General features: G+C 31.1%; 67 protein-coding genes (2 of these 67 running past the window's edge). 63 read left to right on the top strand and 4 right to left on the bottom strand.

Annotation, left to right across the window (positions count from 1 at the left end; translation table 11 throughout):
• The 22 genes from bsdE14_RS19625 to bsdE14_RS19730 form a co-directional block, all read left to right on the top strand.
• Nucleotides 1–859, top strand: the end of a protein-coding gene (locus bsdE14_RS19625; RefSeq protein ID WP_264851691.1) for a stage V sporulation protein D. 1328 nt of this gene lie to the left of the window's left edge; 859 of the gene's 2187 nt are visible here — the last part of the coding sequence; the start codon falls outside the window, past its left edge; it ends in the stop codon at nt 857–859.
• A 139-nt stretch (nt 860–998) separates the two neighbouring features.
• Complete coding sequence (locus tag bsdE14_RS19630) at nt 999–2444, top strand: UDP-N-acetylmuramoyl-L-alanyl-D-glutamate--2,6-diaminopimelate ligase (RefSeq protein ID WP_264851692.1); 1446 nt, start codon at nt 999–1001, stop codon at nt 2442–2444.
• The gene (locus tag bsdE14_RS19635) at nt 2445–3824 is read left to right on the top strand and encodes a UDP-N-acetylmuramoyl-tripeptide--D-alanyl-D-alanine ligase (RefSeq protein WP_264851693.1); all 1380 of its coding nucleotides are present in this window, start codon (nt 2445–2447) and stop codon (nt 3822–3824) included.
• A 15-nt stretch (nt 3825–3839) separates the two neighbouring features.
• On the top strand, nt 3840–4805 hold the full coding sequence (mraY, locus tag bsdE14_RS19640; RefSeq protein ID WP_264851694.1) for a phospho-N-acetylmuramoyl-pentapeptide-transferase: 966 nt from the start codon (nt 3840–3842) through the stop codon (nt 4803–4805).
• Nucleotides 4806–4816: 11 nt separating this feature from the next.
• Nucleotides 4817–5917 (top strand): stage V sporulation protein E, encoded by a 1101-nt coding sequence (spoVE, locus tag bsdE14_RS19645; RefSeq protein ID WP_264851695.1) that lies wholly within the window; start codon nt 4817–4819, stop codon nt 5915–5917.
• Nucleotides 5918–6095: 178 nt separating this feature from the next.
• On the top strand, nt 6096–6869 hold the full coding sequence (locus bsdE14_RS19650; RefSeq protein ID WP_264851696.1) for a cell division protein FtsQ/DivIB: 774 nt from the start codon (nt 6096–6098) through the stop codon (nt 6867–6869).
• Between the two features lie 117 nt (nt 6870–6986).
• A complete protein-coding gene (locus bsdE14_RS19655; protein WP_264851697.1) occupies nt 6987–7697 on the top strand; it encodes a DUF881 domain-containing protein in 711 nt (236 codons plus the stop codon).
• A gap of 15 nt (nt 7698–7712) precedes the next feature.
• Complete coding sequence (locus bsdE14_RS19660; RefSeq protein WP_264851698.1) at nt 7713–8066, top strand: small basic family protein; 354 nt, start codon at nt 7713–7715, stop codon at nt 8064–8066.
• Nucleotides 8063–8785 (top strand): DUF881 domain-containing protein, encoded by a 723-nt coding sequence (locus tag bsdE14_RS19665; protein ID WP_264851699.1) that lies wholly within the window; start codon nt 8063–8065, stop codon nt 8783–8785. The genes bsdE14_RS19660 and bsdE14_RS19665 overlap by 4 nt, the downstream gene beginning before the upstream one ends.
• Before the next feature lie 248 nt (nt 8786–9033).
• The gene (locus bsdE14_RS19670; RefSeq protein WP_264851700.1) at nt 9034–9711 is read left to right on the top strand and encodes a YggS family pyridoxal phosphate-dependent enzyme; all 678 of its coding nucleotides are present in this window, start codon (nt 9034–9036) and stop codon (nt 9709–9711) included.
• Between the two features lie 4 nt (nt 9712–9715).
• Nucleotides 9716–10177 (top strand): cell division protein SepF, encoded by a 462-nt coding sequence (locus tag bsdE14_RS19675; RefSeq protein ID WP_264851701.1) that lies wholly within the window; start codon nt 9716–9718, stop codon nt 10175–10177.
• Nucleotides 10178–10190: 13 nt separating this feature from the next.
• Nucleotides 10191–10463, top strand: a complete 273-nt coding sequence (locus tag bsdE14_RS19680; RefSeq protein WP_264851702.1) for a YggT family protein — start codon at nt 10191–10193, stop codon at nt 10461–10463.
• The gene (locus bsdE14_RS19685; RefSeq protein WP_264851703.1) at nt 10464–11234 is read left to right on the top strand and encodes a YlmH family RNA-binding protein; all 771 of its coding nucleotides are present in this window, start codon (nt 10464–10466) and stop codon (nt 11232–11234) included.
• A gap of 13 nt (nt 11235–11247) precedes the next feature.
• Entirely contained in the window at nt 11248–11895 is a 648-nt protein-coding gene (locus bsdE14_RS19690) for a DivIVA domain-containing protein (protein ID WP_264851704.1), read from the top strand.
• Nucleotides 11896–12107: 212 nt separating this feature from the next.
• A complete protein-coding gene (locus bsdE14_RS19695) occupies nt 12108–12800 on the top strand; it encodes a 5'-methylthioadenosine/adenosylhomocysteine nucleosidase (protein WP_264851705.1) in 693 nt (230 codons plus the stop codon).
• An 11-nt stretch (nt 12801–12811) separates the two neighbouring features.
• On the top strand, nt 12812–13612 hold the full coding sequence (gene aroF / locus bsdE14_RS19700; RefSeq protein WP_264851706.1) for a 3-deoxy-7-phosphoheptulonate synthase: 801 nt from the start codon (nt 12812–12814) through the stop codon (nt 13610–13612).
• Nucleotides 13613–13758: 146 nt separating this feature from the next.
• A complete protein-coding gene (locus bsdE14_RS19705) occupies nt 13759–14382 on the top strand; it encodes a TraR/DksA C4-type zinc finger protein (protein WP_264851707.1) in 624 nt (207 codons plus the stop codon).
• Between the two features lie 47 nt (nt 14383–14429).
• Nucleotides 14430–14885, top strand: coding sequence for a signal peptidase II (gene lspA, locus bsdE14_RS19710; RefSeq protein ID WP_435382578.1), 456 nt, complete (start codon nt 14430–14432; stop codon nt 14883–14885).
• Nucleotides 14875–15792 (top strand): RluA family pseudouridine synthase, encoded by a 918-nt coding sequence (locus bsdE14_RS19715; RefSeq protein WP_264851710.1) that lies wholly within the window; start codon nt 14875–14877, stop codon nt 15790–15792. Before lspA ends, bsdE14_RS19715 begins: the two co-directional genes overlap by 11 nt.
• A 162-nt stretch (nt 15793–15954) precedes the next feature.
• On the top strand, nt 15955–16491 hold the full coding sequence (gene pyrR / locus bsdE14_RS19720; RefSeq protein ID WP_264851711.1) for a bifunctional pyr operon transcriptional regulator/uracil phosphoribosyltransferase PyrR: 537 nt from the start codon (nt 15955–15957) through the stop codon (nt 16489–16491).
• A gap of 42 nt (nt 16492–16533) precedes the next feature.
• Nucleotides 16534–17808, top strand: coding sequence for a uracil permease (uraA, locus tag bsdE14_RS19725; protein ID WP_264851712.1), 1275 nt, complete (start codon nt 16534–16536; stop codon nt 17806–17808).
• A 197-nt stretch (nt 17809–18005) separates the two neighbouring features.
• Nucleotides 18006–19130 (top strand): THUMP domain-containing class I SAM-dependent RNA methyltransferase, encoded by a 1125-nt coding sequence (locus bsdE14_RS19730; protein ID WP_264851713.1) that lies wholly within the window; start codon nt 18006–18008, stop codon nt 19128–19130.
• A gap of 71 nt (nt 19131–19201) precedes the next feature.
• On the opposite strand, the gene bsdE14_RS19735 is transcribed toward bsdE14_RS19730, so the two are convergent.
• Nucleotides 19202–20935 (bottom strand): Rqc2 family fibronectin-binding protein, encoded by a 1734-nt coding sequence (locus tag bsdE14_RS19735; RefSeq protein WP_264852307.1) that lies wholly within the window; start codon nt 20933–20935, stop codon nt 19202–19204.
• Nucleotides 20936–21118: 183 nt separating this feature from the next.
• Here bsdE14_RS19735 and dapF point away from each other — a divergent pair, with 183 nt between their 5' ends.
• From dapF to spo0A, 33 genes are all read left to right on the top strand, one after another.
• Nucleotides 21119–21937 (top strand): diaminopimelate epimerase, encoded by an 819-nt coding sequence (dapF, locus tag bsdE14_RS19740; protein ID WP_264851714.1) that lies wholly within the window; start codon nt 21119–21121, stop codon nt 21935–21937.
• A gap of 317 nt (nt 21938–22254) precedes the next feature.
• The gene (locus bsdE14_RS19745) at nt 22255–23742 is read left to right on the top strand and encodes a GspE/PulE family protein (RefSeq protein WP_264851715.1); all 1488 of its coding nucleotides are present in this window, start codon (nt 22255–22257) and stop codon (nt 23740–23742) included.
• Between the two features lie 20 nt (nt 23743–23762).
• Entirely contained in the window at nt 23763–24983 is a 1221-nt protein-coding gene (locus bsdE14_RS19750) for a type II secretion system F family protein (protein WP_264851716.1), read from the top strand.
• Nucleotides 24984–24986: 3 nt separating this feature from the next.
• Nucleotides 24987–25430 (top strand): prepilin-type N-terminal cleavage/methylation domain-containing protein, encoded by a 444-nt coding sequence (locus bsdE14_RS19755; protein ID WP_264851717.1) that lies wholly within the window; start codon nt 24987–24989, stop codon nt 25428–25430.
• Nucleotides 25414–25875 (top strand): prepilin-type N-terminal cleavage/methylation domain-containing protein, encoded by a 462-nt coding sequence (locus tag bsdE14_RS19760; RefSeq protein ID WP_264851718.1) that lies wholly within the window; start codon nt 25414–25416, stop codon nt 25873–25875. The genes bsdE14_RS19755 and bsdE14_RS19760 overlap by 17 nt, the downstream gene beginning before the upstream one ends.
• Complete coding sequence (locus bsdE14_RS19765; RefSeq protein WP_264851719.1) at nt 25875–26387, top strand: prepilin-type N-terminal cleavage/methylation domain-containing protein; 513 nt, start codon at nt 25875–25877, stop codon at nt 26385–26387. Before bsdE14_RS19760 ends, bsdE14_RS19765 begins: the two co-directional genes overlap by 1 nt.
• The gene (locus bsdE14_RS19770; RefSeq protein WP_264851720.1) at nt 26360–26818 is read left to right on the top strand and encodes a hypothetical protein; all 459 of its coding nucleotides are present in this window, start codon (nt 26360–26362) and stop codon (nt 26816–26818) included. The genes bsdE14_RS19765 and bsdE14_RS19770 overlap by 28 nt, the downstream gene beginning before the upstream one ends.
• A gap of 2 nt (nt 26819–26820) precedes the next feature.
• Nucleotides 26821–27579, top strand: a complete 759-nt coding sequence (locus tag bsdE14_RS19775) for a hypothetical protein (RefSeq protein ID WP_264851721.1) — start codon at nt 26821–26823, stop codon at nt 27577–27579.
• Between the two features lie 14 nt (nt 27580–27593).
• The gene (locus tag bsdE14_RS19780; protein ID WP_264851722.1) at nt 27594–28067 is read left to right on the top strand and encodes a hypothetical protein; all 474 of its coding nucleotides are present in this window, start codon (nt 27594–27596) and stop codon (nt 28065–28067) included.
• Entirely contained in the window at nt 28064–28501 is a 438-nt protein-coding gene (locus bsdE14_RS19785) for a hypothetical protein (protein ID WP_264851723.1), read from the top strand. Before bsdE14_RS19780 ends, bsdE14_RS19785 begins: the two co-directional genes overlap by 4 nt.
• Before the next feature lie 212 nt (nt 28502–28713).
• On the top strand, nt 28714–29271 hold the full coding sequence (gene efp / locus bsdE14_RS19790) for an elongation factor P (RefSeq protein WP_264851724.1): 558 nt from the start codon (nt 28714–28716) through the stop codon (nt 29269–29271).
• Nucleotides 29272–29404: 133 nt separating this feature from the next.
• On the top strand, nt 29405–29818 hold the full coding sequence (locus tag bsdE14_RS19795) for a CD1247 N-terminal domain-containing protein (protein WP_264851726.1): 414 nt from the start codon (nt 29405–29407) through the stop codon (nt 29816–29818).
• 138 nt (nt 29819–29956) lie between these two features.
• On the top strand, nt 29957–30883 hold the full coding sequence (gene spoIIIAA / locus bsdE14_RS19800; protein WP_264851727.1) for a stage III sporulation protein AA: 927 nt from the start codon (nt 29957–29959) through the stop codon (nt 30881–30883).
• Nucleotides 30877–31395: a stage III sporulation protein SpoIIIAB gene (gene spoIIIAB, locus bsdE14_RS19805; RefSeq protein WP_264851729.1), complete on the top strand. Its 519-nt coding sequence runs from the start codon at nt 30877–30879 to the stop codon at nt 31393–31395. The genes spoIIIAA and spoIIIAB overlap by 7 nt, the downstream gene beginning before the upstream one ends.
• Before the next feature lie 49 nt (nt 31396–31444).
• A complete protein-coding gene (gene spoIIIAC / locus bsdE14_RS19810) occupies nt 31445–31648 on the top strand; it encodes a stage III sporulation protein AC (RefSeq protein WP_264851730.1) in 204 nt (67 codons plus the stop codon).
• Nucleotides 31649–31657: 9 nt separating this feature from the next.
• Complete coding sequence (gene spoIIIAD / locus bsdE14_RS19815; protein ID WP_264851731.1) at nt 31658–32041, top strand: stage III sporulation protein AD; 384 nt, start codon at nt 31658–31660, stop codon at nt 32039–32041.
• 9 nt (nt 32042–32050) lie between these two features.
• Nucleotides 32051–33199, top strand: a complete 1149-nt coding sequence (gene spoIIIAE / locus bsdE14_RS19820) for a stage III sporulation protein AE (RefSeq protein WP_264851732.1) — start codon at nt 32051–32053, stop codon at nt 33197–33199.
• 14 nt (nt 33200–33213) lie between these two features.
• Complete coding sequence (spoIIIAF, locus tag bsdE14_RS19825) at nt 33214–33795, top strand: stage III sporulation protein AF (RefSeq protein ID WP_264851733.1); 582 nt, start codon at nt 33214–33216, stop codon at nt 33793–33795.
• Between the two features lie 24 nt (nt 33796–33819).
• Entirely contained in the window at nt 33820–34410 is a 591-nt protein-coding gene (spoIIIAG, locus tag bsdE14_RS19830; RefSeq protein ID WP_264851734.1) for a stage III sporulation protein AG, read from the top strand.
• A 58-nt stretch (nt 34411–34468) separates the two neighbouring features.
• Complete coding sequence (locus tag bsdE14_RS19835; protein ID WP_264851735.1) at nt 34469–34978, top strand: SpoIIIAH-like family protein; 510 nt, start codon at nt 34469–34471, stop codon at nt 34976–34978.
• Nucleotides 34979–35060: 82 nt separating this feature from the next.
• Entirely contained in the window at nt 35061–35453 is a 393-nt protein-coding gene (locus bsdE14_RS19840; RefSeq protein ID WP_264851737.1) for an Asp23/Gls24 family envelope stress response protein, read from the top strand.
• 150 nt (nt 35454–35603) lie between these two features.
• Complete coding sequence (nusB, locus tag bsdE14_RS19845) at nt 35604–36008, top strand: transcription antitermination factor NusB (protein WP_264851738.1); 405 nt, start codon at nt 35604–35606, stop codon at nt 36006–36008.
• Nucleotides 36009–36075: 67 nt separating this feature from the next.
• Nucleotides 36076–36924 carry a bifunctional 5,10-methylenetetrahydrofolate dehydrogenase/5,10-methenyltetrahydrofolate cyclohydrolase gene (locus tag bsdE14_RS19850; protein ID WP_264851739.1) on the top strand — a complete coding sequence of 283 codons (849 nt, stop codon included), beginning with the start codon at nt 36076–36078 and terminating at the stop codon, nt 36922–36924.
• Nucleotides 36914–38128 carry an exodeoxyribonuclease VII large subunit gene (gene xseA, locus bsdE14_RS19855; protein WP_264851740.1) on the top strand — a complete coding sequence of 405 codons (1215 nt, stop codon included), beginning with the start codon at nt 36914–36916 and terminating at the stop codon, nt 38126–38128. The genes bsdE14_RS19850 and xseA overlap by 11 nt, the downstream gene beginning before the upstream one ends.
• A 75-nt stretch (nt 38129–38203) precedes the next feature.
• On the top strand, nt 38204–38425 hold the full coding sequence (locus tag bsdE14_RS19860) for an exodeoxyribonuclease VII small subunit (protein WP_264851741.1): 222 nt from the start codon (nt 38204–38206) through the stop codon (nt 38423–38425).
• A 2-nt stretch (nt 38426–38427) separates the two neighbouring features.
• A complete protein-coding gene (locus bsdE14_RS19865; RefSeq protein WP_264851742.1) occupies nt 38428–39297 on the top strand; it encodes a polyprenyl synthetase family protein in 870 nt (289 codons plus the stop codon).
• 155 nt (nt 39298–39452) lie between these two features.
• Nucleotides 39453–41342: a 1-deoxy-D-xylulose-5-phosphate synthase gene (dxs, locus tag bsdE14_RS19870; RefSeq protein WP_264851743.1), complete on the top strand. Its 1890-nt coding sequence runs from the start codon at nt 39453–39455 to the stop codon at nt 41340–41342.
• A 15-nt stretch (nt 41343–41357) separates the two neighbouring features.
• Nucleotides 41358–42170 (top strand): TlyA family RNA methyltransferase, encoded by an 813-nt coding sequence (locus bsdE14_RS19875; protein ID WP_264851744.1) that lies wholly within the window; start codon nt 41358–41360, stop codon nt 42168–42170.
• 35 nt (nt 42171–42205) lie between these two features.
• Nucleotides 42206–43060 carry an NAD(+)/NADH kinase gene (locus bsdE14_RS19880; RefSeq protein WP_264851745.1) on the top strand — a complete coding sequence of 285 codons (855 nt, stop codon included), beginning with the start codon at nt 42206–42208 and terminating at the stop codon, nt 43058–43060.
• Nucleotides 43057–43518 (top strand): arginine repressor, encoded by a 462-nt coding sequence (locus tag bsdE14_RS19885; protein WP_264851746.1) that lies wholly within the window; start codon nt 43057–43059, stop codon nt 43516–43518. Before bsdE14_RS19880 ends, bsdE14_RS19885 begins: the two co-directional genes overlap by 4 nt.
• Nucleotide 43519: 1 nt before the next feature.
• Complete coding sequence (recN, locus tag bsdE14_RS19890) at nt 43520–45223, top strand: DNA repair protein RecN (protein ID WP_264851747.1); 1704 nt, start codon at nt 43520–43522, stop codon at nt 45221–45223.
• 238 nt (nt 45224–45461) lie between these two features.
• A complete protein-coding gene (spoIVB, locus tag bsdE14_RS19895; protein WP_264851748.1) occupies nt 45462–46688 on the top strand; it encodes a SpoIVB peptidase in 1227 nt (408 codons plus the stop codon).
• 211 nt (nt 46689–46899) lie between these two features.
• Nucleotides 46900–47712, top strand: a complete 813-nt coding sequence (spo0A, locus tag bsdE14_RS19900) for a sporulation transcription factor Spo0A (protein ID WP_264851749.1) — start codon at nt 46900–46902, stop codon at nt 47710–47712.
• Between the two features lie 98 nt (nt 47713–47810).
• Here spo0A and bsdE14_RS19905 read toward each other — a convergent pair whose 3' ends face one another.
• On the bottom strand, nt 47811–48410 hold the full coding sequence (locus bsdE14_RS19905; RefSeq protein ID WP_264851750.1) for an NTF2-like N-terminal transpeptidase domain-containing protein: 600 nt from the start codon (nt 48408–48410) through the stop codon (nt 47811–47813).
• A gap of 132 nt (nt 48411–48542) precedes the next feature.
• On the opposite strand from bsdE14_RS19905, the gene spoIIM reads away from it, so the two are divergent.
• From spoIIM to scpB, 5 genes are all read left to right on the top strand, one after another.
• On the top strand, nt 48543–49169 hold the full coding sequence (spoIIM, locus tag bsdE14_RS19910; RefSeq protein WP_264851751.1) for a stage II sporulation protein M: 627 nt from the start codon (nt 48543–48545) through the stop codon (nt 49167–49169).
• Nucleotides 49170–49536: 367 nt separating this feature from the next.
• Nucleotides 49537–50709: a phosphopentomutase gene (locus tag bsdE14_RS19915; protein WP_264851752.1), complete on the top strand. Its 1173-nt coding sequence runs from the start codon at nt 49537–49539 to the stop codon at nt 50707–50709.
• Nucleotides 50710–50846: 137 nt separating this feature from the next.
• The gene (locus tag bsdE14_RS19920; protein WP_264851753.1) at nt 50847–52019 is read left to right on the top strand and encodes a D-alanyl-D-alanine carboxypeptidase family protein; all 1173 of its coding nucleotides are present in this window, start codon (nt 50847–50849) and stop codon (nt 52017–52019) included.
• 146 nt (nt 52020–52165) lie between these two features.
• Nucleotides 52166–52927, top strand: a complete 762-nt coding sequence (locus tag bsdE14_RS19925; RefSeq protein WP_264851755.1) for a segregation/condensation protein A — start codon at nt 52166–52168, stop codon at nt 52925–52927.
• Nucleotides 52920–53534 carry an SMC-Scp complex subunit ScpB gene (gene scpB / locus bsdE14_RS19930; RefSeq protein ID WP_264851757.1) on the top strand — a complete coding sequence of 205 codons (615 nt, stop codon included), beginning with the start codon at nt 52920–52922 and terminating at the stop codon, nt 53532–53534. The genes bsdE14_RS19925 and scpB overlap by 8 nt, the downstream gene beginning before the upstream one ends.
• Here the strand turns inward: scpB and ytfJ are convergent, their stop codons facing one another.
• Both ytfJ and bsdE14_RS19940 read right to left on the bottom strand, forming a co-directional pair.
• Nucleotides 53535–53951, bottom strand: a complete 417-nt coding sequence (gene ytfJ, locus bsdE14_RS19935) for a GerW family sporulation protein (RefSeq protein WP_264851758.1) — start codon at nt 53949–53951, stop codon at nt 53535–53537.
• An 11-nt stretch (nt 53952–53962) separates the two neighbouring features.
• Nucleotides 53963–54529: a DUF2953 domain-containing protein gene (locus tag bsdE14_RS19940; protein WP_264851759.1), complete on the bottom strand. Its 567-nt coding sequence runs from the start codon at nt 54527–54529 to the stop codon at nt 53963–53965.
• Nucleotides 54530–54709: 180 nt separating this feature from the next.
• On the opposite strand from bsdE14_RS19940, the gene bsdE14_RS19945 reads away from it, so the two are divergent.
• The 3 genes from bsdE14_RS19945 to bsdE14_RS19955 form a co-directional block, all read left to right on the top strand.
• Nucleotides 54710–55813 (top strand): D-alanyl-D-alanine carboxypeptidase family protein, encoded by a 1104-nt coding sequence (locus bsdE14_RS19945; protein WP_435382583.1) that lies wholly within the window; start codon nt 54710–54712, stop codon nt 55811–55813.
• 169 nt (nt 55814–55982) lie between these two features.
• The gene (locus bsdE14_RS19950; RefSeq protein ID WP_264851760.1) at nt 55983–56966 is read left to right on the top strand and encodes a sulfide/dihydroorotate dehydrogenase-like FAD/NAD-binding protein; all 984 of its coding nucleotides are present in this window, start codon (nt 55983–55985) and stop codon (nt 56964–56966) included.
• A gap of 22 nt (nt 56967–56988) precedes the next feature.
• Nucleotides 56989–57233, top strand: the beginning of a protein-coding gene (locus bsdE14_RS19955; protein WP_264851761.1) for an FAD-dependent oxidoreductase. 1033 nt of this gene lie beyond the right edge of the window; 245 of the gene's 1278 nt are visible here — the first part of the coding sequence; the start codon lies at nt 56989–56991; its stop codon lies off the right edge, out of view.

The following is a 57233-nucleotide window of genomic DNA, read 5'->3' on the forward strand; positions in this document are numbered from 1 at the left end:
AAATGCAATTGCAAATGGTGGTAAACTTATTACTCCACATGTAATGAAAGATATAACACATACAGAAAATAATACTACTGTTGTGGATAAGCAGTATAATGACTATAATATAAGAAATGTTTTAGATGAAAATACTGTTAAAACACTAAGAGGATATCTTGAAAAAGTAGTATCTGAAGGTGGAGGGAAAAATGCATATATTCCGGGATACCATATAGCAGGAAAGACTGGTACTGCTCAAAAAGTAAATGGTAGTACAGGCTCTTATGAGGCTGGAAAATATATATCATCCTTCGCAGGCATGGCACCTGCAGAAAATCCTAAAATAACACTTTTTGTTTCCATTGATGAACCTGATCCATCTAATTATTATGCTGGACAAATAACAGCTCCAGTAGCAAAACAGGTTTTCAATGATATATTTAATTATCTTGCAATTGATGTAGATGCTTCTTCAGAGGATATTGCAAAAAGCATGTTAAAAGATGTTATAATACCTGAAGTAAGAGGCTTGAAGAAAGATCAAGCTGTTAAAATACTTAAAGAACAACATTTGGATTATCAATTTGACGGGAACGGTGAATATGTAACAGATATTAATCCTAAGCCAGGCTACAGTGTAAAAGAAGCTTCTAAATTAGTACTTTACACTGGCACTACATCAAACTATAATAAAATTGTAGTTGTTCCAGATTTAAAAGGCTTTAGTAGAGAAAAAGCACAAAATATTTTAGATACATTGGGACTCAAAATTGAGTTCGATGGAGAAGGACTAGTATCGGAACAAAGCATTTCTCCACTTGAACAAGTAAGTAAAGGAACTACAATTAATATAAAACTAGAACAATTAGGTGATTAGTTAATTACGGCATGCTGTATTACACTAAGTTTAAGATATTTATTTAATTAAATATCTTAAATGTAATTATGCATGCCGAAATTGTGTATAATTAAAATAAAATAAAATTTTAATCACCAATTTAGGGAGTGATATTTATATGAAATTAAAGGAGTTATTAAAAGGTCTAAATTACACTATTTCAAATGGCAGCGAGGATATTGATATTTCAAAGGTAGAATATGATTCTAGAAAAATACTTAAAGGCGATTTGTTTTTTTGCATAGAAGGCTTTAAAGTAGATGGACATAGATTTGCTTCTACCGCTGTTAAGAATGGAGCAGCTGCAATAGTATGCATGCAGGATATAGAGGAAAACTTGCCTTGTACTATCATTAAAGTTAAGGACAGCAGAAAAGCAATGTCGTTGATATCTGCAAATTACTATGAAAATCCTTCAGATAAGTTTAAGCTTATAGGAATAACGGGAACCAATGGAAAGACTACTTCTACTTTTATGATGAAATCTATACTTGAAGAGGCTTCAAAGAAGGTTGGCCTTATAGGTACCATAGCGAATTATATAGGGGATAAAAAAATGCATTCAGAGAGAACAACTCCGGAATCTTTAGAGCTTCAAAAGCTATTTTATGAAATGAATTCAGAGGGTGTTGATTATTGTATTATGGAAGTTTCATCACACTCTTTAAGTCTAGATAGAGTTTACGGTGTGGAATTTTCTGAAGCAATATTTACAAATTTAACTCAGGATCACCTTGATTTTCATAAAACTTTTGAAAACTATTATGAAGCAAAGCTTAAGCTCTTTAGTTCTGCCAAAAATTCAATAATTAACATTGATGATCAATATGGGAAAAGGGTATATGATGATGTTAAAAATAATAAAATAACCTATTCCATTGAAAAAGCTGCAGATATAAAAGCTGAGAACATAAATATACATTCTAGAGGTGCTAGCTTTAATTTAATTTATAAGGGTGATTCTATTAAAGTGAATTTAAATCTACCAGGAAGATATAACATATATAATGCACTTGGAAGTGCTGCTGCCTGCCTAAACGAAGGAGTGTCGCTTGAACATATCAAAGCAGGACTTGAAAAAGTTACTGTACCAGGTCGTTGTGAAATTGTGACTAAAGGATATGATTTAGGGTTTGATGTGATTGTGGATTATGCTCACACTCCAGATGGCTTAGAAAATATTTTGAAAACAGCTAGAGAGTTTACTGAAGGCAGACTTATAAGTGTTTTTGGCTGTGGTGGGGACAGGGATATAACTAAGAGACCTATAATGGGTAAAATAGGTAGTGATTTAAGTGATATTGCTGTAGTAACTTCAGATAACCCTAGAACAGAAGAACCAACTGCAATCATAGAAGATATAGTAAAAGGTATAGAGAAAGATAATTTTGTTGTAGTTTTAAATAGAGCAGAAGCTATTAAAAAGGCTATGTGTTTAGCAGAAAAAAATGATGTGATAGTTATTGCTGGAAAAGGTCATGAAGATTACCAAATTTTAAAGGATAAGGTGATTCATTTTGATGAAAGAGAAATAATAAGAGATATAATAAAGGAGCTGTTTTAATTGGAACACATAACTTTTGATGAAATAATTAATGCCATAGATGGTGAAGAGTATATAAAAAGCAATTACATGGAATATAAAAGTGTCAGTACTGATACTAGAAAAATTCCAAAGGATAGTATTTTTATTGCCTTGAAAGGCGAGAATTTTAATGCAAATAATTTTGTTAAGGAAGCAAGTGAAAAGGGTGCATCACTTTGCATAGTAGACGAAATAAAATTTGATAGTTCTCACTTAAATCCTAATACTTCTATAATTAAGGTTGAGAATACTAAAAAGGCTCTCTTGAAACTTGCAGCTTATTATAGAAAAAAATTAAATTTAAAGGTAATAGGGATTACTGGTTCTACAGGAAAAACTTCCACAAAGGATTTAGTGGCTGCAGCTCTTAGTGGTAAATATAAAGTATTTAAAACTAAAGGAAATTTTAATAATGAAATTGGGCTTCCGCTAATGATATTTCAACTTGATGATAGCTATGATATTGCAGTATTAGAAATGGGAATGAGTAATTTAAATGAAATCCATAACCTTGCAGAGGTTGCTGAACCGGATATAGCTCTTATAACAAACATTGGAGTTTCCCATTTGGAAAATTTAAAAACTAGAGAAAATATTCTTAAAGCTAAAATGGAAATAACAGACTTTTTTAATGAGAAAAGTATTTTAATCATTAATACGGATAACGATTTACTTGCAACTGTTGAAAACAGACTATATTCCGTTTTAAGAACAGGTATAGAAAATGGAAAGGACTTTAAGGCTGTTGACATAAATTTGGACGAAAAGCATATAAATTTTAGAGTAGTGGAAAGTAATTCTTACACTAGTCCTATAATTAACATTGCTATTCCTGGAAAGCATAATATTCTCAATACTCTTTTGGCTATTGGTTGTTCAAGGAGCCTGGGAATGAGCTATGAAGAGATATTAGATGGACTTGAAAATCTTGAAGTTACTTCTATGAGACTGGATATAGTAAGAGGGAATAAATTTACTATTATTGATGACTCATATAATGCAAGTCCTGACTCCATGAGAGCTGCAATAGAAGTACTAGCTACTATTGAGGGTAAGAGAAAAATAGCTGTACTTGGTACTATGAGAGAACTTGGAAATACTTCTTATGATCTGCACAAGGAAATAGGTGAATATGCTAAAATAAAAGGTATTGATTATATCTATACCGTAGGTGAATACAGTGAAGCATATTTAGCTGGATTCAGTAATAGTAATAATTCAAAGAATTTTAATAACATTGAAGAAGTTATTGAACACATTAAGGATATAGTATCCATAGAAGATGTTATACTTGTAAAGGCATCTAGAAGTATGAAGTTTGAAAATATAGTTAATAATCTAAAGATGATAAATTGCTAAAAAGGAGATATTATTATGGACAAAGTGGTTTATTCTGTTATAATTGCATTTATTATTACCACATTACTAGGACCGGTATTTATACCTTTACTGCATAAGCTTAAATTTGGACAAAATATAAGAGAGGAAGGTCCTAAAAGCCATCAGAAAAAGGCTGGAACGCCAACTATGGGAGGCTTGATATTTATAATAGCATCCTGTATTACAATGGCAATTATTATACGAAAACCAAGTGATGAGGCCATGATAGCTCTATATGCATTTGTTGCCTTTGGTTTTATTGGTGCTCTAGATGACGGCTTAAAGATTATACATAAAAAGAATTTAGGGCTTAAAGCTTATCAAAAGATGCTGCTTCTATTAATAGTGTCTGGATTCTTAGCCTACTATGCAGCAAAGAATCCTAACGTTGGTACAAGTATATTTATACCTTTCTCTAAAATGAGCATTAATCTAGGAGTTTGGTACATTCCATTTATAATTATCTATTTCGCTGCAACTACCAATGCAGTTAATTTAACAGATGGATTAGATGGACTTGCTACTACTATTACATTATTAGTAATGACTTTTTTTTCTTTAGTAAGTTTTGGAATGTCACATTACACATTATCGCTATTTTGTGCAGTTATAGCAGGAGCACTTTTAGGATTTTTAAGATACAATGCTTTTCCTGCAAGAGTTTTTATGGGAGATACAGGATCCCTTGCATTAGGAGGAGCAGTAGCAGCAGTAGCTATGATATTAAAATTACCATTATTGGTTATAATAGTAGGTGGGATATATGTTGCTGAAGCTTTATCAGTTATTATTCAGGTAACTTCCTTCAAGCTTACTGGGAAAAGAGTATTTAAAATGAGTCCGCTTCATCATCATTTTGAACTTTCAGGATGGCATGAAACAAAGGTAGTAGCTACTTTTGCAATTGTAACTGTTCTTTTATGCTTAATAGCATTTTTGTCCTTACCAGCAATTATTTAGGAGGATAGATTATGAGCAAACCCAAAATCAAAATGGGGCCAATTGATTTTCTTTTGTTTTCAACTGTTATGATACTAGTAGCCATTGGCGTTGTAATGGTATTTAGTGCAAGCTCCTACAGTGCATTTTATAATAACGGAGACAGTATGCTCTATCTAAAAAAACAAGGCATTTCTGCCGTTATAGGGCTTGTAGCTATGTTTTTTATGATAAAGCTCGATTATCATAAAATTAAAAAATATACTAATTTTATCATGTTAATTTCAATAATATTACTATTTGCTGTTTTTGCTTTTCCATCTATTAATGGAGCAAAAAGGTGGATACCACTTCCAGGCTTTTCGCTTCAACCATCAGAACTAGCAAAATATGTGGTAGTATTATATATGGCTAAAAGTATTGAATCAAAGGGTGAAAAAATTAAAAGCTTTACTTATGGGATTTTGCCATATCTATTAGTGTCGGGATTTTTTGCTGGACTGGTACTGGCAGAAAAAAATCTAAGTATTGCTACTGTTATTTTATGTGTAACCCTGATTATTTTATTTGTTGCAGGAGCAAGATGGATTCACTTTTTTGAGCTTTTGGGAACGGTAGTTGCTTTTGGAGTAACTTTTATTCTAATAGAGCCATATAGAATGGATAGATTAATGAACTTTAGAAATCCATGGGCTAAGCCAAAGACTGAAGGATATCAGCTTATACAATCGCTCCTTGCATTAGGTTCAGGGGGAATATGGGGTGTAGGTCTCGGTAAGTCAAGACAAAAGTGCTATTATATACCTGAACCTCATACAGATTTCATATTCGCAGTAATAGGTGAAGAACTAGGGTTAATAGGATGTACATTAATTGTTATACTGTTTTTGGCTCTCATTTGGAGAGGTGTTAGAACCGCAATAAGAGCAAAGGATACTTATGGGACACTGCTTGCTATTGGTATTACTTCTGTAATAGCAATTCAAGCTATTATAAATATAGCCGTTGTAACTGGATCAATGCCTGTAACAGGAGTTCCGCTGCCCTTCATTAGTAATGGAGGCTCGTCGCTGCTATTTAACCTAATGGCAATGGGGATACTTCTTAATATTTCAAGACAATGTAATAGCTGATGTAAAATTATAGCATTGCAACTGCAATGCTATAATTTATGTTAATAAAAATATTTTTGCAAAAAAGTTGTTAGATAAACAATATTTTCATTAATTCTTAAGAAAAATTATAATGAATTTAGTCCTATTAAGTGGTATTATTATATATATAATGTAAAAGCATAAGGTGTGATTAAATTTGAACAATAATTCTATTGCTACAAAAAATGAGTTAATCGCAGTCAGAAGAAAAAGAAGACTGAAAAAAAGAGTTTTTATGTTAATGGTGCTGCTTATTGCCACTTTAATAACTTTAGCATTAAAGTTGACATACTTTAATATAAAAACTATACAAGTTACTAACAACTTTAATTTGACAGCGAATGAAATAATTAAGACGTCAGGTATATTTAAAGATAATAATATCTTTTATGTAAGTTTTAGAAAAAGTAAAGAGAATTTATTATCAAATCCATATGTATTGGACGTAAATTTAAAAAGAAAACTTCCATCTACTATAATAATAGATGTAAAGGAAAGAAATGCTGTCTTTTATATTAGTGCTGATAATAAGTTGTATGTAGTAGATAAAGATGGAGTTGTATTAGAAGAAAAAGGCAGTATAGCTGGAATGAAGTTAACCAAGCTTGATGGTGTGAGTAAGGATGCCATAAAGGTTGGAAAACAATTAGTTCTAGACGACTCGAGAAAAATAGATGTTATAAGGAATATTACAGAACTATTATCAGTAAATAACAGTGGAATTGTGATGACAAGTTTAGATATAAGTGACATTATTAGTTTAAAGGCTTATTACGGCAATATGTGTGTTAAACTTGGAAGTGGGGAAAATCTAAAGAATAAGCTTAATAAAGCTAAAAGTATAATGGATTCCAATAAAGATTTGATTAGTGCTAAGGGTTATATTGATGTTGGATTTGAAGGAAATCCAGTTGTCTTTATCGAAAAATAACTATGAGTTGTAAATGCGACTTTTCTAGTTTTTGTTAAAAAAATTAGTTAATTAGCATGCTGAAAAATATTTTAATTGTGGAATAATTCATGTTTTGTAATAAAGGAGGAAGTCTAGATGGGGAAATATAGATCGCAAATTACTGTTGCACTAGTTTGTTGTATATTGGGCTTTATGCTCAGTTACCAATTTAAAATGCTAAATAAAAGGGAAAAATTAGTTGGTACTAGCAAAAATACAACTGAAGTAACAGCTGAAATAGAGCAATATAAAAAGCAAAAAGAAACACTTGAAAAAAGTGTTAGTGATTTACAAGCAAAGGTAAAAAAATATGAAGATGCAGCAGCAAATAAGGATGAAACAACTAAGAACATTCTTGATGAACTTGAAAATACAAGAATGTTAATTGGAAGTACAGATGTACAAGGACAGGGGATTACAGTTTACATTACTCCAGTAACTAAGCTTACAGGGACTGATATGGATGAAAGAATAACAGACAGACATCTGGTTTATGTGGTAAATGAACTTAGATTTGCTGGAGCTGAGGCTATTTCCATAAATGACTATAGAGTTACAGCTATGACTGGAATAAGAAACTCAGGAAATCTTATTAAGATGAATGAAAATGATATGATTTCTCCATCAAAGAGAATTACTATTAAAGCAATAGGAGACAAGAATTTACTGTACAGTGCATTGAGCTTTCCAGAAATTTTTAACGATTTTAAAAGTTTTAGCGATATAAAAATTGAAAAGTCAGATAGTATTAAAATAGGTAAGTATAATCAAACTCTAAAAACTGAGTTTGCAAAGCCAGTAAAATGATTTTGAGGTGATATTATGATTGGTATTTTAGGTTTACTTGTAGGAATTATAATAGGAATAGTCTGGAATATAAATATTCCGGAAAAATTTTCACCATATATGTCTGTGGCTATACTGGCATGTTTGGATTCAGTATTTGGTGCTATTAGAGCAGCTCTTTCTAAAAACTTTCGAGCAGATATATTCATATCTGGATTTTTTGGAAATGCAGTGTTAGCTGCTGCTTTAGCTTATCTTGGAGATAAGATGGGAGTACCAATATACTTAGCCGCTGTTATTGTATTTGGTGGTAGAGTATTTGACAACTTTGCAATAATAAGAAGATTAATTCTAGAAAAGGCTAAATCACACAATGAGGTGGTAAAATGAAAACCAACGAAGCTAGCGTGTTTGTTTTTATGGCTTCGGTTATCATTGGAATACTAATTTCATTAAATATCAATTTTAATAGAGATTATAACAGAGTTTTTTTAAGTGCTCAGCAATATCAAGATGCATACAACGATCGAAACAAGCTTATAAATGATATAAGTTCTCTACAAAAACAATATGATGATTATAATACTAAGCTGAATAAGTATAAATATGGAGATAAAAATCAGCATCAAGTACTTAGTGAAATGGAATCTGAATTGTTAAAAAACAAGATGTCACTTGGTACTGTGGATGTTGAAGGGCAAGGTATAAAAATCACTTTAAGTGATGCCAGTACAGAATTTGATAATAATCAGATTGACTATGAATTTCGGGTTATTCATAACACAGATATGATACAGGTAATAAATGATTTGAAAAATTCGGGTGCTGAGGCTATTTCTATTAATGGTCAGAGAATCATAGATAGATCTGAAATAATATGTGATGGCCCTTTTTTAAAAGTTAATGGAGTAAAGATTCCAGGTCCATTTACTATTTATGCTATTGGAAAATCAGAGGTTTTAAAGAATTATATGTTGTTAGATGATAATTATATTGAGCAGATACTATTACCAAGAAACATTAACGTTGATATAATAGAACTCGATAAAGTAAAGATTCCAGCCTATGAAGGTATAATAGATGGCGAATACCTTTCAAGTAAAAAATAATTATAATTAAATTGCAAATAACCTTTTATATTAATCGGTGTTAAATTATGTCGTTTATTAATATAAAAGGTTAATTTAAATCAATTTAATTTTAAAATTGAAGGATTTTTGTATTTTATGAAGAATACATATAATGTAGATTGTGGAAATCAAAATTTGGATATAATATATAAGTAATGAATTTTGATGAGATAATTAATTTCAGAAGGATTATTTTTGTCACTTCTATAAAAAAGGAGACGGTATAATTGGCAATTGTAGACAATGTAGTTAGTGTACAAAAGAATATACCTTCAAATGTTACACTTATAGCGGTGTCTAAAACTAAGAGCATTGAAGAAATGAAGGAAGTCTACAGCACTGGTATAAGAGATTTTGGAGAAAATAAGGTACAAGAACTTACTTTTAAGATAGGTGAGTTTTATGATGATGTAAGATGGCATTTCATTGGACACTTACAACGAAATAAAGTAAAATATATTGTAGGAAAAGTTTCACTAATTCATACCCTTGATAGTTTAAGACTGCTTGAAGAAATTGAAAAGCAATATAAAGCTAGTGGGCTTACTGCAGAAGTTTTAATTGAGATAAATATTGGGAGAGAAGAAAGCAAATCTGGAATTTATATTGAACAAATCGATGAAATTATTGAAGCTTGTGAAAAGTGCAGTAATGTTAAAGTCAAAGGTCTTATGGCAATAATTCCTAAGGGTAATGAAGCAGAATGCAGAGAATATTTTAGCAGAATGAAGCAGCTTTGGGATAAACTTGGACAAAGGAACTATGAAAACATAGAAATGAAATATTTGTCTATGGGTATGACTGGGGATTATGAAATTGCCATATCTGAAGGTTCCAATATGGTCAGAGTTGGAGAAGGCATTTTTGGAAAAAGAATATATTTGAATAAACAAAAGGAGGAATAAATAAATGTGTGCTAAAATGATAAATAAGATGATGGGTTTTTTAGGACTTGAAGATGATGTAGAATATGAGGAAAATGATGAATTTGAAGAAGTAGAAGAAAAGGAAGAGTCTGCAGAAGTTGAATCAATGTTTACATCAAGAAAATCAAATCAAAATAAAGTAGTCAATATACATACAGCAACATCTGCAAAAGTAGTAATTGTAAAACCAAGAGATTATGAAGAAGCTACTAATATTTGTGATAATTTAAAAAATAGAAAAATAGTAGTTGTTAATATTAGCTTATTAGAAGCTAAAGTGGCACAAAGATTATTAGATTTTATTAGCGGAGCATCCTATGCATTAGGTGGAGAGCTTCAAGAGGTGGAAAAGGGAGTATATATTCTATCACCATCCAATGTTGAAGTTACAAATGATTTGAAAAGTGAACTTACAAGCAAAGGAATATTAAGCTGGACGAAATAAATAGGAGGACGCCATGATTAATACTATAGCTTATGCAGTTAACTTATTATTTAGATTTCTAGAAATGGCTATTTTTATTGACGTAATTCTATCTTGGGTTTATAGGGGCAGTGGCAATACCTTTACTAATTTAATTCATGTGTTTACAGACCCTTTTATGGCTCCAGCGAGAAAATTACAAGAAAAAATTGCACCAGGATTAATGTTGGACTTCTCACCGATTGTTGCGTTGTTTATACTGGACATTTTAAGATCTATAATCTTTGCAATACTAGGGATGTTTTAGATGGATAAAAAACAGTTCATTAATAGTATAAATGTAGAAGACAAGACAGTGTTATCATCTATATATGATAAAATGAACTTATGTGAGAAGGTCGGTAAAACAGTATACGGAAATGAGTTTTATCCTCCAATTATATGGAATCAAATTAGTGATTTAAGTAGAGAATTTGACTTTAATGTGTATAGCTTTGGTATATTTGAGGAAGCTGAAAGAAGAATTTTAGTTTTTTCAAATTCTGAAGTATATGATTACCCTGTGAAATTAATTAAAATAAATTATAATTCTAAATTTTCAAAGCTTGGACATAGGGATTTTTTAGGGGCACTGATGTCTTTGGGTATAAAGCGTGAAAAGTTTGGTGATATGATTGTCAAGGATGACAGCTGTTATATAGCTGCTTTTATCGATATTTGTGATATTGTAAAGAATAGTTTAGTTTCAATAGGAAAATGTTCTTGCAAAGTAGAAATATTAGATTTCAACATTAGTGACATTCCTAAAGTTGAGTTCCAAGAAGTTGCAATAAATACAAACTCGTTAAGACTAGATTGCATTTGTGCTGCCATATGTAATATTTCGAGAAGCAAAGCAGATGAAATTATTGCATCTGGAAAGGCATTAGTTAATTACAACGAGGTAAAAGAAAAGGATAAGCATATTGAGCCCCAGTCAATTATCACTTTTAGAGGTTATGGAAAATACAAGCTTGACAAGATAATTGGCGAAACTCAAAGAGGAAGAATAAAGGTTGTTATAAAAAAATATATTTGATGAGGTGAAAGTAATGAGAATAACATCAATGGATATTACTAATAAAGAGTTTAAAAAAGGAATGAGAGGCTACAATGCCGATGAAGTTGATGAATTTTTAGATAAAATAGCTGAAGATTATGAAGCTTTATATAAGGAGAATTCATCTCTAAAGGAAAAAATAACAACTGTTAATGAAAAAGTTGAACATTATGCTAAGATGGAAACAACAATACAAAATACTCTTTTGCTTGCTCAAAATGCTGCAGAACAATCAAGAGCAGCTGCACAAAAGGAAGCGGATATAATAATTAAAAATGCAAATGATTCTGCTCAAAGAATATTAGACAAAGCTCAAAATGACGTAATGAAAATTAATGAGGATTATGAAAAAGTAAAGCAGGAATTTATAAAGTTTAGATCTAAATTTAGAAATTTTATAACTACTCAAGTAGATATGTTTAATACTTTAGAAAGAGAATTTATAAAGAATTATAACGTAGGAAATACTATCGAAGATGATGTAAAAGAAAAAGATATAGAAATACCTGAAGATTTCTTAAGCAGAGATCATGAAGCAAATAAAGAAAACAAAGAATTTAGTTTAAATAGTTTTAAAGATGAAGACTTTAACAATGATAATTTAGATGAAATTAAAAACTTTTTTGTAAAAGGTGAATAATAATTATATCTCACTCCTTCGAGTGAGTTTTTTTATATGGATACATTATTGTACTTGGTAATTACTTATTAAGTTGACAACTTTCATATGTTTTTGTATTCTATTATTCGTAATAAAGTTTGAAAATGATTTAGTATTATATAATAGAATAATGAGTGAAAATAATTGAACAATTTAAAGATGTAGGAAAAAGTTATATGAGGAGGTCTAATATGATAATTGGAATAATTGGAGCCATGGATGAGGAGATAGAAATATTAGTTAAGGAGATGGAACTTGAAGGAAGGATAGTTAAGGCAAATATGACCTTTAACAAAGGCGTTTTATGGGAGCAAAATGTAATAATTGTAAGAAGCGGTATAGGTAAAGTAAATGCAGCGGTATGTACACAAATTTTAGCTGATGATTTTAAAGTGGATAGAGTAATTAATGTAGGGATAGCAGGGGGAATTGGGCAGGATATATTACCTGGTGATGTAGTTATTGCTGATAATTTGCTTCAGCATGATATGGATACTTCAGCTTTTGGAGATAGATTAGGTCAAATACCTAGATTAGATACCTATGATTTTAAATGTGAGCCTGCTTTAATAGAACTTGCTAATAAAGCAAATGATGAAACGCTGAAGCATAAAATATCTGTTGGCAGAATAGTTACAGGCGACCAATTTATAGCTGACATTGATAAAATTAAGTGGCTTCAAAAAGAATTTGATGCCATAGCATGTGAAATGGAAGGTGCCAGTATAGCACAAGTCTGCTATTTAAATAATATACCTTTTGTTGTTATAAGATCTATTTCAGACAATGCAAACAATGGAGCACATATGGACTACGAAAAATTTAAGTATATAGCTGTTGAAAATTCAACTAGAATTATTGAAACAATGTTAAAGAATATGTAGGTGATATATGAATGAAAACTTTACTGGTGGACAAAAAAAGCGGTGACAGTATAAAAGTAAAGATAAAAGACCTTATAATTGGGGGCAGTGAAAAGATAATAATATCAGGGCCATGTTCAGTAGAAAATTATGAGACCATGCACAATATAGCAGCTCAGCTTAAGAAGATGGGGGTAAACATGCTTAGAGGAGGTGCTTTTAAACCAAGAACATCTCCATATGACTTTCAAGGTCTGCAGCATGAGGGGTTGAAGATTTTAAAGAACGTTGGAGATGAGGTTAATCTGCCAATAGTAACTGAGATTATGGACCCAAGAGAGATAGAAAATTCACTAGACTATACAGATATGATTCAAGTAGGTTCTAGAAATATGTATAATTATAGTTTGCTTAAGGAGCTTGGTGCTATGAAGGTACCTGTGCTGCTTAAGAGAGGCATGAGTGCAACTCTTTCGGAATGGTTAATGGCGGCAGAATATATCCTATCAATGGGAAATGAAAATGTTGTTCTTTGTGAAAGAGGCATAAGGACCTTTGAGAGCTTTACGAGAAATACCTTAGATTTAAATAGTGTGGCAGTAATAAAGCAAAAGTATAGATTACCAGTGATTGTAGATCCAAGTCATGGTACAGGTATTAGAGAACTAGTGCCTTCTATGTCCATGGCATCAATAGCAGCTGGGGCAGATGGATTAATAATAGAAAGTCATATTAACCCGGATAATTCATTATCTGATGCAAGGCAGACTATTTCAATAGAAAGTTTGAATAAAATAGTAGAAGGGGTAAAAATACTTCAGAGTGCTTTATAAAAATATTGAAAGTAAAAAAATTTAGAGATTTACTAAAGATGTATAATATACTGTTTTTAAAAATTTATCCTATTTGTAATAAAATCTAGCAGTTGAGATAGACTATTTAGAAGAATTACAATTTTAAAATAGGATGGTGTGTTTTTATGAATAGTAAGGAAATCCAATTTTTTAAAGATAGGCTAATGAAAGAAAAGAGGAATGTTACTGCTCTATTAAATCAGATGGAAGAAAATGAGGCATTTAATTCAAAGGTAGAATTATCAACTGAACTATCAGAGCTTTCTATCTACGATAACCATCCTTCTGATATAGCCACTGAAACTTTTGATCAAGAAAGAGGAATGGCTTTAAAGGAGCATGAGCTTTCTATTATAAAAAAGATAGATGATGCACTAGCCAATATTGATAAAGGCGTATATGGAAAGTGTGCAAGGTGTGGTAATGAAATTTCAAAGGAAAGATTGGATTTTATACCATACACCGAGTTCTGTATTGATTGTCAAAAGGCTGTTATAATTAAACCAAGGGAAAAAGATAATAGACCTGTTGAAGAAGAGGTTATACAAAGACCTTTTGGATATGGTTTTAATGATTATGATGAAATTGATGACGAAGTTGGATTTGATGCTGAGGATAGCTATCAAGCCGTACAAAGCTTTGACTATAGAAGTAATGTAGACTATGAGTTTTTAGATGATGATCCGGATTATGTGGATCCTATGGAACAAATAAGCAACCAACAGTATAAAAATCAACTTCCAGACTAAAGGTATTATGAATATAAATATTAACTTCAATTTGAGGTGGGATGGGTATGGTTTTATTAATTATTTTTTTAGGATTAATAGCTGATAGAGTAACTAAGCTGTGGGCTTTAAAAGCTCTTAAGGATGGCAGTGATGTAGTTATTATAAAGAATATATTTAGCTTTTCATATCTAGAGAATAGAGGAGCAGCTTTTGGTATTCTACAGAATAAAGTTGTGTTTTTAGCAATTTTAACTATAGCTATGACTATAGCAATGATCTTTTACATATATAAATTCAAGCCACAATCAAGACTTTTAAAGGCAAGCTTGGCGTTAATTATAGCAGGTGCCATTGGAAATCTATATGATAGAATTTTTTATAAGTATGTTGTAGATTTTATTTTACTGCACTATAAAGATGTATATTACTTCCCAACTTTTAATGTAGCAGATATGCTTGTAGTTTTTGGAACTATAATTTTGGCACTTTGTATAATAAAGGAAGACTATAATGGAAAATAAAGATTTTATTGTTGATGAAAACAACGAAAATAAGAGACTTGATATTTTTTTGTCTGATATTTTTTCAGATAAATCTAGATCTTATTTGCAAAAGATAATTATACTTGGCAATGTTACAGTGAATAGCCTAGCTAAAAAACCAAATTTTAAATTAAGAGCAGGGGATAAAATTCATATTGATATTCCAGAGCCTGTAGCATTGGAAGTCCAGGCTGAGGATATTCCGTTAAAAATTGTATATGAGGACAGCGATGTAGTAGTTATTGATAAGACTCAAGGTATGGTAGTTCATCCAGCTCCAGGAGCTCAGAGTGGTACTCTTGTTAATGCTCTTTTGAGCCATTGTACTGATTTGTCAGGGATTAATGGTGTAAGCAGGCCAGGAATAGTACATAGGATTGATAAAGATACTTCAGGTATATTGATAGTGGCTAAAAATGACAATGCCCATAATAAGCTGGCACTACAATTAAAGGACCATACTATGAATAGAATATATGTAGCTTTAGTGGAAGGAAAAATAAGAGCGGATGAAGGCACTATTGATGCACCCTTAGCAAGACATCCCGTAGAAAGAATTAAGGTTGCTGTTGCAAAGGATGGCAGAAGGGCAGTAACACATTATAAAGTATTAGAGAGATTTGAAAATAATACACTAGTAGAGTGTAAGCTTGAAACAGGAAGAACACATCAAATTAGAGTGCATATGCTACATATAGGCCACCCTTTAGTAGGGGATCCGGTATATGGCTATAAGAAGCAAAGGTTTAACCTTCAAGGACAAATGCTGCATGCAAAGACATTAGGGTTTATTCATCCAACTACAGAAAAGTACATGGAATTTACTTCACCTCTACCTGAGTATTTTGAGAAAGTACTTAAAATTTTAAGAAATGAGTTGAAATAGTTTCTTTTATATGATAATATGATGAAGAAAAGAAAATCCTTTAAATGATACAGAGAGATCATAAGGCCGACATAAGTGATTAAAAAGTTTTACATACCATTAGTATATTATGGCCAAGATCTCAAAGATCTTGGCTTATTTTATTTGAAAGGAGGCGTAAAAATGGAGTTGAAATCTGTACTATTAGATGAAAAAGCTGTAGCTCGAAGTTTAGTTAGAGTATCTCATGAAATAATAGAAAAGAATAAAGGAATTGAAGATATTGTCCTTATAGGCGTAAAAAGAAGGGGATATCCACTTGCACAGAGAATAGCGGATGCTATTGAAAAGATTGAAGGAAAAAAGGTTGATGTAGGTTGTGTTGATATAACTCTATATAGAGATGATTTAACAACTATAGGTGAACAACCTGTGCTTAATAAGGATGACATTAAAATAGATATAGTAGGAAAAAAGGTTATACTTGTAGATGATGTACTTTATACAGGACGTACTGCAAGAGCAGCTATTGATGCAGTTATAGCTCATGGCAGACCTAAACTTATTCAACTGGCTGTTCTGGTTGATAGAGGGCACCGAGAACTGCCAATAAGAGCAGATTTTGTTGGTAAAAACATTCCAACCTCAAAGAACGAAATTATATCAGTTGAAGTTAAAGAAATTGACAATATAGATTCAGTTAAAATATATGAACTATAATCTTTTAATGTAGTCCGGAGAGACTATGAAGGAGGAATATTAATGAAAAAAGACTTTATAGGTATTGATGAAAAGTTACCAATTCTTAAGACTATTCCACTAAGCTTTCAGCATCTTACAGCAATGTTTGGTGCTACTATTCTAGTACCATTGCTATTAGGTATTGACCCTGCCATTGCTCTTCTTATGAATGGTATAGGAACACTTATTTATACATTTGTTACTAAGGGAAAAATTCCTGCGTATTTAGGTTCAAGCTTTGCATTTATTGCTCCAACATTATTAATCATTAAGACTGGTGGGGGCTTTTCTCATGCTCAAGCAGGATTTATATTCTTTGGTTTATTCTTTGTGCTTATGTCCTTTGTTATAAAAAAAGTAGGGACAAAGTGGATTGATGTTGTTATGCCTCCAGCAGTTATGGGTTCAGTTGTAGCAGTTATAGGACTTGAACTTGCACCAACAGCAGCACAATCCGCTGGATTAATTATAAAAGCTGGTGAACATGCTGACCCAAATGTGCTTTTAGTATCAATGTTTACTCTATTTGTAGGTATTATTGGTTCGGTTATATTCAGAGGCTTCTTTAAAGTTATTCCAATATTAACTGCGGTAGTATTGGGATATCTTCTAGCTGCAGTTAAGGGAATGGTTAATACTGATATAATTGCTGCAGCACCATGGTTCCAGCTGCCTCATTTTAGTGCACCTGTGTTTGATGTAAATGCAATGCTGATTATTGCACCTGCTTGTTTAGTTGTACTTGCTGAACATATAGGACATCTTATAGTTACTGAAAATATTACTGGACATAAGCTTATGGAAGACCCTGGTCTTCATATGTCACTTCTAGGTGATGGATTAAGCAACATTATTTCAGGATTTACAGGTTCAACTCCAAATACAACTTATGGTGAGAATATTGGTGTTATGGCACTTACAAGAGTATATTCAGTTTGGGTTATAAGAGGAGCAGCAATACTAGCAATACTATTCTCTTGTATAGGCAAGGTTTCTGCATGTATTAAAACTATTCCAGGTCCTGTTATGGGAGGAATAACAGTACTTCTATATGGAGTAATTGCTGTATCAGGTCTTAGAATGTTTGTTGAGCAGAAGGTTGATTTTAGCAAGAGCTACAATATGGTACTTGCTGCGGTAACTTTTGGTATAGGTGTAAGTGGTGCAAGTGTAATGATTGGAACTGTAGAACTAAAAGGTATGGCTCTTTCAGCTGTAGTTGGTATACTACTATCAATAGTGTTCTACTTGCTTCACAAGGTTGGCTTAATGAATGAGGATTATGATATAGTATAGTAATTTGAAATACAAAAATCTGCCTATTTTAAGAGAATAGGCAGATTTTATTTTGTACATAATTTCTTATAGTATAGATTCAAATGGTTTTATTTTTTATATTTTAAGTTAAAATATTAATATTAGAATATTAATGTTTGATTTACTTCAAAGATTATTGTATATTAGTTTTAGCAAAGTTAGGAAGGAGAAACACGATGGACTTTGAACTGATAGCAACAGCTACCTTTGGACTTGAGTCAGTGGTAGCTAAAGAACTAAAAGAATTAGGATATGAAGATTTAAAGGTTGAGAATGGAAGGGTAACTTTCACTGGTGATGAATATGATATAGTTACATCAAACATATGGCTTAGAACTGCAGATAGAGTACTACTAAAAGTAGCAGAATTCAAGGCTGAAAGCTTTGAAGAGCTATTTCAAGGTACCTTAAAAGTAGATTGGGGAGAAATTATACCTCAAAACGGGAAAATGCATGTAGTAGGAAAATCTGTTAAATCAAAATTACATAGCGTTCCTGACTGCCAATCTATTGTAAAAAAAGCAGTTGTTGAGGGAATGAGAAACAAGTACAAAGTGGATTGGTTTGAAGAAGACGGGCCAGTATATAAGATAGAAGTAGCTATTTTAAAGGATATTGTAACCTTATCAATAGATACTTCTGGTGCTGGATTACATAAAAGAGGCTACAGAGAAAATGCTGGAGAGGCGCCAATAAAAGAAACTTTAGCTGCTGCTTTAGTTATGCTTAGTAATTGGAAGCCAGACATGCAGCTTGCGGATCCATTTTGCGGTTCTGGAACAATACCTATAGAAGCAGCACTTATAGCTAAGAATATAGCTCCTGGACTGAACAGGAGTTTTGTCTCTGAAGAATGGCATATAATTCCTAAGAATATTTGGGAGGATACAAGAAATCATGCGAGAAATCAAATAAATAATCTTGAATTTAGAATATTAGCTTCAGATATAGATGGAAGGGTGCTAAGAACTGCAAGAGATAATGCAGCTAGGGCTGGTTTATCGGATTATATTGCCTTTCAAAGGCTGCCTGCAGAAGAATTTAGTTCCAAAAAGAAAAATGGAGTTATTATCTGCAATCCTCCATATGGGGAAAGGTTAGGGGACAGTAAGCTAGTCGATGAAATATATAGAAATTTAGGAAGGCTATTTAAGGAACTTGCTGATTGGTCCTTTTATGTTATAACTTCCAATGAAGATTTCCAAAAATCCTTTGGTTTAAAGGCAGATAAAAATAGAAAGCTGTATAATGGAAGGCTTCAATGCTACTATTATCAATACATAAATAATTTAAAAAAGTAAAAATATAGTTAAATAATAAGCCTATATCTTAATTATTGTACATGTTAAGATATAGGCTTATTTCTTATAGTCTATTGAATTCTTTTTAAATTTAATTCTTCTGGAGTAACATAAATGGTTCTATTAGTATAATAAATTACCATACCAGGTTTTGCACCTGAAGGCTTTTTTACATTTTTAACCTCAGTATAATCCACTGGCACCTTTGAGCCATCCTTTGACTTGCTATAATAAGCTGCTAGTATTGCTGCTTCCTCGAGAGTTCTCTCTGGCAGGTTTTTTGTATTCTTTATTATAACGTGAGAGCCAGGTATATTCTTTGTATGAAGCCAAATATCCTGCTTTTCTGCGAATTTTAAAGTAAGGTAGTCATTTTGCATATTGTTCTTACCAATATAAATATCTATACCATCACTAGATACAAAGTGCATTGGTTTAGAAGTTTGTATTTTTTTCTTATTTTCCTTTTTGAATTTAATATAACCAGTATCAACTAATTCTCTTCTTATTTCTTCAATTTCACTATAATTTTCAACATTTTTAATGTTAGTTATTACAGATTGAAGATAATCCATCTCTTCTTCTGCAGACTTAAGCTGCAGGATAGCCATTTCTTCTGATTTTTTGTGCTTTGAGTACTTTTTAAAATAGCTTTGTATATTTTCTGATGGAGTCTTATTTTCATCTAGTGGAATATCAATATATTCTCCATCCTCACTATAATAGTTGAAAATTTTTGCAACTTTATCTCCCTTTTTAATATTATAAATAGACGAAGTTAAAAGTTCCCCATATAGCTTTAACTGATCTTTATCATTTGCTTCTTCTATTACATTTTTAAGTAAGACAATTTTTTTGCTGCATCTATCTATATTTGTTGTGACTACTCTCTGTAAATCAGCACTTCTAGCATTTAGTCTATCTGCCTTATCCTTTTTATAATAATAGTCTTCTAAGAGCTTCGATGGTGAATCATAGATTTCTTCCTCTAAATCCTTAAGACCTTCAAGTTTATCACAATAAAAGTCTTTAACAGTATTATTATCAATGTAAGACGCAAAATGAAAATCATAGTTTTTAAGCTTGCTAAAAGTTGAGTGAACATGTAAATATATTTCAGCTAAATTTTCTGCAGCTACAGCTATGTTTCTAGAATTAAGTCTATAGTATATTTCTTTAGAAAATTGCGCGCCTACACCGCTAAAAGTTTTAGAAAACAAAGACTTATCGAACTCTATAAAATTAGTATTAATGTATTCTTCAAGTTCTTCCTTTGAGAAGTCAAAAGGATTCAGCTTTTTAGATTCAGGAGGGAATATATATTTAATTCCTGGATAGAGACTTCTGTAGCTGTTGATATCTGGTGTAATATGCTTTATGCTGTCTACAACTATTTTGTCCCGCTCTCTTATTAGGGTAATATTACTATGTCTTCCCATGATTTCAATAACTAAGGAGTAAACACTATTGAAGCCAAGTTCATCAGTACTTTCAAAGTCGATTATTACTATCCTGTCTGCACCTACTTGTGAGATTTTAATAAGCCTTGCTCCAGTTAAGTACTTTCTCAGCACCATGCAGAACATAGGTGGAGTTAAGGGGTTTACCTTATTAATATCAGTTAAATGCAGCTTTGGATATACTGAACTAGCGCTAATAAGCAGCCTGTAGTTAACCCTGTCTGAACGTAAATTTAATACTATTTCATCTTTTTCTGGCTGAGTTATTTTATCTACTCTACTATTTAAAATTTTATTATTTAATTCATATACTATACTGTATAAGAAAATTCCGTCTAAAGCCATATAATCAATCCTTCCCTTGGATATAAATAACAATATGCATTTGTAGAATAGTATATCATTTTATGTAGTTAAAATCAAAAAGTTAGTGCTGTATCATTTATTATTTTATTATTTATGTTAAAATATGATTATAATATTTTAGCATAGATGTTTTAAGAGGCCTATATTGAGGAGTTGAGAAATATGAAATTTACAAAAATGAATGGAACAGGAAATGATTTTGTTGTTATTGAGGATTTAGAAAATCAAATAAATAACACCGGAGAGCTGGCAAAAAAGCTTTGTGATAGACGCTTTGGTATTGGTGGAGATGGAATACTATTAGTTAGAAAAAGCTCTAAAGCTGATATAGCTATGGAAATTATTAATTCGGATGGGTCTTATGCCTCCATGTGCGGAAATGGAATAAGATGCTTTGCTAAATATGCCTATGAAAATGGCTTAGTAAAGAAGGAAGATATGACCATTGATACTGGCGACGGAGTAAAGATTGCCATACTTGAAATAAAAGGCAGCAAAGTAGTAAGTATAACAATAAACATGGGATTTCCATCTTTTGAGCCTAGTGTAATCCCTGCGTTATCTAAGGAATATATTATTAATAAAAATATAAAGGCAAATGATAAGGAATATTTAATTAATACAATACTTATGGGAGTGCCTCATTCGGTTATCTTCGGAAAGTTAGAAGGTTTTCATGTTACTGAAGGAAAGGCTATTGAAAAATATGACCTCTACCCACAAGGAACTAATGTTAATTTTTGCGAAGTGGTAGATGAGAATAATATTAGGGTTAAAACCTGGGAAAGGGGAGCTGGTGCAACCTTAGCATGTGGAACAGGCTGTTGCGCTTCAGCTGTTATTTCAAATTATCTTGGATATACAAATAAGATGGTCAATGTTGAAATACCTGGTGGAAGGTTAACTGTTGAAATAACAAACGAAGGTATTCTTATGACCGGGCCTGCTGAAGTCAATTTCATTGGAGAAGTAAAAATTTAAATATATAACAATAAAGTTATATAAATAGTTATATAGATGCAAGAATGCTGCATGGCTGTTAGTTAGCTGTGCAGCATTTTTTGTAACCAAAAGAACCTATATAGTAAGCTAAAGACCTGAGAGTACTAAATAAATATGTAAAGAATAGAAGACAAATTAAAATATTTTCCGCCTTTATATATATTTGTGTTTAAATTAAGATTTGATGTCAATAATACCTAAAGGTAAAAATAAAAATTTACAATACATAATAATAATTCGAGTATGATTATTTTTAAATACGTATTGACTTAAGAAGTTGAAGAAAGGTAAGAAATATGGAAAACATCAATCTTTATAATATTGAAATCAATAAAAAAGCTATAGAAGTCATGAGTAAAGATATGGTGGTTAAGCATAACTTATTTCCTTTTTATGCGGACTCAAGGGAACTGCATATTGCTTGCTGCAAGAGTCTTAAAAATGAAATAATTAAGGATATAGAGTTTTTGACTGAAAAAATAATTAAGCTTTTTTATGCCTCAGAGAAGGATATACAGTACTTTATAAATTCCTACTATTATGAGCAGGAAATTGATAATGCCCTTGAGGAATTTATGGGCGAAGCCTCAAGCAACTTGGAAAGTAACAACAAGGAAGAACAAATATCTGTAATGGAAAGTGCACCTGTAGTTAGATTTATTGATGTAATAATAAATCAGGCAATAAATAAAAGAGCTAGTGATATTCATATAGAACCGTTTGAATACTTAGTTAAAATAAGATATAGAATTGATGGTATATTATATGAAGTAAAAAATCTTCCTAAAGAAATATTTCCTCCACTTTGTACTCGGTTAAAACTTTTATCAAATATAGATATAACAGAAAAAAGAATCCCTCAAGATGGTAAGTTTGAGCACCTATGGAGGGGAGAGAGATACGATATAAGAGTTTCCTCTCTTCCAATCACATATGGGGAGAAGCTTGTTATGAGAATTCTCTACAAAAATAAAGGAATATCTAAACTAGAATCCCTAGGTTTTAGTGAAGATATTTCAAAGCTCCTAAGAAACATTCTAAATAGTCCACATGGAATTTTATTAGTAACTGGTCCTACTGGCAGCGGTAAATCTACAACTCTTTATGCTATGCTTAATGAGCTTGATAAGAAAAGTAAAAATATAATTACTATAGAAGATCCAGTGGAATATGATATTCCAGGTGTTAATCAAGTTAATGTAAATACAAAAGCAGGCTTAACTTTTTCCAGCGGTCTTAGAAGTATTTTGCGGCAAGACCCAAATGTGATAATGCTAGGTGAGATTAGAGACGAGGAGACTGCTCAAATAGCTGTGAGAGCGGCTATAACAGGGCATCTAGTAATCTCAACCTTACATACTAATGATTCAATTAGTGCTATATCAAGACTAATTGATATGGGAGTGCCAAAATATTTAATTTCAGATGCTCTAATTTGCAGTATAGCACAAAGACTTGTGAGACTGCTCTGTCCAAATTGTAAAGTTAAATATAAGCCCTCAAGCAGCGAGAGAGAAGTACTTTGTTTAGATTCAGGAGTTGAACTTTTTAAACCTAAAGGCTGCAGCTGCTGTAATTATACAGGATATGAAGGGAGAACAGTAGTTTATGAGCTGCTTCATTTAAATAGCATCCATAAAAAAATAATATCAGAGCAAAATTCTATAGAAGGATTAAGAGACTATTGTAAATGCACAAATTTTATTAGCATACCTGAGAGCTGTAAGAGTTTATTGATCACTGGATATACCAGCTACGAAGAGTTGCTAAAGTTAATAGTATAAATAGAATTTGGAGTAATAAGATGAACAGTTATAAATTTATTGCTAAGGATATAAATGGTACCAATATAAAAGGTAAAGAGGCTGCTTCAGACCCCTCTGAACTAATTATAATTCTGAGAAACAAAGGCTTATATTTAATCAATTATAAATTAGTAAAGCAAAGGGAGAAATTTAATACTACTTTTAATGGGATTTTTGGTAGAAGACTAGCTTTAAAGGACTTATCATATTTATGTAAACAGTTTTCAGTTATATTATCAGCTGGTATTTCTATAGCAGAGGCAATTGAGATTTTGCAGGAAGAATCAATTGATAATAATCTAAAAAGCTCGTTAGCCCGAATTAAATCAATGATTTATAACGGTGACAGCCTTTCTAATAGTATGAAAAAGCTTGGAAAGGTTTTTCCTTTGTTTATGATTAAAATGGTAGCTGTAGGAGAAGAAAGCGGAAAGCTAGATATTATTTTAATGAAACTATCAATCTACTATGAAAAGCAGAATAAAATGAGAAGCAAGACAATCAGTGCTTTAATATATCCAGCGGTAGTGTTTATTGTAAGCATAGTAATTATGCTTTTTCTAATGATCAAGGTGGTACCAATATTTGCAGATAATTTGCTTTCCTCCGGAGGGGAGTTACCTGTTATAACGGTTTTTGTTCTAGCTATCAGTGATTTTTTAACTAGACAGTATCCTTTAATTTTTGTAGTAATGGTGTTCATAATAATAGCATCTATCTGTGTTAAAGATAAGTACTTTTATAGAATAAAAAAGGATAGAGTAAAGCTTAACCTTCCTGTTATAAAGAAAATCTATCTTAAGCTTGTATGCTCTAAATTTGCAGATGCATTTAGTATGCTAATAGGAAGCGGCATTTCTGTAGTTAAGTCTTTAGATATAGTAGCTCAACTTCTAGATAATATTATAATTGAAGAAAAGCTACAAGCTTGCATATTAAAAGTAAATAATGGAGAAAGTTTGTCTTCAGTTATAAAAGATATGAAGATATTCCCCAAATTACTGTGCTCAATGATTAAAATTGGTGAGGAAACTGGTTGTATTGAAGAACTGCTTCATAAGGTTTCAGAGATTTTTGAAGAAGAAGCCTATGAGAGTATAAGTAAAGTAACAGTTTTAATTGAACCTGTAATGATATGCTTTCTTTCTGTAATGGTTGCATTTATTATTGGGGCGACCATGCTTCCAATGCTAAATATGATGAAAGTAATGGGGAGCTAACATATGCAGAAAAAAAAGGGGTTTACATTAATTGAACTGCTTTTAACCATTTGTATTATTTCTATTATAAGTAGTGCAATGGCAGCTGGCATTACATCATATTTTAAGACCAGGAATAAATATGAAGCTAGGTTTACTCAGAACTGTATTTTAGGGGTTATAAGCAATGCAAAACAGTATTGTAGAGAAAAGAATAAGTACGGTGATGTGGTGTTTGACCTTTCTGCAAATGAGATATACTTTAAGAGCGATTTTTCAATTAAGGATAAATTTTATTTGCCTAAGAATGTAAAACTTTCGGGTGTAAGTAATTATAATAAAAAAATTGAAATTAATAATAGGGGAATTATTAGCGGGGATGCTTGTACCATCACTCTAAAAGATTTAAGTGGAAATCTTTATTACATTACTGTATGTGTGGGGTCTTTTTATGTGGAAATCAAATAGTAAGAAAGGATATACCTTAATTGAAGTAGTGTGCTCTTTGACAATATTAGCAATTTTACTTTTAGCTGCAATGATAACTGAGCTATATTACTTTTCTTTGAAAAGATATAATCAAAACTTGTTACAATGTACATGTTATTTAGAAGCTTTAAAAAGTAATTTAAGAGATCAATATTCCTATGCTGATATCAATTCATTACAAGCTGCTAGAAATTATTATGTTCCAAAAGAAAATATAAATATGGATGAATTAAAGGAAACAAATTTTATAAGTGATTTATTGGTTCAGCCGCCACTAGAAGGTGAAGTGTTAGAAAAACCTTACGTTGAAATAAGAAAAGAAATTGGGGAGGGAAGATGTATAAATATTAAGCTTACCGCCTATATTCAAAATAAAAGTGGGACCAAAACTTTGAAGATTGAATTTTTAAAAGGGGATTACTAATGAAAAAAGGGTTTACTCTAATCGAAATAATAATTGCTGCAGCCTTAGCATCTGTAGTTTTGACTATTGGTTCCTATGTTCTAGTAACTTCAACAAAGTTATATAAAAATGAAATAGCTAGGAATAAATATATGTATTATCTGAAGGAAGCTTCGATGTATATTGAGAGCGAAGTGCAAAATAGTGAAGAAATAGTCTACAAAGGTACAGTTAACGAGAAATATTTAAAGATTACTTCTATAGAAGTAAATGAGAATAAACTTACAATACATAGGGCTGAACAGAAGATTGAAGCAGTACCCATAGACTATAGAAAAGAAATATTTTTAAATACACAAAAGAATCTTGTCGTAACATATTATGAAAATAGTTTTAATAAGGGTATAAATAATATAACAACCCATTTAAAAACCTTTGTCTGCAGTAAAATGGGTAATATAATATATCTTTCTATGGAAAGTGAAAATGGAGATAGGTTTGAAAGATGCATAGAGGTCAGCGTACTAAATTAAAAAAAGGTTATATACTAGTTGATACACTAATTATTGGATTAATTGCAATGATAATTGCATTATTTTGCTATAGTCTAGTTTTACAAGAGTTAAAGTATAATACAAGTTTTTATAGCTATACAAAAGTAAATGTTGATGTGCAAAACTATAAAGAGATTTTATTGACAAAGGTTAATGATAATATTAATGCTAATGTTATGGATAGAAGCCTAAATAATATTAAGAATTATCTTAGTTGTAATCTTACAACTATTTATATAACAAACAATAAGGCAAGTATTTCCTATAGTACACTAAAGAGTTGTCTTATATTAAAATCATATTTTGATGAGTCCCATCATAGAGAAGATTTCTTTGATATTATAGTTGAAAGCGGAACAGTAAAATATGTTTATAAGAGTACTAATTACGAAAGCGGGGCGATGGAATAGTAATGTTTAATAACTATGTGGTTGAAATAGAAGAAAATAAAATGCTAGATATAAGACTTATGAAAAAGCTTCCTTTAAAAAGCAGCTTTAAGATAATGAAATCTATTATGCCCAGTGGCGATATTACTGGTGTTAATGTGGATATTCGTAGGAAAAAGATATATGTCATTGTGGAAGGAGAAGAAGTATATATTAAACTCATTACTATACCTAGGGTTAATTACAGTAAAATTGAGGATTTAATAAGAGGCGAATTACTCTATTATTTTAAGGAAATCGAAAATATTTTATTTACATATTCCATATTAAAGGAAGTTGATAGGTGTTTTGAAGTCATTGTATTTTGCTTAAACGCTGATAAAATTGATGTGCTTCAAAAGAGCTTTTGTGATATTAGTCAGGTTAAAGGTATTTATTTAATACAGTTTTGCATATTAAACTTTATGAAAAAGACAATTAATGAAGATAACTTCAATGTAGTGTTTTCTTTAAAAAAATCCTTGTATTTAATGGAGGTAAAATTCAATATTCTTAAGAAAAATAGGGTAATTAAAGAAGTTATGTCCTCAGAGGAATTCAAATCTCAGGTTGATGGCTTTATTAAATATAAGATAAGCAGCTATAATGATGTAAATACTTATTTTGTAAATATTGATAATAAAGTATGGATAGAGGAATACATAAAGGAAGGATGCTTTAAGGATTTAGGAAGGTTCAGTGAGAAGGAGATAATTGAAAATTCTACAATAAGCAGTAAATAAAGGAGTAAAAGGATATGCAGGAGTATAATTTTGCACCTAGGAAAAGTAAGAAAAGAAAGACTGTTAATATGATTGAAAGAGACAAAGCAGTAATTGCAATTTTTCTTCTTATATTTACAGCCCTTATTTATAGTTATATCAAACTTTTAAATTTAAAAGAGGTTGAAGAGCAAAAGTATTATAAATTCATACAGGAAAATAAACAAACTATGGATATTATGACTTCTGAAAGCAGAGAAAAGTCAAAAACAATAAGTGCTGCTAACGTATTCTTAAAGGATATAGATAATTTTGTAAAGTATTCTGAGGTAAATATAGAAGGTAACCAAATTATATGTCGGTTTGGAATAGAAAATGAGCAGGAATATTATAAATTGATTTCCAGTCTTGAAAAAAATAACAGATATAAATTAAAAGAAATATCTCCACTTAAGCAAAATTCTGGAGAAGGCTCGTCAGCAGAAGTACTATTAGAGGTAATAAAATGAAAAAGGGATTAGTTTCATATTTTATATTAGGTTTAATGATTATAATTTTAATAGGTTTAAATTGCTATAGTTATATAGGATATAAAAAGGTTCAAAAGCAAAATATGAATAACATCACAAGCAATATATTGGAGCAAACAAAGCTAGAAAAAGCAGAGAATATAAAAGGAAGCTTCGGATACAGCGATATATTAAATTTTTCTTCTAGTAATGAAGGTATGAAAATATCCAATATAGAAAAATACGCAGGAGAAACACAACGAACTAAAGTAAACTTTCGATATGAAGGCAATAATATGAGTTTTGAGGGGATATTGGATAAACTTCAGAAACAGGAAAATCTAATCAGTGTAAGTAATATAAAAATTACACATAATAAAGATAGCGATTCTATTTTAGTAAGTGTTAATGCTACTTTTATAAAAAATAAATAATGTCATATTTTAGATAAAAAAATGAAGGGAAAAGGTGAGAAATGAATAATAATATTTGCAAATAATCTCAAGTTTTGATACAATATCATTGTTCGGTCTGCATTTGGTATTTTTTATAAATACAAGCCAGCTTGAATGCAATATTGCTCGGTATTAATTTACCTGAAAAGGTTATAATATAAATGAATTAATAGATTTTGGAGGGATACTTAATGATTTCAGCAGGAGATATAAGAAAAGGAAGTACTTTTGAATTAGATGGACAAGTTTATACAGTTATTGATTTCCTACATGTAAAACCTGGAAAAGGAGCTGCTTTCGTAAGAACTAAGCTTAGAAACGTTATAGCTGGCGGAGTTACTGATAGAACTTTTAACCCAACAGATAAGCTTCAAGAAGCAGTTATAGAGAGAAAAGAAATGCAATATCTTTATTCCGATGGAGAGCTATATTACTTCATGGATCAAGAAACTTTTGAACAAATTCCACTTAACTATGAAAAAGTTGAGGAAGCTATAAAGTTCCTAAAGGAAAATATGTTTGCTGTAATTAAGTTCTATAAAGGAGAAGCTTTCTCAGTTGAAGCTCCAAACTTTGTGGAATTACAAATTACTCACACTGAACCAGGAGCAAAGGGAAATACTGCTACAAATACACTAAAGCCAGCAACAGTTGAAACTGGTACAATTGTAATGGTTCCACTATTCGTTAATGAAGGTGAAATTATTAGAATAGATACAAGAACTGGCGAATATATGGAAAGAGTATAGGCAATAATATTAATAACTGACGTATAGATAAAAACTATTGTCACTAATAAATGTAAACAGTATAAGGTATGACTTATACTGTTTAATTATTATCAACATGTTTTAAAGAGCAACTATATAAAGGAGTGATAACATGAATGATATTAAATCAAGAATATCATACTTACAAGGATTAATTGATGGATTAGGCATTGAAAGTGAATCAAAAGAAGGCAGGGTTCTAGTTGAGATTGCAAGTATTCTTGGAGACATGGCTGAAGAAATTGAAGATTTAACTTACAATCAGGAAGAGATGGAAGAATATGTTGATGCAATCGATGAAGATTTAGGCAGCCTAGAAGACGACTTTTATTTTGAAGATGAAGACTTCGATGATGAATATGAAGATGACTGCGACAATTATATTAGCTTAAATTGCCCTAACTGTGATGAAACTGTATATATTGATTCAGACATATGTTCTTATAATGAGGATATAACTTGTCCAAATTGCCACAGTAAAATAGCTTTAGATTGCTGCTGTGGCCATGAAGATAGTAACGACTAATAAATACATATAAAATTGCTTTAAGGATATAAAAGATTTTCTTTTATGTCCTTTTTATTTTTATATAAAAATTTAATTATATTGGAATAATTTTAGTCTTATATAAATAGGAATTATATATGAGAGGAGGATAAGAAAATGGTTAACACTAAAGAAGTTTTAGAAGTATTACCTAATTATATAAGACTATTAGTTCAGGAATTTAAAGATGTAGACAAGCTTCAAGAAATAAGAATCAGAATAAACAAACCGCTAGTTTTAAACTTTGGGAGCAAAGAAGTGATTTGCTCCTATGTTCCAACCCAGGAAGATATTAAAACTATTCTGCAGAAAATAAGTAACTATTCAATATATGCTTATTCCGAAGAGATTAGACAAGGGTATATAACAATTAGCGGAGGACATAGAGTTGGAATATGTGGGGTTTGTGTAGTTGAGGATAATAAAATTAAGACCATAAAAGATATTGGTTCCCTTAATTTTAGAATTTGCAGGGAAGTAATAGGCTGTTCAAATTCAATTATTCCATTTATTACTGAAAATAATGAGATTCTTAATACTATTATAATTTCACCGCCTAAGTGTGGTAAAACTACATTGCTACGTGATATTTCAAGAAATTTATCAGATGGAATGAAAGAGCGTGGACTTGTTGGTAAAAAGATATGTATAGTAGATGAAAGAAGTGAGATAGGGGCTTGTTATAGTGGACAACCCCAGATGCAGGTAGGCCTTAGAACAGATATATTGGACAATTGTCCCAAGAGCGAAGGAATTATGCTTGCAATAAGAAGTATGTCTCCTGATGCCATAATATGTGATGAAATAGGAACATATAAAGACGTTGAAAGTATAATAATGGCCATGAATTCTGGAGTGAGTCTTATTACTACTATCCATGGCTACGATATAGGAGATTTATTAAATAGAGCGGTTTTTAAAGAAATTATTGAAAATAATGTATTCAGAAGAGCGATAATTCTAAGCTCAGCAAAAGGTGCAGGTACAGTGGAATATGTATATGATTTTAAACTAAAAGATAATGTTTGGAGGAGAGTATGTTAAAGACAATAGCATGTTTTATAATTCTTGCTACTACCACTTGTGGAGGATTTGTTTTTGCAGAAGCCTTTAAAAAACGCACTAAGCAGCTTGCTGAGCTCCAGATGGCGATGCATCATTTAAGCAACGAAATAGAATTTACTCATACACCCCTTCCAGTGGCTTTTAACAATATAGCATTAAAATCAGAAGAACCTGTAAGAAGTGTATTAATAAAAGTATCAGAGCTTCTTATAGAGAACACAGTTCAAAATGTTTATGAAGCTTTTTCTATTAGCTTAAAAGCAAACAAAAATAATATTGAACTAAAAAAGGAGGATGAAGCTGTATTATTGGATTTTGCAAAAGGTTTAGGAGAATCTGATTTACAAGGTCAAAAGAAGCTTTTTGCTCTAGCCATGGAAAATTTAAAGAAGCAGATTTCAATGGCGGATTTATCAATGAATAAAAATGTAAAAATGTATAGATATTTAGGCTTTAGCCTTGGTGCAATGATTGTGATTATACTGATCTAAGGATAAAAATTAAATAAACTTTTAAACAATATGTAATGGAGGGGTTAATATGAATTCTCTTGATATAAGTCTGATATTTAAAATAGGTGCCTTTGGTATATTTTTAATGGTTTTAGAGAAGGTGCTAAAGGCTTCAGGGAAAGATGAAATTGCAATGATTACTAATTTAGCAGGTATCATAATAATCCTTATGATGGTGGTTAATTTGATTAGTAAGCTATTTGGCACTGTGAGGACTATATTCCAACTTTAGGAGGATAACATGGAGATAATAAAAATAGTAGCGTTTGCTTTTATTGCTCTAATTATAGTGCTAGTAGTAAGGGATAAAAAAAGTGAGATAGCTGTGCAAATTAGTATAATTGCTGGAGTAATTATTTTTCTCTATATGATTAGTAAAATTACAGCAGTACTTCAATTTCTACAGCAGCTTGCATTAAAAGCTAATATAGATTTTGTTTATCTAAATACTATTTTCAAAATACTAGGTATTGCATATCTAGCATCCTTCTGTAGTGAGATATGCAAGGATGCAGGTGAAGGCAGTATAGCTGCAAAGGTAGAATTTGCAGGCAAAATCCTAATTTTAGTACTGGCAATACCGATTCTAATGGCTGTTTTACAGTCAATTCTGAAGATAATGTAGGTGTAAGATATGAAAAGATTTATTTTTATTTTAATGATAGTTCTCTTATTGCCTATTCAAGTACAAGCACTAGAGGATACTAATACAAACCAAAGCGATGATAAACAAGTTGAGAGTCTTTATAACTATATTTCAAACATGAAAACAGACTCGGAAATTTTAAAGGATTTGAATGCCAAAGACTATGTAAAAGAATACATGAAGAGCGGAGATGGAAAGTTTTCTTTTAAAAAAATAGTAAATGCAGTTATAAGCTACAGTTTAAAAGAAATATCTACCTCTTTCAAGTTAATGGCTGAGATGTTAATTATCGCTATAGTCTGTGCACTGCTTAATAATCTTCAAAGAGCTTTTAGTAGTGATGAATTATCGAATATAGCATACTTTGCCTGCTATGCACTGTTAATAGTTATTATATCAAAAAGTTTCTATGTAGCAGTAGGGCTGGCAAAGGACACAATTAGTGAAATGACAAATTTTATGGCAGCATTAATTCCGGTGCTTATGGCACTCTTGGCAAGTGTTGGAGGCTTCACGGAGGCTACAGTAATGGATCCTATAATCATTGGAACTATAAATTTAAATGCAAGGATATATGTGAATATAATAATTCCTTTGATTCTAATAGGGTTTGTTTTACAGTTTGTAAACAGTATTTCAGATGAATACAAAATCAGTAACTTGACAAAGTTAATTAATCAGGTGGCTATTTGGGCCCAAGGGATAATAATGACTATATTCATAGGGGTGGTTACAATACGAGGAATAACCTCTAAGACAATAGATCAGGTTACTGTAAAAACAGCTAAGTATGCAGTGGATAATTTTGTACCAATAGTAGGAAAGTGTCTTTCAGATGCAATATCTACAGTAGCCGGCTATTCCTTACTGTTAAAAAATTCACTCAGTGGTCTTGGCCTGGTTATTATATTATTTTTAGTTCTATATCCTGTTGTTAAATTAATAATAATGTCACTGACTTTTAAACTTACAGCAGCATTAATTGAACCAGTAAGTGATAAGAAATTAGTTAATTGTATAAGCTCAGTTGGCAATTCTATAACACTTATAATGTCTTGCGTAATTAGCGTTTCTATTATGTTCTTCATTATGATTGCTATAATTGCATCTGCTGGGAAGATGGCAATAGGAGGATAAAGGTAGGTGATTAGATGGATGCATTAAAAGGTTGGATAATTAGTATCTGTACAACAGTTTTCTTTATTACTGCAGTAGAGATGATTCTTCCTAATAATAAAATGAAAAAGTATGCAAAGTTCGTTCTTGGACTGATACTTATAACTGTGCTGATAAACCCAATAATTAAATTGTTTGATAAAAACTATGATATTGATGCTTATGCAAATCAAGCTGTCACATACTTTGATGAAAAGGGCTATGAAAATAAACTCAGTGATTATAAGGAGGAGAGCGTAAAGAATACAGTTAATAATTTTAAAGTGAATTTAGAGAAAACGTGTGAAAAGATGCTTACGGATAAATACCCTAATAATAACTATAAGGTAGAGGCAAAGGTATCCTATGACAAGGATAATCAAAACGTTGTCATAAACCACATTAATGTAGGTGTGAAGGATGGAAAGGTTGAAAAAGTTAAAAAAATTGAGATTAGTACTAAAGGCTCCTATGAAAATAACTCAACTATGAATGATGAAAGAGCCAAATTATTAAAGGATTATTTAAGTAAGGAGTTAAAAGTATCCAATGAGGTTATAGTTGTTTACAAATTATAGATAAATATAGGAGGTAATAATTATATGAACCTTAAAAAAATATTAGAGAAATTACTTAGCAAAGATAAGAAAAGTAATTTAATTAATTTGACCATTATTGCATTAATAGCAATATTAGTAGTAATAGGTACCAATATTTTTAAAAGTACAGGCAGTGCTGAAACAAATGAAACATCATCTAAAAATCAACAGGCTCAGAAGGCCAGTAGTTCATCAGATGACTATGAAGCGGTATTGGAGAACAAATTAAAGACTACCCTAGAACAAATCCAAGGAGTTGGTAGAGTAAATGTGATGATAACATTTGAAAGTGGAGAAGAGCAGGTGCCAGCAATAAACGTAAATGACTCTACCAGTACTACTGAAGAAAAAGATGGATCAGGAGGAATAAGGACAAATACCCAAAAAACTAATGGAAGCACTATTGTAGTTACAAATGATGGTTCTAAAAATGAGCCACTTATAGTAAAAACTTATAAGCCAAAGGTAGTGGGAGTTTGTGTAGTAGCTGAGGGGGCTGATAATAAGGCAACAGAATACAATATATCTAAGGCAGTGGTTAAGCTTTTTAATCTTTCAATGGATAAAGTTAATGTTTATCCAATGAAAAAATAGCATAAATAAATTAATGAGGTCATATAATTCAATAGAAAGAATGATGGGGGGAATAAAAATGAATAAAAAACAAGCCTTTATTATTGCAACTCTTTTAGTGTTAATAGTGTGCGCAGGAATACTTGCCACCAAGGTAAACAGCCCATTATACGTTAATGGCAATGATTTGGGAGGACAAAAAAGTACTTTTTCACTAAACAATAATAAGACAAGCAGCTCAGCTACTGATTTCTTTGTTGAGCAAAAGTCGAACCGTGAACATGCTAATGCTACAACTACAGCAAATTTAAAAGCATTAATTGATGACCAAAATGCATCCAAGGAACAAAGAGATGCAGCAAGCAAAAAATATATGACAGTTACTATGGCATTCCAAAATGAGCAAAAAATTGAGTCAAGCTTAAAGGCAAAAAGCTTTGAAGAGGCTGTTTGCACTATAAACGATGATAAGGTCAGTGTAATAGTAAAATCTAAGGAAAAACTAACGGATAAGCAAGTTAAGCAGATTCAAGATGTAGTTATGAGTATAACAAAGATTAAAGATGTTGAAATAGATTATAGACAATAATAATTGTAAATTTAAAAGTCATCTGGTATAATATACGTAAGATTAACATATTTTACTTACTCATCAGTAAGGGGGTAAAAAAATGGACGAAAACATAAAAAACGAGATTGATATGGGCATAGTTAAAATATCAGATGAGGTTGTTGGTGTAATAGCAGGTTTAGCTACTACAGAGATACAAGGAATCGTTGGTATGAGTGCTAGCCTTGTAGGTGGAATATCACAAATTCTTTCTGGAAAGAAAAATCTCTCTAAGGGAGTAAAAGTTAGCGTTGGAGAAAACAGTGCTACTATAGATTTATATGTGGTAGTTGAATATGGAGTAAAAATTCCTGAAGTTGCAGAGCAAGTTCAAGATAATGTTAAAAAGGCTGTTGAGTCAATGACTGGACTTACTGTTTCTTCAATAAATATTCATGTTCAAAATGTTGTAATTCCTAAGCTTCAAGAAAATCTAGAAGAATATGAAGAATAAGGTATACCCTCTGAATTCAGAGGGTTTTTCCTTGCTTATAGCATTTATAAAGTTTACTAGAACAAGAAGTTATTGGTATAATAATTATTAACTTGATAATAATTTAAATAAAAGCTTAATATTTGGAGTAGTTACATTAGGAGGATTTTTATGAATAGAAGAAAAACAAGAGAAGCAGCTATGAAGTTACTATTTGAAATGTCAATAAATAAGGAAAATTATGAAGAGATAATTGAAAACTTTAAGGAACATACAGACTTGAATTTAGTAGAGATAGACCTAGAATACATAAACAGAGTGTTAAAAGGTGTTGAAGAAAACAAGGAAGCCTTAGATAAAAGAATAGAAGAGAATTTAAGAAACTGGAAGCTTAACCGCCTTTCTAAAATAGATCTATCCATACTTAGAATTTGTACATATGAAATTTTGTTTGAAAATGATATTCCAGAGGTTGTTTCAATTAATGAAGGAATTGAACTTGCTAAGAAATACTCTGAAGAAAAATCAGCACCATTTATTAATGGTGTACTTGCAAATATGATAAAAAACAAATAATTATATTTAAGATGCATTACAATTTATAATTATTATGAATCTAAGACAACAGCAGGAGGGTATTATAATGGGGACTATCATAAATGGAAGAGAAAAAGCTAAGGAAACTAGAGAGGAAATCAAAAATTTTGTAGCTGACCGAATTAAGGCTTCAAAGAGAGTTCCAAGCCTTGCTACCGTTCTTATTGGAGAGGATGGCGGTTCTATCTCATATATGAATAACCAAACTAAGCTATGTAATGAACTAGGACTTATACCCAAAAATATAAAACTTAAAGAAGATGTTTTAGAAAGTGAGGTAATAAAACTTATTCATCAGTTAAATGAGGATTACTCAATAGATGGAATAATAATACAGCTGCCTCTTCCAAAACATCTTAATGAAAAAAATATAACTTCTGCTATAAGCCATAAAAAGGACGTTGATTGTTTAACAGATATTAATATGGGGAAACTTTATAAAGGTGAGCAGAGCTTTATTCCTTGCACTCCGCAAAGTATACTTCACCTTATAAAGAGTACGGGTATTAATATAAGCGGAAAAAATGCAGTTATAATTGGCAGAAGCAATATTGTTGGAAAACCTACTGCTCAACTGCTTCTTAATGAAAATGCAACTGTTACAGTTTGTCATTCAAAAACTGTGAACCTGAAGGAAATATGCAGTAATGCGGATATTCTAGTAGCAGCTATTGGTAGACCAGGCTTTGTAACAAGAGAATTCATAAAAGAAGGCAGTGTTATAATAGATGTTGGCACTTCTATGGTAGAAGGTAAAATTGCAGGAGATGTGAATTTTGAAGAGGCTATGGAAAAAGCAGCTTTTGTTACTCCAGTGCCTGGTGGTGTAGGAGCAATGACAACAACTATGCTTATGAAAAATACTTGTGAGGCAATGATGAGAAATGCATATTAAAACACTTACCGTTTCAGCACTTAATAATTATGTTAAAAAAATTCTTGATAGTGATTTTATATTATCCAATATAAGTGTAAAAGGAGAGCTATCAAATTTTAAACATCACAGCAGCGGGCATCTGTATTTTTCATTAAAGGATGACTATAGTAAGATAAACTGTATTATGTTTAGAAGTCAAGCATCACAGCTTAAATTTATGCCGGAAAACGGAATGAAGGTAGTTTTGAAAGGCAGGATTTCAGTATATGAAAAAGATGGAACCTACCAAATGTACTGTACTGACATGGTTCAAGAAGGATTAGGAGAACTTTATCTTAAGTTTCAACAGCTTAAGGATATGCTTGAGAGAGAAGGACTTTTTGATTTAGACCATAAAAGACCTATTCCTAAATATCCTAGAAGAATTGGTGTAATAACTTCACCAACAGGTGCTGCCGTTCGTGATATTATAAATGTAGCTTCAAGAAGAAATAAAGGCGTTGATATTTTATTATATCCAGCCTTAGTACAGGGAGAAAACTCCAGCGAAGATCTTATTAGAGGTATTAACGCCTTAAATAAGTGTGAGGATATAGATGTAATTATTCTAGCTAGAGGCGGTGGTTCTATAGAAGAACTTTGGTCCTTTAATGACGAGAAGCTGGCTTATGCAGTATATAATTCTAAGAAGCCTGTAATTACAGGTGTGGGGCATGAAACAGATTTTACAATAGTGGATTTTGTAAGTGACAGAAGGGCACCAACTCCATCTGCAGCTGCAGAACTTGCAGTTCCCAATACAGCAGAAACTTTATTAAATATAAATGGATATAAAAAATTACTGATTTCAAGCTTATCAAGACTCATTCAAGATGAAAAAAGTAAGATTAATTTTCTTTATAAGTCTCTACAGGTTAATAGTCCACAAAATTATGTTATAAATCAATATAATTATATAGATAAATTAAATAATACTTTATATCATAATACAAAGCTAAAGCTTTCAATTAATAAGGAGTATCTAAGTAAATTATATGAAATACTCCAGTCAAAGAATCCATTAAATATTCTAAATCGCGGTTATGCAGTGATAGAGGATTTAGATGAAAATGTAATAAGTGAAGTTGAAAGATTAAAGCAGCAAGAACAAGTTAAGGTTATACTTAAGGACGGAAATATAAGACTAAAGATAAGCGAGATTGATGCTAAATCTGGTAAATGAAAGTAATTTGTTTATATGCATTTAAGCTATAAATAATTACTTCTATTTTAGTCGTAATGAATAATGGAGGTTAGCATGGCAAAGAAAAGTGAAACGTATGAATCAATGCTGAAAAGGCTAGAGGAGATAGTTAAAGCCTCCGATAACGGTGAGCTTTCTCTAGAAGAATCCATGAAAATATATGAAGAAGGCATAATACTCTGCAACAAGCTTTACAAATCTTTAAATGAGTCGGAAAGTAAGATTAAAACGCTAGTAGATGGAGAAGAAAAAGACTTTCTTTCAGAAGAGGAGTAATTATGGATACAAAAGTTTTAAAGCAGGAAGTTGAAGACTGGCTTCAAAGTTATTTTCAAAATAAAGGTTCTTATAATAAAAAAATATACGATGCAATGGCCTACAGTATTACAGTAGGAGGAAAAAGAATTAGACCAGTTTTATGCTTATTAATATATAATATTTATGAGTCAGATTATAATAAGGCAATGCCTGTTGCAGCAGCCTTAGAAATGATACATACTTATTCGTTAATTCATGATGATTTACCTTGCATGGATAACGACGATTTAAGAAGAGGAAAACCTACAAATCATAAAGTGTTTGGTGAAGGACTTGCTGTACTTGCGGGAGATGGATTATTAAATGAGGCCATGAGTATTCTAATGGAATATAGCCTACATAATTCAAAAGAGGCCTTAAAGGCAAGTGCACTTATTGCTGAAGCTGCTGGATCAGAAGGAATGATTGGCGGTCAGGTAGTAGACATATTAAGTGAAGGTAAGAGTATTTCTAAAGAACAATTATTTTATATGCACAGCAAGAAGACCGGAGCACTAATTAAGGCTGCGATACTGTCAGGAGCAATACTAGGTAAGGCACCACAGGGAGATATAGATAAATTTAATGAATTTGGTGAGAAGTTAGGGCTTGCATTTCAAATTAAAGATGATATATTAGATGTGATAGGAGATACAAATACTCTTGGTAAGAAAACTAAGAGTGATGATTCAAATAATAAAACCACCTTTGTGACAACTTTTGGTCTTGAAAGTTGTAAGGAGATGTGCGAGAATCTTACTGAAGAATGTATTAAGCTTTTAGAATCAATTGATAAAAATACTAAAGAACTTAAAGAACTGACATTGTTTTTGTTACGACGAGATTATTAAACTAGATTATATATTTTTAGTTTGTAATATTTATATTTTAAGCTACTAAGGGATTTGTCAGACTTTAGTAGCTTTTATTATATTAATATTTATTGTAATTAAACTGTATTTAAGGTATCATAAATTATATATTTAATGTTAAAGGATAGATAAAAATGTATGGAACACTAGATAAATATGAAGATAAAAGTCAAATAAGAAAAATGACGATACCAGAGCTAAATAATTTGGCTAGCGATATTCGTGAATTTTTAGTAGATAAGGTTTCAAAAACAGGAGGGCATTTAGCCTCCAATTTAGGAGTTGTAGAATTAACAATAAGTTTATATAATGTTTTTGATTTTGATAAGGATAAACTAGTTTGGGATGTAGGTCATCAGGCATATGTCCATAAGATTTTAACAGGGCGTAAAGATCGATTTGATACATTAAAGAAATATGGTGGATTAAGTGGCTTTCCAAAAGCAGAAGAAAGCAAGTATGACATGTTTGAAACAGGTCACAGTAGCACCTCAATTTCAGCAGCAGTGGGCATGGCAAGAGCAAGAGACCTAGCAGGGAAAGATCATGAAGTAGTAGCTGTAATTGGTGATGGAGCTTTAACTGGCGGAATGGCATTAGAAGCATTAAATGATGTTGGATATAGAAAATCTAAAATTATTGTGATATTAAATGACAACGAGATGTCTATTGGAAAGAATGTTGGAGGAATTTCCACTTTTCTTAGCAAGGTTAGAGTTACTCCTAAATATAATAAATTTAAACAGGAGTTTGATTCAACCCTTAGAAAAATACCAAGCATAGGTAATGGTATGGCTGAATCCATAGAAAAGCTTAAGGATGGCATAAAACAGGTTATAGTACCAAGCATGCTGTTTGAGGATATGGGTTTAAAGTATTTAGGCCCAATAGATGGTCATAATATTAAAGAATTGAGTAAAGTAATGGATATGGCTAAAAAAATAAATGAGCCTGTAATAATCCATGTGGTTACAAAAAAAGGAAAAGGATACGAATATGCAGAGAAGAACCCGGGAAAATTTCATGGAATAGGGCCTTTTCATTGTGAAAATGGTGAATTATGTGCATCACCTAAGAAAACTTATTCGGGTGCTTTTAGTAATGCAATAGTTGAAATTGCAAAAGAAGATAAAAGTGTTGTAGCAATTACTGCAGCAATGAGAGATGGTACAGGACTAGGTGATTTTGCAAAAGAATTTAGTAATAGATTTTTTGATGTAGGTATTGCAGAACAGCATGCCGTTACTTTAGCTGCTGGCATGGCAAAAGAGGGATTAAGACCTGTGTTTGCGGTTTATTCTACATTTCTTCAGAGGGCATATGATCAAGTAGTACATGATGTGTGCATGCAAAATCTTCCTGTAGTTTTTGCAATAGACAGAGCAGGTTTAGTTGGTGAAGATGGTGAAACACATCAAGGTGTTTTTGATTTATCATTTTTATCACATATACCTAATATGTGTATTATGGCACCAAAATGTATTGAAGAATTAGGAAATATTTTTAGATGGGCATTAAAACAGGACTTTCCTATAGCAATAAGGTATCCAAGGGGTGGAGACAACCCAAATGCTATTATTAGTCCTTCTGAGAATTTTGTAAAGGGAAAGTGGGAAGTATTATATAAGGCAGATGAGAGCAGGATAACAAATACTTCAAATAAAATTGCGCTGGTTGCTACAGGTAAAATGGTGCAGCAAGCAGTTCTTGTAAAAGAAAAGCTTATAAATAAGGATGTAGCCCTAACAGTTATTAATGCAACTTTTGTTAAGCCAATTGATAAAGAACTAATTAGAAAGCTTGTAAAAGAGAATTATACTATTGTTACTTTGGAAGATAATTTAATTCATGGTGGCTTTGGCAGCTTGGTATTAGAATTTGTGGCAAGTATTAGTCATAATACAAAGGTGCTGAATTTAGGATTTGATGATAGGTTTATAACCCATGGTAGCGTTGACACTCTTTATAAATTAAATAATTTAGATGTTACTGGAATAGCAAATAGTATTATGAAATTAATATAAACTAAGGAGTTTGAAATGTCAGAAGCAAAAGAACGTTTAGATTTATTGCTTGTTAATAAAGGTCTTTTCACATCAAGGGAAAGGGCAAGAGCAAGCATAATGGCAGGGGAAATATTTGTTGATGGAATTAGGGTAGATAAATGTGGTGAGAAGGTTAAAGAAGCAGCAAATATTGAGTTTAGAGGACAGACTATGCCTTATGTAAGCAGAGGAGGATTAAAGCTTGAAAAGGCTATAAAAACCTTTGGAGTGCAATTAGAAGGAAAGACCTGTATGGATATTGGTGCATCTACAGGCGGATTTACAGACTGCATGCTTCAAAATGGGGCTGTAAAGGTATTCTCTGTTGATGTAGGATATGGACAATTAGCTTGGAAGCTTAGAACTGATGAGAGAGTTGTCTGCATAGAAAGAACAAATGTAAGATACTTAACTTTTGAGCAAATTGGCCAATATTGTGACTTTGCAAGTATAGATGTATCATTTATTTCATTAAAGACGATAATGTCAGCAGTTGTAAATTTGCTTAATGAGGATGCTAAAATTGTTGCCTTAATCAAGCCACAGTTTGAGGCTGGTAGAGAAAAGGTTGGAAAAAAAGGAGTAGTGCGTGAAAAATCTACTCATATTGAAGTTATAAATAAAGTAATAGATTTTTGCCACAGTATAAATCTTGTAATTCTTGGACTAAGTTTTTCACCAATTACAGGACCAGAAGGGAATATAGAGTATCTATTATATTTAACAAAGGATGCAAGCGTTAAGGAAGATTTTGATATGAGTTTAGTTGAGAATACAGTAGAGGAGTCTCATAAAAGTCTTTCATAGCTATTAATTCAGTTTCTTATGGTATAGGAGGAAAAATGAAGAATATAGGTATAAATATAAATTCTTCTAAAGATAAAGATGAAAAGATATTAAATGCAGCTTTAGATATAATAAATAATACATTTGACAGACCTGAAATAAAAGTTTTCAAGGATGCAAGAGGTTTTACCGGAGAAAATAATAAAGATTTAGATATGCTTATTTCCTTTGGTGGTGATGGAACTATATTAGGTACTGCTAGAGAAATCTGCAGTTATAATATACCAATACTTGGAGTTAATATTGGTAATTTAGGCTTTCTTACTGAAGTTGCATTCTCTGACTTTGAAGTAGCTTTAAAGGCAATATATGAAGGTAATTATACTATAGAAGATAGAATGATGTTAGATTGTAAAATGAGTAGTAGATCTGGTGATTCAGAATTTATTGCTCTCAACGATATAGTTTTATCTAAAGGTACACTTGCTAGAATGGTAGGATATAGTATTTATATTGATGATAAATTTTATACCACCTTTACTGCAGACGGGGTTATTATTTCCACTCCAACGGGTTCAACTGCTTATTCATTATCAGCTGGAGGGCCATTAATATATCCAAATTTAAATTTAATATCAATTACTCCTATTTGTCCTCATTCAATTGGGGTAAGAACTTTGGTATCGGATGGCAACAGTAAAGTTGTAGTTTCAGTAAATAAAAATCATGACAGCGTTTTCTTAACAATCGATGGTCAAAAGTCCGTAGAGGTTTATGAAGATGACATTATAACTATAAGTTCCTCAGAAGTAAAGTGTAAGCTTATTAAGCTAGGAAATTATAATTATTTCAATATATTACGAAAAAAGATAACATCAAAAAGTAAAGAATGTGAAGGGGATAGGATATGAAAGTAACACGTCATTCAAAAATACTGGAGATAATTAATTCAAAGGATATTGAGACTCAAGAGGATTTGGCTGAAGAACTAAAGAAAATCGGTATGGATGTAACTCAAGCCACTGTATCAAGAGATATAAAGGAATTAAAACTTATAAAGGTTCTTTCAAAGAGTGGAAAATATAAGTATGCTTCCATAGCACCAGTAGAAAAGTTTTTTGCAGATAAATTAGTTAGCGTTTTTAGTCAGACAGTAATTTCAGTTGAAAAAGTAGATAAATTTGTTGTGCTTAAAACTATGTCTGGATCTGCATCTGTTGCAGGTGAAGCAATTGATTCCTTAAGTTTTGATGGAATAGTGGGTACTATTGCAGGAGATAATACTGTATTTATTCTTGTAAGAACAGAGGAACAAGCAAATGAATTGGTTTATAAGCTTAAGAAGATGATTAGCGAACAGGAGGCTTAAAATGCTTCTTCAATTAAATATTACTAATTTTGCGTTGATTGAAAATCTCAGTATTTCTTTTGAGCAGGGGTTTAATGTATTGTCAGGAGAGACGGGAGCTGGAAAGTCAATACTTATAGATGCAATAAATTTCGTTTTAGGTGAAAAGTTTAATAAGGATCTAATAAGGACTGGGGAAGAAAAAACCTTTGTTGAGGCTATTTTCACTATCGAAAATCAAAAAACTAGAGATGTTCTTAATTCTCTCGATATTGAATACGACGATTTAATAATTATAAGTAGAGAAGCATTTCAGTCAGGTAAAACTATTGCAAAGGTAAATGGCAAGTCCTTAGTACTTTCAAACATAAAATTAATAAGCAGCACTTTACTGGATATTCACGGACAGCATGAGAATCAAAACTTGCTTGAAATATCCAATCATATTAATTATTTAGATTATTATGGTGGAAAAGCAATAGATAACCAGTTGCTGGAGTATAGAGTTGGATATAGAAGATATGTTGAAATTATTTCTGAAATTGAAAGATTAAGCGGACATAGTGGAGAAAATGAAAAGCTTGTTGATTTTTATAAATATCAAATAGATGAGATAAATGCGGCAAAATTAAAGGTTGATGAAGATATTGAACTTGAAAAAAGGTTTTCGATTTTAAACAATGCTGAGAAGATTAGCAATATATTAGAAAGCTGTTATGTAGATCTCTTTTCTGGAGATGACAATGTACACTCTGTTTATGATAGGTTATCTTATTCTATAAGAGAATTACGATCTATCGAAAAACATATGGATAAAGTAGTAGATATTGCAAATTCTTTCGAAGAAATGTTTTATAATTTAGAAGAAAACGCAAAAGAGCTCAGACATTTAAAAGATAACATTAGCTATGATGAGGAAGAACTAAACTATATAAATAGCAGAATGTATCAAATTACAAATTTAAAGAAAAAATATGGAAAATCCATAGAAGATATTTTAAATTATAAAGAAAAAATTGAAAAGCAATATAGTGAACTTGTAAACAAAAGTGAAATAATCGAGAAGTATAAGGCTGAAAAGGAAAAGGTCTTAGATAGTTTAAGACTTAAAACCAGCAAGCTGCATAAACTTAGAAACGAAATAGCTCTTGAACTAGAAGCTAAAATTAAAAAAGAGCTTGATTACGTTGGCCTTGAAAAAAGTACTTTTAAAATAAGTATTACATTACTTGATGATTTTAATGAAAATGGTTCTGATAAAGTTCAATTTTTAATTTCTACTAATCCAGGAGAACCACTAAAATCCATGGAAAAGATAGTGTCTGGTGGAGAGCTTTCAAGAATTATGTTGGCACTTAAAACAGTGTTTGTAAATAAGGATAGAATCCCATCTGTTATTTTTGACGAAATAGATACTGGTATTAGTGGAAGAATAGCCCAAAGCGTTGCAGAAAAGATGTATTTAATTTCATGTTCCCATCAGGTTTTTTGTGTTACTCACTTGCCTCAAATAGCTTGTATGTCAGACGTACATTATTTAATAGCTAAAAGTGTTGAACAGAATAAAACATATACAAGTATAGATAAACTAAATTTGAGTAAAAAAGAGATGGAAATAGCTAGAATGATAGGCGGAAGTGAGGTAACTAGGCTTACTTTAGAACATGCAAAAGAGATGATTGAACTTGCGGATATTAAAAAAAATTCCCTAAAAAGTGCTAAATAAATTAATAAAAAAAAAATTTTTTGGAATAATATAATCATAACAATTTTGTTATGATTTTTTTTTGTAAAAAAACATATTGGCAAATTTCCAATTCATTTAATGATTAATATTTTATTATTTATCATATTTTGTACTTTAGTAAAAGAGTTTGACTTTTATTCAAACTATCTAATAGCATAATAAAAACTTATAAGGGCAAGTTAAAGTTAGATAAACAAACAAGACAGGAGGTAAAAACATGAGGAAAAAACGAATTTGTTTATTATGCTGTTTTTTAGCTCCTATTTTATATCTGGCATTTAGCTTGTACATCAAAATTGACAAAATACCAAATACCATTTTTATCAGAGAGGGCCAAAATATAACCTATGATTATTTACTTAAATTCTCTGAGGATGATGACGTAAAGGTATCAAATTTAATAGACAAAAAAGAAACTGAAAAAAAGGCAAAGGTTAAACTTCTAGGATTGCTACCAATTAAATCAGTTTCCGTTAAAGCAGTTCCTTCAGAGGTTATGCTTTATCCAGGTGGGCAGCCGCTTGGAGTAAAGATAAGTACAAAAGGTGTCTTAGTTGTAGCCTTATCAGATATTGAGACTGCTAAAGGAAAAGTAACTAGTCCAGGAGCTTCTTCAGGGATACAGATTGGTGACAGTATAATAAAAATAAATAAAAAGGAAATATCTAGTGCTGAACAAGTAGCAAGTCTGGTTAATAGTTCTGAAGGTAATGAACTAGCAATAACTATTGAAAGAAAAGGTACTATTATAAATAAAAAAGTTACACCAATAAAAAATGATAGTGATAATAGTTATAAGATAGGACTTTGGGTGAGAGATTCTACTGCTGGCGTTGGTACACTTACTTTTTATGATGCAAAAAGCCAAAGGTTTGCGGCATTAGGACATCCAATAACTGATATAGATACTGGGACTATTTTAAATGTTAGTACCGGACAAATAGTGTCTTCTTCAATAGTATCAGTAAGAAAAGGACTAAGAGGAAGTCCGGGAGAACTAAAGGGCATATTTGTGGATGAAGATTCTTCACTTGGAAGTGTAAGTAAAAATACAGAGTGTGGCATATTTGGAAGTGCAGATAAAAGTTTAATAAATAAAAAGTATGATAAACCAATGAAAGTTGCTCTAAGAAATGAAATAAAAGAAGGTCCGGCTAAGATTATAACCACGGTACAAGGAGAAGAACCTAAAGCTTACAGTATAGAAATACAAAAATTATTAGAGCAGGATTCACCAGGACCCAAAAGCATGATAATAAAAGTTACAGATTCTGAGTTGTTAGAAAAAACAGGTGGTATAGTTCAAGGAATGAGTGGGAGCCCAATAATACAGAATGATAAAATAGTAGGAGCAGTAACTCACGTTCTTATAAACAAACCTGATGTAGGGTATGGAATATATATAGAATGGATGCTTAAGGATGCTGATATTCTGACAAAATAAGCTTAATTAAATAAAAATATAATAAAATCTATTCTAAATGAACATAAATAATTAAATTTGTTATTTATGTTCATTTTATTTTTATTTTTTTTATATTTAATAAAAAAGTTCATAATGTAGGAAGGAATTATCGTACTTTTGTCGAATTTATAAATTGTTAAGATATGGAATTAAAAATTGATATGGAATTAAAATGAAGGGAGTTAAATTTATGGAGGATTCAAAAATCAGTGTAATAATCGCAGATGATAACAAAGAATTTTGTAACATCTTAAACGACTATTTATTAAATCAAAGAGATATTGTGGTAACTGGTATTGCTAAAGATGGAGTTGAAGCATTAAAGTTAATAGCAGAGAAAAAACCAGATTTAGTTGTTCTTGATATAGTTATGCCTCATCTTGACGGACTTGGAGTACTTGAGAGGTTAAACACTATGAACATAGATCCATTGCCAAGAATTATTGTCCTTTCAGCAGTAGGACAAGATAAGATTACTCAAAGAGCTATTACTCTTGGTGCAGATTATTATGTTGTTAAGCCTTTTGATATGGATGTATTTACAAAGAGAATAAGACAAATGTTCAACAACACTATATCAAGTGATGAAGTTAAAAAGACAGTTTCAATAATGGATACAACAGAAATTAAGATTAACAAAAATGAGCCAATGGATTTAGAAGCTGAAATAACAAATATAATACATGAAATTGGAGTTCCAGCTCACATCAAAGGCTATATGTATTTGAGAGAAGCTATAAATATGGTTGTGCATGATATAGAACTTCTATCAGCAGTTACAAAAGAGTTATATCCATCCATAGCAAAGAAGTATAATACCACAGCTAGTAGAGTTGAAAGAGCTATAAGACATGCTATAGAAGTAGCTTGGAGTAGAGGACAAGTTGATACAATAAATAAGTTATTTGGCTATACAATTCACAATGATAAAGGCAAGCCAACAAATAGCGAGTTTATTGCTATGGTTGCTGATAAGCTAAGATTAAAAAATAAAGTTAGCTAAAATTATTAGTTAAAAATTTATATTAGTTTGTTTTCACAATTTGTAATTAATGCTATAAAACTCGATAGTCTCCTTATTATGAGACTATCGAGTTTTTTTTAGTTAGAATTCATGGTCTTAAATGCATTTTGAAGATTTCCTGTCATAGCATTAAGTAAGTCATCATTTGGATCAATCAGCCAGCTCTTTTTGTCTTCACTTTTGACTAGATTTATAGTGACATCGGTGGTTGTTTTCATAGCACTTGGATCGTTAATGCTGTTTGTAAAGTATTGATTAATAAGTTTTTCAGTTTCGGCTTCATTTTGATCTTCTCCACTTAATGCTTTTGCCATAAGTGTTGGTAATAAATCTGAAATCATATTTCCTGTAATTTTAACTAAATCTACTGTGGTTACTTTTGCATTAACCGTAGCTGTATCACCTTTAACCACAGAGGATTCAATTTTATAATCAAGCTTTGAGAACACTGCTTTAGCAATTTTTTCTTCATCTGCATTTTTATAAGATATCTCATTTTTGCTATCTGTTTTAACAAATTTAGCTGCTGAATTTACATCTTCTTTTTTTAACGCATCAAAGAAGCCAGAAACAGCTGAATCAGGCTTTGACGTGCTAGTGCTAGCACAGCCTATTAAAGAAAGAAATAGCGCTGTTATTACTAGCAGACAAAGTGATCTTTTAAAGGTTAATTTCATTTTGAAGTCCCCCTAAAAAATAATAGGCAATAAAAGTATATGCTTAGATACTAGTTAAGTATACTTATTTATGCATAATCTTATTTTAATAATCATAGATATTTATATATGCTTAACAAAGGGGGATAAATAATGAAAAACGATAAATTAGCGAGTAACTTTAATAAGCATCTCCAGGAGAATTTTTGGCTATACATTATAAGCTTATTATGTGTTTTTACGGGAGTAGTTCTTGGTATATATGCTGTAAAGTACATGGGAGATTTTGAAAAAAGTGATTTAGTAAGCTATATTCAAAATTTTACTACCAATATAAAATCTCAAAGCATAAATAATAAAAACGTCTTTTTGGGTACACTTAAGAATAATTTTATTATGACATGTGCAATATGGTTTTTAGGGTTAACAATGATAGGAATTCCCATAATTTTAGTAGTTGATGTCATAAAGGGGTTTACTTTAGGTTTTAGTATCAGCTTTTTTTTAAATGGCATTGGCAGTAAGGGCATTGGAGTTGTTTTGCTTGGCATTATGCCTCAGAATATAATATATATACCATGTATAATTTTCTGTTCAGTAATTGCAATGGAATTTTCCTTGAATTTTTTAAAGGAAAAGATTAATAATAAATGGACAAAAAGTATTTGGGTTAAAATAGTATCATATTCTTTTGCATTTTTAATAGTATTTTTAGTTATGTGCTTTGGATTTATAATTGAAGCATATATTAGCCCATTATTGATTAAACTAATACTGTAATTTGGAAGTGTTGCAAAGTGTTTTTAAGACAAGAATTTTATGATTTCGTATTAAATATAATAAAATGCTTTTTAATTCTAATTATTTTTGGTGTTTTGCTTCCTCAAATAGTGGATTATTTTTTATATTCTATATATAAGTCGAATATTTATGACAACAGTATTCTTGTTTATAATCTAATAGACAATAATTATAAAATATTATATAATTATATATACATATTTAAATTACTTTTTAGTGCTTAGGTTTTGATATTTAAAAGTATAATATCATTATGATGCGTGATTTTAATTTTCACGCTTTTATTCTATTTTAGATATTATACTTTAATATATATTTTACATAATTAAAAGAAAGGAGAAAACATATGACCAAAAGAGTAGTTTTAATTGTATTAGACAGTGTTGGCGCAGGCGAAATGCCAGATGCTAAAGATTACAAAGACCAAGGTAGTGATACTTTAGGTAATATTTCTAAGCACGTGGGAGGCCTTAGACTTCCAAACATGGAAAAGCTAGGACTTGGTAATATTGACGGTATCAAGGGAATAGTTAAAGCAGAAAATCCTATTGGAGCTTATGGAAAATGCAGTGAGCTTTCAAAGGGTAAAGACACAGTTACAGGTCATTGGGAAATATCTGGTTGTGTTCTACATACTGCACTTAATACTTATCCTCAAGGATTCCCAAAAGAAATAATAAGTGAGTTTGAAAAGAGAATAGGAAGAAAAATTATAGGAAATGTGGTTGCTTCAGGTACTGAAATTATTAAAGAAATGGGCGACGAACATGTTAAAACTGGATGTCCTATAATTTATACATCTGCAGACAGCGTATTTCAAATAGCAGCTCACGAGGAAGTAATTCCACTAGATGAACTTTACAGAATGTGCACTATAGCTAGAGAAATGCTAGTTGATGATTGGGCAGTTGGAAGAATAATAGCAAGACCTTTTGTAGGAACAAGCGGAAGTTATACAAGAACTTCAAACAGACGTGATTTTGCTCTTGACCCATTTGATAAGACTATACTAGAGTATATAAGTGAAGCCGGCATGAGTGTTGCAGCAGTAGGTAAGATAGAGGATATATTCAATAAGAAGGGTGTTACTGATGCAGTTCATACAAAGAATAACATGGATGGCGTTGATAAAACTCTTGATTACATGGATTCAATTGAAAAGGGTTTAATATTCACTAACTTAGTTGACTTTGACATGCAGTATGGTCATAGAAATGATCCAGAAGGATATGCAAAAGCTCTAGTTGATTTTGACAACAGACTTCCTGAAATAATTGCAAAGCTTAAGAAGGATGATGTATTAATAATTACTGCTGACCATGGATGCGATCCAACAACAGAAAGCACAGACCACTCAAGAGAGTATATACCAGTACTTGTATATGGCGAAGAAATAAAAGCTAATACTAATCTAGGAATTAGAAAATCTTTCGCTGATATAGGTAAGACGACTCTAGGATTACTAGATATAAATAATGAGCTGTATGGAAGCGCTTTCTTGTCCGAAATACAAAAATAAATGCTATAAGAAAAGGTTGTGTAACTTTTACAAAGATTATTCAGCCTTTTTTTATTTTTTGTAAAAGTGTTGTTTGAAAATATTGTGATAATCTTCTTTGAATTTGGTAAAACTAAGCGTGTGAAAGGAGGAATATCATGAAAAAAAGTATAAAAAATATTTTAACATTTACTTTAGTTTTAATTTTTGCATTGCAAGTTTTTGGATTTAAAGCTAATGCCCTAGAGGAGGACATTAAGGTTGATGCAAAATCTGCACTATTAATGGAGCCATTGACAGGAAAGGTGATTTATGAAAAAAATTCACATGAAAAGTTGCCACCTGCATCTGTAACTAAAATAATGACTATGCTCCTTACAATGGAAGCTGTTGATAGTGGCAAAATAAAATTCACAGACAAAGTAACAGCAAGTGAAAATGCAAAGAAAATGGGCGGAAGCACAATGCTTCTAGATGCAGGAGAAGTAAGAACTGTTGAAGAGCTGATAAAGGGGATTGCTATTGCATCCGGAAATGATGCTGCAGTTTGCATGGCTGAATATCTAGCAGGAAGTGAAGAGGCTTTTGTAAAGCTTATGAATGAAAGAGCTAGAGGTCTTGGAATGAATGACACAACCTTTAAGAATTGCACAGGTTTAAATGCTCCAGGACATGTAACAAGTGCATATGACATATCAATTATGTCTAGAGAGCTTTTAAAACACAGTTCAATACTAAAATATTCAGGAACATATATGGAGACAATCAGTGAAGGAAGAAAAACTCCTATAGGACTAGTAAATCATAACAAGCTAGTTAGATTCTTTAAGGGCTGTGATGGTTTGAAGACTGGTTTTACAGAAGAAGCAAAATATTGCATTTCTGCCACAGCTACTAGAGATGGGGTAAGAATGCTATCAGTAATTATGGGATCTCCTAGTTATAAGGTAAGAAATAGAGATGCTAGTATGCTGCTAAATTATGGCTTCTCAAAATTTGAGTGTAAAAAGCTAATAGATAAGGATACAGAAATAGAAAAAGTTTCTTTAAATAAGCAGGGTGACAAGTATTTTGTAGCAAAGGCTAAAGATGACTTTTCTATTATGTTGGAAAAGGGTATTAATAATAAAATAGATAAAAAATGTGTAATAGGCGTAGATAAAAATAAAAAGCAGTATAAAAAAGGCGATGTAGTAGGATATTGTGAAATAAGCATAAACAATGCAGTAGTTGGAAAAGTACCAGTATACACAGATAGAGATTTTAAAAAGTCAAGATTTTTTGATGATATAAAAAACAGTGTTAGAAACTTATTTGATAAATCAATTTAATGTTGTTAAAATAGCTTAATGGGATACATAGCCTATTAAGTTATTTTAATTTATAGAACTTTTTTACTATATAAAACCCTAAAAATGTTATATAATCTATTTAGTATAGATATACAAACACAGATAAATTATAGGAGAGATAGTTAATGTCAATAAACATTAAAATACAAAACTTCGAAGGACCATTTGACTTATTGCTTCATTTAATTAAAAAAAATGAAATGGATATTTATGATATACAAATTTATGAGATAACTTCACAATATCTCCAGTATCTTAATGAAATGAAAGAAATGGATTTAGATATAACTTCAGAATTTATTGTAATTGCAGCTACTTTAATTGAAATTAAATCAAAATTATTACTTCCAGTAAGTAAAAATGAGGAAGAAGAAAATACTGAGGAGAAGGATCCAAGAAAAGAACTTATAGAAAGACTAGTAGAATACAAGAAATTTAAATATATTGCACAAATACTTAGAGCTAAGGAAGAAGGTACAGGTGTAATGTACCCAAAGAAAGCAGAAATTATTGAAGATTTAAATCCCAAAAATAATGTTGTACCATTAAATGAAATTCTAAAAGATATAACCATGTTGGATTTATACAATATTTATAACAATTTACTTCATATATATGAAAGCAAAATGAATACAGCAAATGTTATTCAAAGAGAAATACCTGTAGATTCCTTTAAAATAGAAGACAAAATGGATCATCTAAAGGAAATTATTCATCCAGGAAAAAAATTATATTTTTCAAGTATTATTAAAGACTGTGGAAGTAAAATCGAAGTTGTGGTTACCTTCTTGGCGCTGCTTGAGCTTATTAAACTAAAGTCTGTTAAGGTTTTACAAGAGAAAAGTTTTACTGAAATATACATCGAGGGGGTAGATGCAGATGAATAATTATGCTGAGCAAATGGAAATAGAAGAAGCATCAAAAAGAAATATATATTATTCTATTATTGAATCAATACTATTTGTAAGTGGTGAGCCACTTTTATTAAATGATATTAGCAGTATTCTTGAATGTGAGACAAGCTTTGCAGAAATGCTGCTGCAGGAATTGTCGGAGCAGTATAATAAAGAAAATAGAGGAATACAGCTTATAAAAGTTAATGCAGGATATCAACTTGTAACTAAGGCAAAGAATAGTGAATATGTTCAAAAGCTGTTAAAGACAAATACTAGACAGTCTTTATCACAGGCGGCGTTAGAAACTTTGGCTATAGTAGCGTATAAGCAGCCTATAACTCGTGCAAGTATAGATGAAATCAGAGGGGTAAAAAGTGATAGAGCATTAACAACACTTATGGATAGAAATCTATTAAAAGAAAGTGGTAGACTTGATGTAGTAGGAAGGCCAATATTATATTCTACAACAGATGAGTTTTTAAGACACTTCGGGTTAGATAATTTGAAGCAGATGCCTTCTATAGATGAGATTGTAAAAAGTATTGAATTATTTGATAATATGGATGCTAATGAAAATAAAGAAGAAAATAAGGAATAATTATTCCTTATTTTCTTTTTCTTTATCTTCACATTTTTTTTCTTTTGATTTAGACATACTCTTAAACATCTCAATTATTTGAGGTATAGAATCAAGAGCTTTATCATAAGTACTGTCATACTCTACAGGAAGCAGTCTAATAGTATCATTTTTAATTACTATAAAAGCTACTGGTTTAACTGTAACACCAGCACCTGCTCCTCCTCCAAAAGGATATTTTAGAAGGCTTTCCCTATGCTTGCTTTCAGAAAATTCACTTCCACCTGATGCAAAGCCAAAGGATAGCTTAGAAACAGGTATTACAGATATTCCATCGCCACAGTTAATAGTATCGCCGATGATGGTATTAACATCAACCATGTTTTTTATGTTTTCCATAGTGGTTTTCATTAGATTTTCAATTGGGTGACTATCCATATTGTTCCTCCTTAAATTATAGATTGAGTTATACTATAGTCTAATTTCTTGGATTTTTTTATAGTTTTTAGAAAAAATATGCCCATGTAGATAATTTTAGCTAAGCTAATGAAAATTATACATTTTAAATCACAATCAAAAGTTAACTTGTTGTATTCGGGCTCAACAGAAATGTCATATTGTTTAATACTGAAAAATATTTTTAATACTTCATACATATTAGCCAAAAAAGCCGAAATAACTCCGTAAGAAATACCTGTTAAAGCAGCATCATCTAATCCATAATGGCTTTTTAATCTTAATCTTAAATTAGGCTTATACTTAATTCCACCTATATCAATAATCATTTCTTTATAATACATAAGCTTTGAGATTAAATCTTTATTCTCATCATTTTCATAACATTTTACTTTTTTAAATTTTCTTTTCATTATTTTCATATGTATGTTTTTTATATTGAGCTTAAATCTATAAATATATACTTCGGGCTCATCTATGTAGTGCAGTCTTATACTAAAAGGAAGAGGTATAAACATTAGTACTGCTATAATAATTAGAATTTTTATAAAAAGATACATAATAATTTCCTCCATTATTTAATATTTGTTATTATAACCATCTATATGAAAATTATTAACAGTAAATAATAACTGAATAAGAAGATAACTATATAACAAGTTACAGATTACCTAAAATTTTCATGAGTAATATAAATTAAAATGAAAAAAATAAATACTAGTACTAAGTGAGGTGGTATAATGAAAAAGCTATACATGAAAGTAATATCATCATTTATTTGCTTAATAATAATGATAAGTCCTATAATTACTGCAAAGGCTCAAGCAGAAGAACTTAATATAAATGCTATGTATGCAATTGCCTTAGACAGTAAATCAAAAGTGGTTCTTTATAATAAGAATGCATATATGCTAGTGCCTATGGCAAGTACTACCAAAATTATGACAGCTTTAGTAGCTCTAAAGTACGGAGATTTGGATAAAAAGATTGAAATATCTAGTAAGTCTGCTGGTATTCATGGCTCTACTGTAGGTTATAAAAAGAATGAACAAATAACCTTAAAAGAGTTGATTTTTGGACTAATGCTGCGCTCAGGAAATGACGCTGCTATAGCTATTGCAGAAGGAATAGGTGGAGATGTTGAAGGTTTTGCAAAGCTTATGAATGAATATTCAGCACAGATAGGACTATGTAATACACATTTTCAATCGCCACATGGACTGGATAGTGATGAACATTATACTTCAGCATATGATTTGGCTCTAGTTACTGCAAAAGCAAGAGAAATTCCACTTTTTAATGAAATTGTGCAGTCAAAGGATGTAGATAAAAAAACTTATGGTTTTACAAGGGATTATCATAATATAAATAAAATTCTATGGCAGCTTCCAAATGCAAGTGGAGTTAAAACTGGTTTTACAGGAAAGGCAGGCAAGTGCCTGGTTACTTCTGTAAATATTAAAGGAAACGATGTAATAATTGTTGTGTTAAACTCAAGTGATAGGTGGAATGTAACAAAAAAGATTAATGACTATGTTCAAAAAAAATATGAGTACAAAAAGTTGTTTTCAAAAGGTGATATTGTATCTGAAATAACTATCTGTGATAAAAGCAGTGAAAAGGTAAGGCTTTATACAGATGAGGATATAATACTTCCGGTAAGAAGTGATGCCAGCTATCATGTACAAATAGTAAAACCAAAAAGTGTTATAAAAGGTGGTATTAAAAAGGATGATAAATTGGGAAGCCTTTGTGTATTAAAGGATAACGAAGCTATATATACTATTAGCTTAAAAGCTAAGGACAGCTGCAAAAGTCATAAATTCATTAAAAATATTTATTAAATGGTGCATTTTTAAATCAGTATTTCAAATTGGAAATACTGATTTTTTATTGTTTTTTTATAAAGTTATCTAGTACTTGTAACAAAATCAAGAAAAAGAAATATTTTAATAGTATAGCAATTATGTATTTTAGTTTTGGATTTGCATATTGAATTAAGGAGGAGTTGGGATGAACTATGAAATAAGAGATTGCATAGATGCAGGTACTGAGTATTGCCCTTGCCACCTTTCAGAGACTGGTGATTGTATCTTATGCTCTCAACTTTCAGGAAAAACTTTTTGCGATTGTATAAATTGGAAAGGAGTCTGTATATATCAGGAGTATATTTGGAATGGTGGAAAGGCGAAAGAAGGCAGAAAGACCTATACTTGTAAAATAATTAGTAAAGAAAACCCTGAAGATAAAATTATGGTCCTCACTGTATTAGCTCCTCATGAACTGGTAAAGAATCTTATACATCCAGGAAGCTATATATTTTTAAGAGATCATAAAACTTCTCCATTTTATGATGTGCCAATCTCTATAATGGACATCAATGTTGAAGAAAACACATTTACTATAGCAATTGAGGTAAAGGGAATTAAAACTAAAAAATTGGATGCACTTAAGGATGAGGATAAAATTCTCGTAAGGGGACCTTATTGGAATGGAGAGCTAGGTCTTAAGCATATTTACAAGAGTAAAGATGGCATCTCTATATTAATTGCTAGGGGAGTTGGGCAAGCGCCAATGGTACCAGTTCTGAAAAAGCTATATGCTAATGGCAATAAAACAATTGTTATTTTTGACAAATCAAACTATAAAAAGAGTTTAATAGATAAATATTTAGAAATGTGCAATTCAGAAGTAATATATTGCAGTACCCTTCAAGGTGGAAACCTTTCAGAGGATTTTAAAAATCTGCTTACAAAATTAATGGAAAATAATAAAATAAATCTAATACATTGCTCTGGACCTGATATATTAAATTATAAGGTTATAGAATATATTGGTGATAAAGCTCCATTTTCTTGCTGTAATAACGCTAAAATGTGTTGTGGAGAAGGTATTTGCGGTGCCTGCTCAACAAGATATAAAGGACATAAGGTTAAGAAGCTTTGCAAAGTTCAAATAGAACCAAAGTATATTTTTAAAGAGAGAAGATTTATTTAGTAATAGGTATGGAGGGTTTATAATGAAAGTTATAGTTATTGGAGGAGGATGGTCTGGCTGTGCTGCTGCTATTTCAGCTAAAAAAGCAGGAGCGCAGGTAATTCTCTATGAAAAGACCGACATGCTGCTTGGCCTCGGAAACGTAGGTGGAATAATGAGAAATAACGGAAGATACACTGCTTCTGAGGAGCTTATAGCTCTTGGTGCAGGAGAACTAATAAATATTACGGATAGTAAGAGCAGACACAAGAATATAGAATTCCCAGG

It is taken from the genome of Clostridium omnivorum (genome assembly GCF_026012015.1).
GTDB lineage: Bacteria > Bacillota > Clostridia > Clostridiales > Clostridiaceae > Clostridium_AX > Clostridium_AX omnivorum.

Bases quoted from the DNA above. Each gene is read 5' to 3' on its own strand.
- bsdE14_RS19735 (WP_264852307.1), bottom strand. From the start codon at position 20,935: ATGGCTTTAGACGGAATTTTCTTATACAGTATAGTATATGAATTAAAT.
- spoIVB (WP_264851748.1), top strand. From the start codon at position 45,462: ATGAGGAAAAAACGAATTTGTTTATTATGCTGTTTTTTAGCTCCTATT.
- bsdE14_RS19765 (WP_264851719.1), top strand. From the start codon at position 25,875: ATGAAAAAAGGGTTTACTCTAATCGAAATAATAATTGCTGCAGCCTTA.
- bsdE14_RS19945 (WP_435382583.1), top strand. From the start codon at position 54,710: ATGAAAAAGCTATACATGAAAGTAATATCATCATTTATTTGCTTAATA.
- bsdE14_RS19680 (WP_264851702.1), top strand. From the start codon at position 10,191: ATGATTAATACTATAGCTTATGCAGTTAACTTATTATTTAGATTTCTA.
- spoIIIAB (WP_264851729.1), top strand. From the start codon at position 30,877: ATGTTAAAGACAATAGCATGTTTTATAATTCTTGCTACTACCACTTGT.
- spoIIIAE (WP_264851732.1), top strand. From the start codon at position 32,051: ATGAAAAGATTTATTTTTATTTTAATGATAGTTCTCTTATTGCCTATT.
- recN (WP_264851747.1), top strand. From the start codon at position 43,520: ATGCTTCTTCAATTAAATATTACTAATTTTGCGTTGATTGAAAATCTC.
- mraY (WP_264851694.1), top strand. From the start codon at position 3,840: ATGGACAAAGTGGTTTATTCTGTTATAATTGCATTTATTATTACCACA.
- spoIIIAA (WP_264851727.1), top strand. From the start codon at position 29,957: ATGGTTAACACTAAAGAAGTTTTAGAAGTATTACCTAATTATATAAGA.
- lspA (WP_435382578.1), top strand. From the start codon at position 14,430: ATGGTTTTATTAATTATTTTTTTAGGATTAATAGCTGATAGAGTAACT.
- spoIIIAG (WP_264851734.1), top strand. From the start codon at position 33,820: ATGAACCTTAAAAAAATATTAGAGAAATTACTTAGCAAAGATAAGAAA.
- dapF (WP_264851714.1), top strand. From the start codon at position 21,119: ATGAAATTTACAAAAATGAATGGAACAGGAAATGATTTTGTTGTTATT.
- bsdE14_RS19690 (WP_264851704.1), top strand. From the start codon at position 11,248: ATGAGAATAACATCAATGGATATTACTAATAAAGAGTTTAAAAAAGGA.
- uraA (WP_264851712.1), top strand. From the start codon at position 16,534: ATGAAAAAAGACTTTATAGGTATTGATGAAAAGTTACCAATTCTTAAG.
- bsdE14_RS19715 (WP_264851710.1), top strand. From the start codon at position 14,875: ATGGAAAATAAAGATTTTATTGTTGATGAAAACAACGAAAATAAGAGA.
- bsdE14_RS19685 (WP_264851703.1), top strand. From the start codon at position 10,464: ATGGATAAAAAACAGTTCATTAATAGTATAAATGTAGAAGACAAGACA.
- bsdE14_RS19940 (WP_264851759.1), bottom strand. From the start codon at position 54,529: ATGTATCTTTTTATAAAAATTCTAATTATTATAGCAGTACTAATGTTT.
- bsdE14_RS19885 (WP_264851746.1), top strand. From the start codon at position 43,057: ATGAAAGTAACACGTCATTCAAAAATACTGGAGATAATTAATTCAAAG.
- nusB (WP_264851738.1), top strand. From the start codon at position 35,604: ATGAATAGAAGAAAAACAAGAGAAGCAGCTATGAAGTTACTATTTGAA.
- bsdE14_RS19795 (WP_264851726.1), top strand. From the start codon at position 29,405: ATGAATGATATTAAATCAAGAATATCATACTTACAAGGATTAATTGAT.
- spoIIM (WP_264851751.1), top strand. From the start codon at position 48,543: ATGAAAAACGATAAATTAGCGAGTAACTTTAATAAGCATCTCCAGGAG.
- bsdE14_RS19660 (WP_264851698.1), top strand. From the start codon at position 7,713: ATGATTGGTATTTTAGGTTTACTTGTAGGAATTATAATAGGAATAGTC.
- bsdE14_RS19665 (WP_264851699.1), top strand. From the start codon at position 8,063: ATGAAAACCAACGAAGCTAGCGTGTTTGTTTTTATGGCTTCGGTTATC.
- bsdE14_RS19730 (WP_264851713.1), top strand. From the start codon at position 18,006: ATGGACTTTGAACTGATAGCAACAGCTACCTTTGGACTTGAGTCAGTG.
- ytfJ (WP_264851758.1), bottom strand. From the start codon at position 53,951: ATGGATAGTCACCCAATTGAAAATCTAATGAAAACCACTATGGAAAAC.
- bsdE14_RS19915 (WP_264851752.1), top strand. From the start codon at position 49,537: ATGACCAAAAGAGTAGTTTTAATTGTATTAGACAGTGTTGGCGCAGGC.
- bsdE14_RS19860 (WP_264851741.1), top strand. From the start codon at position 38,204: ATGGCAAAGAAAAGTGAAACGTATGAATCAATGCTGAAAAGGCTAGAG.
- bsdE14_RS19695 (WP_264851705.1), top strand. From the start codon at position 12,108: ATGATAATTGGAATAATTGGAGCCATGGATGAGGAGATAGAAATATTA.
- bsdE14_RS19865 (WP_264851742.1), top strand. From the start codon at position 38,428: ATGGATACAAAAGTTTTAAAGCAGGAAGTTGAAGACTGGCTTCAAAGT.
- bsdE14_RS19775 (WP_264851721.1), top strand. From the start codon at position 26,821: ATGTTTAATAACTATGTGGTTGAAATAGAAGAAAATAAAATGCTAGAT.
- bsdE14_RS19705 (WP_264851707.1), top strand. From the start codon at position 13,759: ATGAATAGTAAGGAAATCCAATTTTTTAAAGATAGGCTAATGAAAGAA.
- bsdE14_RS19745 (WP_264851715.1), top strand. From the start codon at position 22,255: ATGGAAAACATCAATCTTTATAATATTGAAATCAATAAAAAAGCTATA.
- spoIIIAC (WP_264851730.1), top strand. From the start codon at position 31,445: ATGAATTCTCTTGATATAAGTCTGATATTTAAAATAGGTGCCTTTGGT.
- aroF (WP_264851706.1), top strand. From the start codon at position 12,812: ATGAAAACTTTACTGGTGGACAAAAAAAGCGGTGACAGTATAAAAGTA.
- bsdE14_RS19785 (WP_264851723.1), top strand. From the start codon at position 28,064: ATGAAAAAGGGATTAGTTTCATATTTTATATTAGGTTTAATGATTATA.
- dxs (WP_264851743.1), top strand. From the start codon at position 39,453: ATGTATGGAACACTAGATAAATATGAAGATAAAAGTCAAATAAGAAAA.
- bsdE14_RS19630 (WP_264851692.1), top strand. From the start codon at position 999: ATGAAATTAAAGGAGTTATTAAAAGGTCTAAATTACACTATTTCAAAT.
- spoIIIAD (WP_264851731.1), top strand. From the start codon at position 31,658: ATGGAGATAATAAAAATAGTAGCGTTTGCTTTTATTGCTCTAATTATA.
- spo0A (WP_264851749.1), top strand. From the start codon at position 46,900: ATGGAGGATTCAAAAATCAGTGTAATAATCGCAGATGATAACAAAGAA.
- xseA (WP_264851740.1), top strand. From the start codon at position 36,914: ATGCATATTAAAACACTTACCGTTTCAGCACTTAATAATTATGTTAAA.
- bsdE14_RS19950 (WP_264851760.1), top strand. From the start codon at position 55,983: ATGAACTATGAAATAAGAGATTGCATAGATGCAGGTACTGAGTATTGC.
- bsdE14_RS19780 (WP_264851722.1), top strand. From the start codon at position 27,594: ATGCAGGAGTATAATTTTGCACCTAGGAAAAGTAAGAAAAGAAAGACT.
- bsdE14_RS19905 (WP_264851750.1), bottom strand. From the start codon at position 48,410: ATGAAATTAACCTTTAAAAGATCACTTTGTCTGCTAGTAATAACAGCG.
- bsdE14_RS19925 (WP_264851755.1), top strand. From the start codon at position 52,166: ATGTCAATAAACATTAAAATACAAAACTTCGAAGGACCATTTGACTTA.
- bsdE14_RS19755 (WP_264851717.1), top strand. From the start codon at position 24,987: ATGCAGAAAAAAAAGGGGTTTACATTAATTGAACTGCTTTTAACCATT.
- bsdE14_RS19770 (WP_264851720.1), top strand. From the start codon at position 26,360: ATGCATAGAGGTCAGCGTACTAAATTAAAAAAAGGTTATATACTAGTT.
- bsdE14_RS19840 (WP_264851737.1), top strand. From the start codon at position 35,061: ATGGACGAAAACATAAAAAACGAGATTGATATGGGCATAGTTAAAATA.
- bsdE14_RS19835 (WP_264851735.1), top strand. From the start codon at position 34,469: ATGAATAAAAAACAAGCCTTTATTATTGCAACTCTTTTAGTGTTAATA.
- spoVE (WP_264851695.1), top strand. From the start codon at position 4,817: ATGAGCAAACCCAAAATCAAAATGGGGCCAATTGATTTTCTTTTGTTT.
- bsdE14_RS19675 (WP_264851701.1), top strand. From the start codon at position 9,716: ATGTGTGCTAAAATGATAAATAAGATGATGGGTTTTTTAGGACTTGAA.
- pyrR (WP_264851711.1), top strand. From the start codon at position 15,955: ATGGAGTTGAAATCTGTACTATTAGATGAAAAAGCTGTAGCTCGAAGT.
- bsdE14_RS19760 (WP_264851718.1), top strand. From the start codon at position 25,414: ATGTGGAAATCAAATAGTAAGAAAGGATATACCTTAATTGAAGTAGTG.
- bsdE14_RS19850 (WP_264851739.1), top strand. From the start codon at position 36,076: ATGGGGACTATCATAAATGGAAGAGAAAAAGCTAAGGAAACTAGAGAG.
- bsdE14_RS19920 (WP_264851753.1), top strand. From the start codon at position 50,847: ATGAAAAAAAGTATAAAAAATATTTTAACATTTACTTTAGTTTTAATT.
- bsdE14_RS19655 (WP_264851697.1), top strand. From the start codon at position 6,987: ATGGGGAAATATAGATCGCAAATTACTGTTGCACTAGTTTGTTGTATA.
- bsdE14_RS19750 (WP_264851716.1), top strand. From the start codon at position 23,763: ATGAACAGTTATAAATTTATTGCTAAGGATATAAATGGTACCAATATA.
- scpB (WP_264851757.1), top strand. From the start codon at position 52,920: ATGAATAATTATGCTGAGCAAATGGAAATAGAAGAAGCATCAAAAAGA.
- bsdE14_RS19875 (WP_264851744.1), top strand. From the start codon at position 41,358: ATGTCAGAAGCAAAAGAACGTTTAGATTTATTGCTTGTTAATAAAGGT.
- efp (WP_264851724.1), top strand. From the start codon at position 28,714: ATGATTTCAGCAGGAGATATAAGAAAAGGAAGTACTTTTGAATTAGAT.
- spoIIIAF (WP_264851733.1), top strand. From the start codon at position 33,214: ATGGATGCATTAAAAGGTTGGATAATTAGTATCTGTACAACAGTTTTC.
- bsdE14_RS19880 (WP_264851745.1), top strand. From the start codon at position 42,206: ATGAAGAATATAGGTATAAATATAAATTCTTCTAAAGATAAAGATGAA.